The sequence below is a fragment of the Flectobacillus rivi genome, assembly GCF_030056655.1.
Lineage (GTDB): Bacteria > Bacteroidota > Bacteroidia > Cytophagales > Spirosomataceae > Flectobacillus > Flectobacillus rivi.
Genome location: NZ_JASHIE010000020.1, coordinates 1 through 57,671, shown reverse-complemented (window position 1 = coordinate 57,671; position 57,671 = coordinate 1). Strand labels below are relative to the sequence as shown.

The window sequence follows — 57,671 nt, the reverse complement described above, 5'->3', positions numbered from 1 at the left end:
GCCCGCTATCCCATTTCTCCCATGAAGACACTTGTGTTTCGAATGTAGCCATATCGGTATCCATACCTGCTTGGTAGATATTAGCGACACTTGTCCAATCACTTTCTTTCATGGCACGAACCAGTATATTATTTTCAATATCTGTCATACGATTTGGCAAATTTTAAAGACAATACAAATCTATATCGCAATATTGCGATATACAAATTTAACGATATGTTTTTCAAAAAAAATCTTGCTCGCTTTATTCAAACGAGCAAGACGTAACAACTAATTATCCAAATATTAACCTTATTTCAATGCTTGTAAGCCATCTCCAAATTTATAGAGTGCATAGTCTCCTTTCTTCATAAAACCTGGAACGTCTGATAGGTTTTCTAACACTGCTTTAGATGATGCAGGAATAGAAAATGGAAGTTTACCAGAAGGTTTAAATTTCCCTAAAACTATATCCAAAACAGCCTCGGGAGTTGTACCAAAAGTAGCTAATAATGCCTTACTTGGCGCCAATTCTTCCATTACCCAAGGACTCGTAAAATTGACACAAAGTGTACTTGATTTACCCGACTTTAATAATTTGTTGACATATTCAACATCAATTAAGTTTTTAGAAAGACGTAAATCAATCGGTGCTCCTGTAGAGCCAAATAGCCCACCTGCCGTTCCTGGCATCAACCAAACAATAACCTGATCGGCTTCCTCAGGTGTTTTCACAAACTCTACCGCATAATCCGCTGAAGATTTTGGTTGATACACATAATGAGGATTATTCTTGCCACTCTCCAAATACGTTTCAAAATATACCTTAGTTTTAGCTTTGATTGGTAAAACCTTTTCGTTTTTCAACACCACTATGGATTTGCGAAGGGCAATATCAGCTACTTTTTGAAAGTTAGCATTTCCTACCGTTTTTTGAGCCGCTTCGGCATCTACATAAGGATTCTCAAAAAGTCCTAATTCAAATCTTTCTTTCAAAATTCTCGAAACAGATTCATCAATGCGTTTTTCGCTAACAAGCCCTTTTTTAACTGTTTCTATCAATAAACTTGGGTCGGCAGAACCAGAGTATAAATCAACGCCAGCATCTAAACTTTTTTGATAACGCTCCAAAATCGAAAGCCCTTCAACGCCCCAAGGCATCATTTCGATAGGTCCAGTATCTGAGTTGACAATACCTTGAAAACCTAGTTTTTTTCTCAGTAAATCTGTAATAATAGCTTTACTGTAAGCAAAACCAACTTCTTCAAATTCAGTTTTGATAGGTTTGGCATAATAGGGCATCATCGAAGAAGTACCCGCTTTGATAGCCGCAATAAATGGTTTGAGATGGTATTCAAACATTCCTCCAGGATAATGCTGGTCTTTCCCAAAATCAAAATGCGGGTCTTGACCTTCCACTTGAGGTCCTCCTCCTGGGAAATGCTTGGTTGTAAGTGCCACAGAATTGGGATTCAGTTTTTTTCCTTGAAAACCTTGCACCACTTCAAAAATCATGCTGGCAGCCCAGTTGGCATCTTCGCCAAAAGTGCCTTCTATTCGTTGCCAACGAGGTTCTGTCGCCAAATCCGCCATGTATTGATAGCCCTTGCGAAGTCCTACGGCCTTCCATTCCTGAGCGGCAATTTCAGCAAACTGGCGCGTCAATTTCAAATCATGCATAGCTGCCAAACCAAGTTCTCCCGGCCATTTGGAAAACACGGTTGTACCTACACTCAAGCCCACAGAGTTGTCTCTGGTAATATGATTACGAGGATTGGACGCCACAATCGCTGGGATACCCAAACGAGTATCTTCGGTAAGTGCTTGCAGATTGTTAGACCATTCTGCTATCGTTTTGGCATCGGTATTGGCACGCAAAATAAAATTTCGCAGGTGTTTTTCTTTCACCCCCTTAGTCGTTCCCGATGCCGATAGCAATGGATATGGCAAAGGTTTTCGACTAAACATATTGATATTTTGAACCAAATCTTCCTCGTTAAAACCGCTTGTAATAGGTCCTTTCGGCTTACCTTGTTCGAAAGCAAAATCCCCAGCCATTCGGGTGGTACTAATAAGCATCATACCAGCCTTTTCGTCCAAAGTCATTTGGCTTACAAGGTTTTGGATTCGGGTATTGATGGGTAATCGCCAGTCTTCATAGGCGTCGAGTTTCCCATTTTTGTTCAGGTCTTTAAACTTTAATTTTCCAACCGTCAAAATGGGTGCTGTTCTATGCCCCAAGTAAGGTTGTTGGGGATTTTGAGCATATCCTACTCCCAAAATATTTACTAAACCAATAGTAAAAATCGTCTTTAATGAATAAGGTATAATATTTTTCATAGTAAATTTTATTCAAAATTTTCTTTAAATATTTACACAAATGTATCAAAGTAATACAAGTAATTATTTACCAATTCTTCTGATTTTTAATACTTTTTTGACAATTTTAGTTAGAAATATGTAGAATCAATACCATGAAACCACAGTTACTGAAGATTAATAAGCCTTCGGGTTTATCGTTCAACATATTTGAGCAATCCTGCCAGTTTTTTCCAACGCCTTGGCATTTTCATCCAGAAATTGAGATCGTTTGGATGAAATCGAGCACTGGCAAAAAATATATTGGTACAAGTATTGAGGAATTTGGACCCGACGATCTAGTAATTATTGGCTCGTACGTACCACATTTTTACAAAAATGATAGTGATTTTATGGAAGGTAAGTCTTCAGAAATGGCGCAATCGGTTGTGATACATTTTACAGAAGACTTTTTAGGAAATGACTTTTTCTTAAAACCAGAAAATCATAAAGTATGGGAGTTGTTAGAAAACGCAAAGCGAGGGATTCAATTTCGTAAAGAGTTTTGTCAGCAAATAAAACCGATACTTGCCTCACTTAGTCAACTGGAAGGTATGGACAAATTGTTAAGTTTTTTATCAATACTCAATCAGATGAGCAAAGAAACTACGATTAAGTATTTGAACTCTTATACCATTACCATCAACAACTCAGAGGAATCGGCAAGAATCAAGCAGGTATTTGCTTATATGATGCAAAATTTTCAACATGAAATTCATCTCGAACAAGTTGCCAGTTTGGTCAATATGAGCGAATCGGCATTTAGTCGATATTTCAAGCATCGAACTCGGGAGACGTTTAGCCATATCTTGACCGAAATTCGGATTGAACATGCCTGCAAAATGCTTCAGGAAAAAGATATTTCTATCGCAGATATCTGCTTTGAATCAGGCTTTCAGAATGTTTCTAATTTTAATAGACAATTTAGAAAGATGAAAAAAATGACGCCTTTGAATTATCGACAATTGTTCAATTAAGCAGTTTTTAGCTCCAAAAAAGCCATTTCATAAGGTTATATATTGCAGATGAACATTTTTTGACAAAAATCTTACTTTTTTTTAATCGTGCATTAAACCTTTAGAAACGGAATGAGTCTCAACAAACAAAAGCTTCTTAAATTGAGGTCAAATATTGAACAAAAACTAGATTTGGGTTATGTTTGACTGAAAGTTTAGATTGGACAAATCCAAGATTTAAAACTACTTGGAATAAAAACTGAGCTAAATTAAAGAGCGACCACAGCATACAGATTGAATTAATAGTGCCACATACAAAAGCCAACTCACTATATTTCAAACACTTAAAAGCTTCGCTTTTTCGCTTCTTTGTATACTCGCCCTTCTAGCTTAATTTGAAGTTTTTGTAGATACTGAAAAAGTACAAAAAAATTTAGACTCACAAGTATTTTTAATAAGAAATAAGGATATAATATAACTAATACAAGATTCTTGTTTCCTTAATAAAAAATTTGAGTTAAAACATTTGCAAGTGTTATTTCAACACACTACTTTTCGCATCAAATGAACAAGACGTTTGTAAAATATCTCTTCTCACTAGTTATCCTCGTGTTGAGCTTCACGAACCAGTTGATGGCTCGCTCGCACAAGGAAGGAGAGAATATTGTGTCTTCTTCTACCTCAAATTCGTCTTTTCACAACGCACTTCTTGACTCGCATCAAAGTCCTGTATTCTCTGTACCTGTTTCAGAAAGAGGAGAAAAAGTATTTTTTGATGCTAATGAAAAAGAAGTCGAAGAGGATGAAGCAATTTTAGCTTCGTCAGAACATATCCAAGGTGGCAATGCCATTGCTTCTCTTTTCTTTAGTTGGTATCACCGTTTAATCCAACTTCGCAGCCCTCAATTTTCTTATTACGATAAGAACCTTTTACAATTATCTCCAAGTAAGTTATTCATAGTCTTTCGTGTAATTAGACTATGAGATGATACTTTTGGGGGTCATGCTCCCGTCCTCATTCCAACTATTGTTTCAGTTTTCTAAGTAAGTGATTATTAAGACAGTATATCAGGTATTGACTTTGCTTATACTTTTTGCTTAAATTGCTTCTAGAACTGATTACAGTAATCTATCTCACAATTTCACAATACAAAATCATGAAAAAAATTCTCATCCTTATGGGTGTGGCTGTGATGCTATGCCATACTAGCTGCGATTCTAAAAAAGAGGAAGAAAAGAAAGAAGAGATCAAACTTCTTGTAACCAGCCCGCTAAAAAAAGACACAACCGCCATTCACGAGTTTGTGAGCCAGATTCGCGCGATTCAGCACATCGAGTTGCGTGCTTTAGAAAAGGGTTACTTAAAAAAGATTTATGTTGATGAAGGTCAGTTTGTGAAGAAAGGACAGTTAATGTTCCAAATCCTTCCTTTGCAATACCAAGCTGAGTTCCAAAAAGCACAAGCTGAAGCAAATTTTGCTGAAATCGAATACCAAAACACTAAGTCGTTGGCAGAAAGTAATATTGTTTCTAAAAACGAATTAGCCTTGGCAAAAGCAAAATGGGACAAAGCAAAAGCTGAAATGGATTTGGCAAAAGTACATTTAGGCTTTACTGAAATCAGAGCACCATTTGATGGTATCATGGACCACTTCGCTGTACGTGAAGGTAGCTTATTAGATGATGGTGATTTATTGACAACACTCTCAGATAACAGTAAAATGTGGGTTTACTTCAATGTGCCTGAATCTCAATATCTTGACTTAAAAACAAAGTCAAAAGGAACAACTTTACCTGTGGTAAAATTGAAAATGGCCAACCAAGATATTTTCTCTCATACAGGTGTGATTCAAACGATTGAAGCTGACTTCAACAATGAAACAGGTAACATCGCTTTCCGTGCTACGTTTCCAAACCCAGAAAAATTGTTGAGACATGGTGAAACTGGTAGCATCTTGATGGAATCTCCATTGAAAAATGCCGTTATCATTCCACAGAAAGCTACTTTCGAAGTACTTGAGAAAAAATATGTGTTTGTTGTTGATAAAGATAATACGGTAAAATCACGTGAAATTACTATTGCTGCTGAATTGCCAGATATCTATATCATCAAATCAGGTTTGAAAGGTGATGAAAAAATACTTCTTGAAGGTATTAAGAAAGTGAGAGACAACGATAAGATTAAGTTCGATTACGAGGATCCACAAAAAGTGATTTCGCACTTAAGAGTGTATGCTGAATAATAGTAGAAATTGTGAGAGTTAACTATTATGCTTGAGTGAATTCTTAATGCGTGAGTTCTGGAATTCGCACGCATTGAGTTATGGATGAGGTGGTTGTGACTCATAACCACCAATTCACTCAGCTTCAACTCTTTCAATACTTACTTCAATCACTTGTGTATTCAAAAACTTCAAGAAGAATATGTTTAGTAAATTCATACAGAGACCGGTATTAGCGATAGTAATATCGATCGTCATCGTTTTTATGGGGATTTTGTCTTTGAAGACACTCCCTACTTCACAATTCCCAGAAATTGCACCTCCAGTAGTAATGGTAAGTGCATCTTATCCTGGTGCTAGTGCCAAAGTACTTACCGAGTCTGTGCTTATTCCCCTTGAGCAGGCTATCAACGGTGTGTGGGGTATGCGCTACATGACTTCCGATGCAACTTCAGCGGGTGAAGCCAACATTCAAATTGTATTTAACTTAGGTACCGACCCCGACCAAGCCCTTGTACAGGTAAATACTAGGATTGCCCAAGTATTGAACCGTCTTCCGACCTTGGTACAACGTGAAGGGGTTGTTGTAAACCGTGTAATGAACAGTATGTTGATGTATGTCAACCTATACTCGAAAGACAAAAATGCGGATATGAAATTCTTGTTCAACTTTGCTGGGGTGAACATGATTCCTGAATTACAACGTTTGAATGGTATCGGTCAGGCTCGTATATTGGGTAGCCGTCAGTACGCTATGCGTATTTGGTTGAACCCAGACCGTATGCGTGCTTACAACGTTTCAGCTGACGAAATCATGGAGGCTTTGGGAGACCAAAGTGTAATTGGTTCACCTGGTCGTATTGGTCGTGCCGATGGTAAACGCGCCGAAGCACTCGAATATGTATTGACGTATCAGGGACGTTTTAACAAACCTGAACAATATCAAGATGTCATTATCCGCTCGAATCCCAACGGGGAAATCCTGAGGTTAAAAGATGTTGCCAAGGTAGAACTAGGTAGTGAATATTATGATATTTACTCCAACCTAAATGGTTATCCTTCGGCGGCGATTGTCTTGAAACAAACTTATGGTTCAAATGCGAGTGATGTAATCAAGAGTGTTAAAGATAAATTAGATGAACTGAAAAAGTCGTCATTCCCTCCAGGTATGGACTATCAAATCAGTTATGACGTATCTAACTTCTTGAATGCTTCTACCGAAAACGTAATTCATACCCTTCGCGATGCCTTCATTCTCGTGGCATTAGTAGTATTTGTGTTCTTGGGAGACTGGCGCTCAACGTTGATTCCAACGCTTGCTGTACCTATTTCATTGATTGGTGCATTCATCTTTATCAAGTTGTTTGGTTTGACCATCAACATGATTACCTTGTTTGCCTTGGTATTGGCTATCGGTATCGTAGTGGATGACGCCATTGTCGTCGTCGAGGCCGTCCATGCCAAGATGGAAGAGGAACACCTGTCCCCTTATAAGGCCGTAAGAAAAGTATTAGGTGAGATTAGTGGTGCCGTTATTGCGATTACTTTGTTGATGACAGCGGTATTCGTACCAGTAGCATTTATGAGTGGTCCTGTAGGTATTTTCTACCGTCAGTTCTCTATTACAATGGCGAGTTCAATTATTCTCTCGGGGGTAATTGCCCTTACAGTAACGCCAGTGCTTTGTGCTATGATTTTGAAAAATAATCACGGTAAACCTAAGAAGAAAAATATCTTAGACAAAGCCTTGGATGTTTTCAACTCAGGTTTCGAAAAGCTGACAAACTTCTATGTAAATATATTGAAGGTAATTGCTCACCGCAAACTAGTTACTGTTGTATTGTGGATTGTATTTGTGCTTGGTATCGCTGGTATTGCATCAAACCTTCCTTCTGGTTTTATTCCAAGTGAAGACCAAGGTATGATTTATGCCATTATCCAGACACCTCCAGGGTCAACATTGGAGCGTACCAACGACATTTCACGTAAACTTCAAGAAATTGCTGAAAAAGTAGAAGGTATTCAATCGGTATCAGCCTTGGCTGGTTATGAGGTACTTACCGAAGGTCGTGGTTCGAACGCGGGTACTTGTTTGATTAACTTAAAACCATGGGATGAACGTCATCACTCGGTTTCTGAAATCATTTATGAGTTAGAAGAAAAAGCACATGAAATCCCTGGAGCGACCATCGAATTCTTCGATCCACCAGCGGTTCCTGGTTATGGTGCAGCGGGTGGTTTTGCCCTACAATTGTTGGATAAAACTAACTCGGGTGACTACAACCAATTGGAAAGTGTGAAAAATGATTTCATGAAAGCCCTAGAAAAACGTCCTGAGCTTACAGGTTTGTTTACTTTCTTTAGTGCAAACTATCCTCAGTACGAACTAGAAATTGACAACCAATTGGCTATGCAAAAAGGCGTATCCATTGGTAATGCCATGAACACTTTGTCTATCTTGATTGGTAGTACTTACGAACTAGGTTTTATCAAATTCCAACGTTTCTTTAAAGTATTCGTACAAGCTTCGCCAGAGTTTAGACAATTGCCAGAGGATGTCATGAAATTGTATGTGAAAAATAACCGTGACGAAATGGTTCCTTTCTCATCTTTCATGAAAATCAAGAAAATGCAAGGGCCAAACGAAATTAACCGTTACAACATGTACACCACAGCAGCGATTCGTGGTGGTGCTGCTAAAGGTTTTAGTTCGGGTCAGGCGATTGCTGCGGTACAACAAGTTGCCAAAGAAACATTGCCGCACGGATTTGATATTGACTGGGCTGCCCTTTCTTATGATGAAGTTAGACGTGGTAACGAAGCTATCTATATCTTCCTTATCGTATTGGCATTCGTGTATGTAGTATTAGCTGCTCAGTACGAAAGCTTTATTATTCCATTGTCGGTAGTATTATCATTACCAGCAGGGGTATTTGGTTCATTCTTGATGATTAAATCAATGGGCTTGGCCAACGATATTTACGCACAAGTTGGTTTGGTTATGTTGGTTGGTTTATTGGGTAAAAACGCCGTATTGATTGTAGAATTTGCGATGCAAAAACACCATCAAGGTGCAACAGTACTCGACGCTGCTATCGAAGGAGCTAGAGTTCGTTTCCGTCCAATCTTGATGACTTCATTTGCCTTCATTGCAGGTTTGATTCCATTGGTATTGGCACATGGTGCAGGTGCAATTGGTAACAAAACAATTGGTGCTTCGGCATTGGGTGGTATGTTATTCGGTACCATCTTCGGGGTAATCATTGTGCCAGGCTTGTATTATATCTTTGGTTCAATGGCTGAAGGTCGCAAACTCATCAAAGACGAAGAGAACGACTCATTGACAGAAAACCTTGTTCACCAATTAGATTCATTCCCTCAACCAGACGACAGTAACGACGATGAATAATATAAGAAAAATCAATTATTTAGCAACGGGCTGTGTACTGATGATGGTAGCGGCCTGCGTACCAAAGTCTTTGGTACCTGTGACTAAAACAGAAAATCGTAATACACCTGCTACTTATAATGGCGGTACAAGCGACTCGACCAATGTGGCTAAAATCAAGTGGAAAGAGTTTTTCACCGATCCAAAATTGGAAGCCTTGATTGATACAGCTTTGTTAAACAATCAGGAATTGAATCTTACTTTACAAGAAATTGAAATTTCGCGCAACGAAATCAATGCTCGTAAAGGGGAATACCTTCCTTTTGTAAAACTTGGCGGTGGCTTGGGTGTAGACAAGGTTTCGAGATATACCAGTCAAGGTGCGGCAGACGATATGTCTGAAATCCGTCCTGGCGTAAGAACTCCAGAGGTTTTGCCTGATATGATGGTGGGCGCAAGAGCGAGTTGGGAAGTGGATATTTGGCACAAATTGCGTAACGCACAAAAAGTAGCTGCACAAAACTATTTCGCAAGCATTGAAGGCAAAAACTTTCTGGTAACCAATTTGGTAGGCGAAATCGCTAACTCTTATTACGAGTTGTTGGCATTAGACAACCAATTGGCTATTATCAAGCAAAACATCGAGATTTTGAACAATGCCTTGAATATCATCAGACAAGAAAAACAAGCAGCTAAAGTTACTGAACTAGCTGTGCGCAGATTCGAGGCTGAGGTATTCAAAACGCAAAGTTTACAGTATGAAATTCAGCAGAAAATTGTTGAAGCCGAAAACAAAATCAACTTCTTGGTGGGACGTTACCCACAACATGTAGATAGAAGTTCGGACAATTTCAACACTTTGGCACCAACAAAGATATATGCTGGCTTGCCTTCGCAATTGATTATCAACCGTCCAGATGTAAGAGCGGCTGAGTTGAAACTTTCAGCAGCCAAACTAGACGTAAGTATTGCGAGAGCCAACTTCTACCCTTCTTTGGGTTTGAGTGCTGGTTTGGGCTTTAGATCTTACAATCCTTTGTATTTGGTCAATTTACCTCAAGCATTGATTACCTCATTGGCTGGCGATATTGCAGGTCCATTGGTAAACAAATATGCCTTGATTGCTGGCTATAATACCGCTAGCGCCAAGCAAATCAAAGCAATCATCGAGTTTGAAAGAACGGTGTTGAATGCTTGTATTGAGGTAACAAACCAATTATCAAACATTGATAACTTGGATAAGAACTTCAACATGAAGGCTAATCAAGTAGATGCACTTACACAATCTACGGAAATCTCTATCAAACTCTTCAAGTCGGCTAGAGCAGATTATATGGAAGTGTTGTTGACCCAACGTGACGTATTAGAATCACGTATGGAATTGATTGAAACAAAAATGCGCCAAATGAATGCTTTTGTAAATGCTTACAGAGCACTCGGCGGCGGCTGGAATTAATTTGTATTGTGTAATCGTTAGTGCAAATAACCCCATTTTACCGAGTAAGATGGGGATTATTTTTTTATGATGAGTTTTGAGACAATTGGAGATTTGAGATTTCTGATTTCTGATTTCGGACATACGCTGGTGCTGGCTTCCTAGCCAGTACCTATTTTTTTCTCTGGATTGTATCCAGAAGCTTTCTTTCCAAAACTTTACAAGGGAGTTGATTTTTATAATAGGATTGGAATCCTTAGATTGAGTTAGTACTGGCTAGGAAGCCAGCACTAGCTGAGAAAATTACTTAGCCTCTCTAATAATTATTTTATCTTCACCATCATGTAGGATATAAAAGTAGTTTTTATCTTCATATTTTGCATTTACAGTATTCCTCCCATCAACATTATGAAATGTTGGAATATCAATTGAACTAACAGGAACATTTATTTTTTTAAGTTCGCCATTAACCATTTCATTCTCTATGATTGTTAGATATTGACTATCTCCAAATTTGATTAATAATTCTCCCAAGATACCTTTATATATTGGGAATTTAATTTCTCTTGAGAGCCTAATATTCAATTCTTTATGAACGAATACTAGCAAAATAACAAAAGCTACACATAAAAATATTTTCTTAACCATAATTCTATTTGTCGTTTAGAAGGTCAAATAATTGTACATTAGCTGGTGCTAGCTTCCTAGCCAGTACCTATTTTTTTCTCTGGATTCTATCCAGAGGCTATCTTCCACAACCTCACAGTTGAGTTGATTTTCATTGTAGGTTTGTTTACCTCGCAGACAGATAGCAGAATTATAGAAAGGATTGGAATCCTTAGATTGAGTTGGTGCTGGCTGGGAAGTTAGCACTAGAGACGGGATTACCAAAATTTATACTTAGAACTATCGTTATAAACCCAAAATTCACCATTATAATCTATTCTTATTGAAATTTCTTCTTTTGTTAAAGGCTGTTTTTGTTGAATCATTCTGTCTTGTCCTTTTCTGCAAAAGTTTTTGACAATTCCACGAAAAAAAATGGATGTCTTTTTTTCATTATCAAACACAAGTCTTTTCGGATAATATTCAACGCACTCGTCATCTCGATAATACCCTATTTTAACTCCTGTTTTTACTTTTCTACTGTCAAAGGTTCGTTTCAACTTTTCACCTATTATTTCGTATATAAAATAATAATCAAATTCTCTATAATTATAGATTCCTCCGAACATCATTTTATCATTGATGTTTATAAACTGATTAAATTCAACTGGTAAAAGATAACTATTTTTATTACGAATAGTAATGAAAGTATAGTCTCTACGGACTGATGTAGCCACTTCTCCTTTAACTCTAATTTTGAAAATACTCATATCTTTCAAAGTTTTTGCTAAATCAACATGAAGCTTTCTTCCCAAAAGGTAATTATCAATAAGCCATTTAGCTATTGTAGAGGTATCTAACTTCATATTACTGTCGATAGGAAGCCTCACTACAGTATCACCATAAATGTCAATTGTTTCTGATTGTTCAAATTTTCCTGAATTCGTACAGCTTAACATTGTTAAACTTACCAGAATAATAGTTTTGATTTTCATTTTACTCAATGGCATTATAGATATGCAATACTGTTTGTAAATATGTAAGCTCTTATTAGCTTGTTCTATATTTTTGTATCCCATTTTGCAAACTCTGAAAGTTTTTGTTTTCCAGCTTCAACATCTTTTAACCTCATACCTATCTTATACTTATAGTCGTATATCACTCACTTTAATGTGTACGTCTTTCCAACGCTAGTGCTGGATTCTATCCAGAGGCAATCGTTTCAAAACTTCACAAATGAGTTGACTTTTATCATAGGTTTACCTCGTAGACAGATAGCAGAATTATAGAAAGGATTGGAATCCTTAGATTGAGTTAGTACTGCTTGAAAGCCAGCACTAGTGGGGGAAAAAGATTTATTCTACCTTTATGTCTTCATCTAGAATGTACTTTTGCCAAAAAGATAAATATTCACTTTTATTCAAATAACAGTAGACTTTGCCATTTCTGACATCAATAACTGTATACTTTCTCTTCTCTATTGGGATGTCTTTTAACTTCAAACGACATGAAATTGAGTCAGTTGATACAGCGCAAATAAAATCGTCGTTAAATTTTAGATCCTTTACCGACTCTATCAAATTACAGCTTCCACCAAGTCCACCTCCTAATGATAGACGATTCGTGCAAGAACCTTCTACATAATATGCATTGTTTCCAGGCAGTTCAATCATACCATCTGACATATTGCAGCTATTTAAGATAAAAAAGCAGGCAGTAAATAATAGTTTTTCTTTCATAATATATTCACCTCGTGGATTGATAGCAGGGTTGAAGTTCTTAGATTGAGTTAGTACTGGCTAGGGAGCCAGCACTAGCGGGTGTCCAAGTCATAGACTTGAACCATTATCATATTTATTTAATCCGTTTGAAAAAACTTGACATAAAAATAGCATTTGCATGAACATAGTCTAATTGCATAGTATCATTATAAAATACGCATTTATATGTGGTTCCACCTGAATTCAGAAACCCATTATTTTCCCAAAAGTATTTTTCTACAACCATATTGCCCGTAGTATATTGCTGGTGTAAAAAAACACTATCCTCAAGATATTCATCATACCATTTTACGCCAGATGGTGCTTCTATTCTTCCATTACCGAGACCGATGAATTCCCATTTCCCTAAAATCGCTTTTTGTGGAGAAATATCTTCGTCTTTACAGCTTGTAGAAAGCGTAAATAACAATAGTAAAATAAGTGCAGATCGTGTTTTCATTTTTGCAGAAATAAAGTATTGAATGTGTAAAATATAACCCTGTATTAAAATCTAATTTTAGATAAATTTCAAGTTTAATAGTGAGATTAAACTAAAGACACTTCACGAATAATAATGGTTGTAAATAGACTTCACGTTTATAGCATTTACTCAACACTGGTGCTGGATTCTATCCAGAGGCAATCGTTTCAAAACCTCACAAATGAGTTGACTTTCAACATAGGTTTACCTCATAGACAGATAGCAGAATTATAGAAAGGATTGGAATCCTTAGATTGAGTTGGTGCTGGCTGGGAAGTCAGCACTAGAGAGGGGATTTTATTTTTTTTGAAATAGAGACATTAAATATGGTTGAAAAATTATTAGTTTCAAGACGAAGGTTGTCATCATAAAATTGATACTTGTAATCGAATATCAACCAAAAGCCATCTTGACGTTGAGTTCCTATATGCAGAAGAGAATCTATCCAATATTTCTTCACAAATGACTTTTTTGTTGCATAATCATATTCAATAAGTACGCTATCACTAAGAAATTGACGATACCCGCTAGGAACTAATAGTGGTCTTTCTTCTCCATTACCTAGGTATATCTCTTCCCACTTACCTAAAATAATCTCTTTCGGTGAAATTTCTTCTTCTTTACAAGCAGGGGATAATACGTATATGAATAGTAAAAAAATAATAGATGTCTTTTTCATTTTCGCACAACTAACGTGATAATTGTATACAATTCAACAATAAAAAATATTCATGTTTTTGGTAAAGAATAATGCTAAAAGAGCCGTGAATTTCAGACTGAAAATATAGCCATTTATCCAAACTAGAAACATAACCCTTAATCTTTTCCGATGAAGATATAATATTTATTGGCTACTTCTCTATCGGTTTTTATCAGAAAAATTTAACTCCCGCTGGTGCTAGCTTCCTAGCCAGTAGCTATTTTTCTCTGGATTTTATCCAGAGGCAACAATTCCAGCATTTCACAATGAGCTCATTTTCTTTACATTTTCATAGTTTAAAGATATTAAAAAAATAGGTCCAAGCCGTAGACTTGAACCTATTGGAGTTCTTACACAGGATTGAAAGCTAGCACTAGCATAAACTTACCCCTGAGAAGATAAAAGATTTGCTAGTCAAACAAGTACAAATGATTTTGTCTATCCTTTGTAATCAGATTTATGACATCAAATCTCCTAATCTGCGTAAATGAACCCATGTCACTATCACTGTTAATCAGTATAGATCCAAGTAAAATCACATACTTACAATTATAGTTAGTCAGTTCGACAAGTTCATTGAGTCGTTGATCGATTGCCTCATAAATTACTTCAGTTGCTTCAAATAAAGGGGATGAAGCTGTAAGTACTCGATTTTTTTGCTTGAGCAAAATTTGCTCAATGGTATTCATTTGATAATCCAATTCGGTCACATTACTTGCGATGATTTGGTCGTTGAGCAATTTACCAAGTGCTCCTTTTGCAGCACCACAACAGCCACTATTTTTATGTTGTCCTAGTCGATGAATCTCCCCAATTGTACCTGTTTTTGTTACACCAATATGCGGCCCATAATAAATGAAAACTGCACCATCATCAGGAACATGACTGGCAAATGCAGCCATCCCCGTAAGTCCAGTAAATGGATATCCATCCAATCCTCCCATCTTGAAAGGTCCTAAAAACTCTTGAGTCCTAGCCGGATATTGAATGCTATTTACATCGTCGCTACAAATACTATCAGCAAGCATTACTTGTTTAGGCTCCAAATCTAGTTCGGATTCTACAAAATCAATGACTTTGTTTACACAATCAATCGTTGTCATTGCTTTGGGATACCATTGATGAACAATCCCTAGTTTTTCTCTTTTTTTCATGTCAAAGTATTTAAAGTATGATATTATTCTTAGGCTGTAGGGCTGGTGGCAAATCTGTTTCACCAAGCATTTCTCTCATATCTATTTCAATAGTTCGGCTCATTTGGGAAATTGGCACATCGTTCGCACTTCCTTCAAAAGGGTTTTCAGTACTTTCGCCCACTTGCTCCAAAGATGTATATATCCAAGAAATCAATACGCTAAACGGAATCACCAACCACACCATATATCCTTTCATGACACCCTCTATTCCTTCGTTGAGCTTGTCAAATTCCTTGAGCAAGCCGAAAGGAAGAAGAATACAAAACAGCCTAATGAAAAATGTATTAATCGTTGCGAACTGCCTCGGATAAGGAAAATTTTTGATTCTTTCACTTTTGCCCTGATGATCATAAAATTCCTTCAACATCTTCTGCATTTCGACCATCAAATACGAATCAATCTCCTGATTAGCATATAGCTCTTTGATGGTCTTACTTTGTAAACTTAGCAGCTGAGCTGCCTTATTTTTGGTAGACAGTATATACACTAACTCCTCCGCTGAAAGGTATTTTTTTAATTCCTCTTCTAGTGTCGTTTCTCTTTCTGGAATGGTATAAAATGCTTTGTACTCTTCATTGTAAGATTTGCTGGCAGTTTCCCAAGCTCTGGCATCTCTCATAGCATATCTAAGCGCGGTCAACCACGCAAAATGACGATAAAACAGCTCTTTGGTTTTGTCAGCATTACTCAAAAAATCCCTACTCATAGTGCCCCATGCACGACTACTATTTAGAATTGCTCCCCAAATCTGTCGTGCTTCCCATGTTCTATTATAGGTTTGTGTATTTTTAAAACCTACAATAAAAGCCGTAGCTGTACCCAATAATGAGACTACAGTCCAAGGTATTGCAAGCCATTTTAGGTCGGCGACCTCATACAACACCACTGGAACAATACCAATGAATAGCGTCTTATAGATATTCCTGCGAGTCCAGACTATAAACTCTGATAGTTTGTAAGATTTTCCTGAATGCATTATTTTGATTGATTTGAAGTGAATTTGCTTATTAAAATACCTACCAGAACCACCGAATAAAACTGACCTGCTACACCAATGAGTGAAGTAGTCAATTTGGTAAAGTAGACATTGGGAGTTATATCTCCATATCCTATTGTCGTAAGTGTGACCGAACAGAAATATACGAGATCCATAAAAGTGAGTGCTGGGTCAGAATAATCTACCCCTTTAAATGACTGAGGATACCGATAAACCCACATTTGAAAAAGAAATACGAATATTTCAATTAGTAAAAACAGCCCGCAAGCTGCCGCCGAAATGATATCGGTATTGATATAGCTAGGTTTGATTAGGAATTTAAAAACTTCCAGAAAAATGAAGGAATAAAATATGACATAGCAAATATTCAATAGTAGCATAAATCCGATATTACCTCTGAAGAAAGGAAGCAGGATGGGAAGCAACACCACAAAAAATGTTAAGGCGTTTTTGATGGAATTTTTGGTACGCCCTTTCTCTATAAACACACCCACACTAGCTAAACCAAGAATAACCATGTTGATAGGCCAAATTACCTCAGTGTAAAAAGTTAAGTCAGTAACAAAAATCCCTATGTACAGGTGTTGAACTAAGGCAACCAGCAGTATTTCGTACTTTCTTTCATTGATAAAGCTTTTCAGATTCATATAGTTAAGAGAAATAGTTAAGGTTTTTGAAAAATTATATAAGCTGAGCTATATGACGAAATGTAACACGTTTGGTTACATACTAGCAGATTGAAGAAAGTGAAGAGGATCCTCCATGTTCAAATGTTAGTCTAGCATTTGTTGAGTGGCTTTTGATTTCGGCTATGTTTATGATAAAATAACCTTATGATTTGAGCTATTGAACTAACTCCATTAGCGATTTCTGCATTAGATAACTATTAGGAAATTCCTATCATCTGCGCAACTAATAAATCCTAACAAACATCCATGGGCAGTCCCTTTCTGATGTAATCTAAAGTTTGAGATGACTTCAGTTTTGTTTTTTGTATCACTCCAAATATAAGATAAATCAAATGAATTCATCTTGGTACAGAAGCGCTTTTAAAAAAATAGAATTTCCTAAAAATCATTCACTAAAAAGTAGTATCTTAGATTGTTAATCCACTATTTATCAGTTTGAGACATTTCAATTTTTAAAATAAATACTGATAAAATATACGAATACTTGTGAGTTTAAATGATTTGTTAGAGACTTTTTCAATTCAACATTCACAACTTGTACTTATAGTGGTGGCTACTTAAAATCCGAAATTCAATTAAAGAAAAGTAAAAGCCACAAGGCATAAACTTATCTGACACTATTCATATTTGATTCAGGCATCGAAGTTTTCGATGCCTTTTTTTGTACTTCTACTACTCTATACATGCAAATAAATTTACTCTGATAACGACAAAGCAGTGAAATAAAAAAGGCGATATCCATTACTGAATATCGCCTATCATTAATAAATCAGGTTTTTATTAAAAAGTTTTATACAGAGTTAGATTCAACTTATTGTGAATGTAAAACATTGACAATAAAAATTTTACATTCACAATTCATCATTCACAACTCTGCACTAATCATTAATAACCAGGGTTTTGCATAGCAGTTTTTTGATCAGATGTCAAAGGTTTTCCTCCGCTGTACACGCCATCCAAAAATGTCTGTGGAATTGGTCTCAACAAATGAAAATCTTTAATATTGTTAGCAGCTCCAGGGTTATATGCTTTTGCTCTAGCTACCAATGTTTTAGTTCTGCTCAAATCTTCCCAACGGTGGAATTCACCGCAAAGCTCTCTTGTTCTTTCGTTCAATACCAAGCACAACATTTTGTCATACGTAGAAGTATAGCCCAACTTATTGATTACGGCTACATCTTGCGCTGGCAAATTGGTAACACTCGTAATATCAAGCGCTGTTGCTGTAGTAGCGACAGGAATGTTGTTTGACTCATAATAAGAGTTTTCTGTCAAGAAAGAGTTAATATTTACATTCTGACCTGATTGAGATACAACATACGCAGCAGCACCATCTGTATAAGCAGCTCTGTCTTCACCAGCTTTATAAGCAGCTCTTTTTCTTACAGCATTGATATAAGGAAGTGCAGCATCATAAGAACCTTGACCAAGGTTTGCCAAACGAATTTTTGCTTCAGCAGCCATCAAATACGTCTCTGCTGATCTAGCAAGAATTTCGTCTCTATAACCCCTTACTTCATTGATTGCCAAACGAGCACCATCATAATGTTTGCTCAATGAAGGAAAACGAACATCAGTCAACAAACTTTTACCATCTGACGCATGAGCTACATATACAGATGGAATCGTTTTATTTGTTTTTGGATAAATAATTTCATCCAAATTTTTAGTTTTTGCGAAACGAGTATCTGTAGGACTGTTAATGACATACATGATTCCTAAATCTCCATTTACGTACTTTCCACTACCATTGTTACATCTGCTCTTCGTTCTAAAGCTTTTCCAGAATCTTGAATCGTTGACTTGATCAAATACATCATAGGTAAAATACGTTGGAGCTAAACGACTAAACGGTCGCATACCTGTCAAGTCACGTTGCATATATGGAAGATCGTCATAACGAGCCGTGAAATATAAATGGCTATTATTAAATGTCGTAGAAAGCATATTATCTGAAAATTGTGCAGAAAGGATTAATTCTGAAAGTGTTTCATTTGCTCCATTCGGCTTACTGTATGCCCAAATATCTCCAAAATTGTTTGCCAGAGGGTGTCTTGCAATTACTTCGTCTGAAAGGGAAACAACCTTAGCCAAGTCAGCGGCCTTAGTAGAAGTATTCCATGAGTCATTGATTTCACTTGCTCTTGACAAATACGCTTTAGCTAAATAATGCGCTACAGCATCTTTAGTAATTTTGGCTGGAGCACCAGTATTATCCAACAAATCATACGCTTTTGATAAGTCATCGATAATTTGCGCATAAACTTTGTCTGGCGTTTCGCGAGTAAACTCTAATTCTACTGTAGTACTTACTGTCAATTTTAAAGGTACAGCACCGTATTGACGAACTAATCTCAAATAGTTATAAGCACGCAAGAAATAGCCTTCACCTAAAGATGTTTTCTTGATGGCACTATTGGTTGAGGTAATATCAGTAGCCGATTTAATAACCTGATTAGCCAAACCAATAGCAATATAATAAGTATCCCAAGCACGCTCAGCAGCTACTGTATTTGAATTTACGGCAGTAACTATCGGCTTAAAACCTCCATCGTAATTATTCCAAGAACTGTTTGAACCATCACCTCCCACATGAAATTCATCGGTGCCGTAATTAGTCGTAGCAAATTGAACCTCACCACTAAATGGTACTGCAAATGTTTGATTATATGCCCCAGTTACAGCAGCCTGAATACCTTCTTCAGTACTGTAGTAGGCATTACTTCTTTGTGTTGTTAATTCCTCTTTTAGGAAGTCTGATTGACAAGACATATTAGCTAAAAGAGCGAAAGCACAAATACCTGTTTTTATATATCTAAACTGTACTTTATTCATCTTAAAAATCATTTAAAGTTAAAAATCAACATTGATACCCATTGTAAACCCTCTGTTCCAAGCTGAACTTTGTAAGTCCATATCAATCCAGTTGATATTATTATAAATCATACCTATGTTTTGCGCTTGCATGTAAACTCGTGCATGACTCAAACCAAGGCTCTGAGAAAATTTATCTGGCAAATTGTAGCCTAATGAGATATTTCTAATTTTAATAAATGACCCGTCTTTATAACCTAATGTTGCATAATATGGATCTCCAGCAGCCTCTGTCTGAAAAGGATGTTGATAGTCAGCATTGGTATTATTAGGAGTATAATAACTCAGTTGGCGTTGGTTAAAACGACCTCCCAATACTTCACCACCTGTGTTGTACAAGTATTTCAAGCGACCATATAACATTACAGACAAGGAGAATCCTTTGTAATCAAACGTGTTTGTTAAACCTACAATAAACTTAGGAATAGTACTTCCTAATACTTTACGATCATTTGTTGCATCGATTTTATAGTCTCCATTCAAATCTGCTGGTCTAATAGAACCAATAGTAAATGCTTGCCCGTTGGCGTTAAACTTCGCCATTTCGGCCGCATCAGTATCTTTCCATAAACCTACCGCTTGGTAATCATAAATTACCCCTTGACTTTGTCCGATAAACCATTTGTTATTGATATCATCTGCTTTACCATTTGCCAAAGAAATGATATGGTTGTCTTGCCACGAACCATTAAATGTAGTACTCCATTCAAAGCCTCCTTTATTTAAGTTGACTGTTGTAACAGTCAAATCAATACCTTGGCTAGCTGTTTCTCCAATGTTGGCATAAGTATTAGCAAAACCTGTTACCGATGGAATCGTTTTTAGCATCAACAAGTCTGTTGTATGAGAAGTGTAATAATCTAAATTACCCGTAACTTTTCTTTTGAAGAAAGAGAAGTCAATACCATAGTTAATTTGAGTCGTTTTCTCCCATGTCAAACTTTGGTTAGCTAAAGTTGAGTTATTTGTTTGACCTGTTCCAAGAGTACCACCATAAGGATAGTAAATTTGAGCAAGACCACCTTGAGTTGCATAAGGATCAATAGCAGAGTTGCCAGTAACCCCTACACCTGCTCTTACTTTCAAGTCATCAATCCATCTCTGGTTTGCCAAGAATGGCTCATTAGTCAATCTCCAACCTAAAGCAGTACTTGGGAAGAATGCCCATTTGTTGCCTTCTGCTAGCTGAGAGGCTCCGTCATAACGACCCGATACGGTAATCAAGAATTTGTTATTGTAGTCATAATTGATACGCCCCAAATATGAACGTAAACGTCTTTCTGAAAATGTAGAGCCCCATGATGACAATGGAATATTTAGAGCATTCCATTTTTGGCTTGTCATTGGTACATTATCTGCTGCCATATTGTTTTTGTCATAAGACCACTCTGTCTGTGTCTGCAACGCCATTACATTGATTTGGTGCTTATCAATCGTTTTATTATACGTAAGCATATTATCTAATGTATATGAAGTAGACTGATCTTTTGTTAATGAGGCATAACTAGAACCAGTTCTAATAACTGAATTTGCATCTAAGAAAACACCATTCTTATTAAAAGCTACATCTGGACCAAAGTTCATGCGGTACTTCAAACCTTCCAAGGCTTTTGAAAAGCCTCCAAAATTAATTTCTGAATAAAGGCTACCGAAAACACGTAAGTTAAGGCGTTGATCTTGTGAATAATTTTCTTCACCTACAACTGTTCTGATTGCGTCATCACCTCCTGGAAGCAGTACTCTGACTCCATTAGCATCATAAGGCATGGCATAAGTGAAAATATTTCTTGCACTTTCGTACAAACCAGAAGCTCCTACATTTGTACTTTTGCCAGCACCGGACTGACCATATTCGTTGATAGAATAAGCAGTATTTAATACTCCACCCATTGAGAACCAAGTATTTGGCTTTATATCAACACTCAATTTTGCAGAATAACGCTTGTAACTCTGTCCTTTCACGGTACCTTGGTTATCGATAAAACCAAATGAAGCATACGCTTTCATTTTATCGGTACCACCACTTACACTAATGGTATGTTGACCAGTCATAGATGGGCGTGTTACCATACCAATCCAGTCGGTATTTTGCACTTTTGAACCATCCCAAGTACCACTTGACCAACCTTTTAGAATATTATTCCAACTAGCAAGATCTGTTGAGCCTTTAAAAATTTGATAATCAAAAGATTGAGTAGGCTGATCTCCTCGTGGATTTTTCGTTACATCTTTATAATAATAAGCCCATCTTCTGTAATCGATATATTGCGCAGCATCCATCAATGGCGAGCTGTTTTGCAATGTTTCAGTGGTAAAGTTAGAGTTCAAACTCAAGGTATATTTACCATTTTTACCTCTTTTCGTAGTGATAATCACAACACCGTTTGCACCACGCGAACCATAAATAGCCGTAGCAGAAGCATCTTTCAAGATGTCTACTGTTTCAATATCGTTAGGGTTGATGTTATCAATACCACCCGATGTCAATGGAATGTTATCTACTACGTACAAAGGTGAGTTTGAAGCTGTCAATGAACGAACCCCACGAATCGTGATATTTCCTACTTGACCAGGTCTTTCATTAGAAGTAATGTCAACCCCAGCTGCTCTACCTTGCATACCTTGTAGCGCATTGGCAACAGGTCTTTGTGTAAGGTCTTTAGCACTTACGCTTACTACTGCACCTGTAACGTCTGATTTTTTACGCTCGCCATAACCAATTACGACTACCTCTTCTAAGGCTTTCGTATCTGTTTGTAATACTACATTTATTACCGTCTGATTTCCAACTGCTACTTCTTTTGTTTCGTAGCCCGTAGAAGAAATTACTAACACCGCATTGCCATCTGGTACATTGAGTTTGAACGAACCATCTACACCAGTTGTGGTTCCTTGATTTGTACCTTTGATTTTAATACTTGCTCCTGGAAGAATTTCTCCATCGCTTCCAGTAACCTTTCCAGTTACAGGCAAAGCCAAACTTGATTTGTTTGTTACTCTTACCGAATGTAGCAAACTAGCCTCTTTTGCAAGTACCAAATTGCCTTTACCTTCAACTTGAGTATAACTTCCAGCTAAGGCCACAAGCACACCCACATTTAGTAATTTTTTGAGCATTGAGATTAGGTTTTATATGAAATAATTGACAGAAAAAAGACCGCTCTTAATATGATTTATTTTATATTATTTTGTCTTTTTTGTCAAAGATATTACCATCCCAAACCCAAACCATCATGCTCCGTCCTGAACCATATAGCTACATTTTGTTAAATTCATTCTTAAATTGATTCTATTTTCATTTAAGAAAAATATAATTTTTTCTATATATACTTTTTTTAGTGCTATTTTTAAAAAATATTAATAAAGATTTCTCAAAAGCATAAAACCTATCAGAATGGTTTCCGAAATCGTTTACGGAACATGAACTATCTTTATTATACGTAAAAAAAACATTACTATTTTGAATCAAAACTGATATTTTTAAATAGTACAATTGTAATAGTTTATTGAGTAAATCAAAGCCCTATTTTATGCTTTTTATAGAATAAAATCGCCAGTATTTTTTTACTGATTTTGAAAGTTTTTTTGTCAAACTGTCTAAAACCTGATTAATATCACCTTATTTATCCTGCTAATCGTTGCCTAAGCAGTACAGCAACAGGACAGTTCAAATTGTATTATTCTATCAAGGCATGTCGTAGCTCGGGGAACAAATGAATACTCTTTTTCTATTATCTATACAACAAATGCAGACCTACTAAACTCAGCAAAACAATCAATATGAAATATATTTTTGAGGAAAACTCTTTCCATAGTCATTTTTCATTACTAATTGAAGAAAACAGATTTGAACATATTTTTTATGACAATCGCGAAGAACGTTTGCTTACGATTGTGTGGAACCGAGGGGAATCTCAGCAGATCTCGATAGATGGATACTGTTATACTTTTCCCAAAAACACGATTCTTCCACTAATGGTAAATCAATCTTTTTGGTTTGAAAAACCTCAAAATTTAGTTATCTGGCGTTTCAATAGAGAATTCTATTGTATTGTCGACCACGACAAAGAGGTATCCTGTGTAGGTTTTTTGTTTTATGGCATGAGAGAAATCACCTTTTTTCGACTCAATGAAGAAAATCTGTCAAGGTTCGAATCGCTTCGTACAGTATTTATCGATGAATTTAGTACCATTGATACCATCCAAGGCGAAATGCTGAGAATGTTACTCAAGCGTTTGATTATTTTAGTAACCAGAATCGCCAAGGAACAAAGTATTCAACCACCTATGGAGGAGCAAGATTTTGACATAGTTCGCCGATATAATATTGCCGTCGAAAACCACTACAAAACCAAACATCAAGTGCAGGATTATGCCGATATGCTGAGCAAATCGCCCAAAACATTATCCAATTTATTTGCCTTATACAATCACAAATCACCTCTTCAAATTATCCATGAGCGTATTACGCTCGAAGCCAAACGTTTACTAATTTTTACAGAAAAGCCCACCAAAGAAATTGCCTTTGACCTAGGTTTTGAGGAGGTTGCCCATTTTAGTCGCTTATTCAAGAAAGTAGTTGGCGACTCTCCTACTGATTTCAAAGAAAAACACTTTAGAAATTAAGTTAGCGGGCAAAATTAAAATAATTGTGCCCGCAATAAGCTTTAGGCTGTAAGCCGTAGGCATTAGGCAAACAAATTTTGATGAAATCCGTAAGCCCAAAGCCGATTACTGAAGGCTTAGGAAATATTGGTAACAAGTCGGGAAAAAGTGGTTCGTTGTGAGCGAGTCTATTGTATCAACTTTGCATCAACAAAATGATTCAATTATACTTAAACAAAATCGAACATGAAAACTTTTGAAGTCCCAACTCGCGAACAAGTATCTGAAACAAACCAACATATTTTTGATAACCTCAAAAAAGGAATAGGCATGGTTCCTAATTTGTATGCCACTTTTGCTCATTCAGATAATGCTTTGTCGAGCTACGTGACACTACAGAGTATGAAATCTTCTTTGAGTAATAAAGAAAAAGAGGTTGTAAACTTGGTAGTAAGTCAAATCAACGACTGTATCTACTGTCTTTCGGCACACACAGCTATTGGCAAAATGAACGGTTTCTCAGACGAACAAATCATCAAAATTCGTAAAGTAGCCATCGATTTTGACGCCAAATTGCAAGCTTTAGCGCAATTTGTAAAAGAAACGACTATCGAGCGTGGACACCCTAGTCAAGCATCTGTAGAAGCATTTTTGGAAGCAGGTTATACCAAAGCTCAATTAGTGGATACCATCGTATTGATTGGCGATAAAATCATCACCAATTATCTACATGGCGTAACGAAAGTACCTGTTGATTTTCCAGTTGCAGTAGCAATTTAGTGATTGGTGATTGAGTGAATGAGTGATTATTTTTAAAAAAAACTCATTCACTCAACCTAAATTAAAGCCCATGCGGCGATGAAAGCTGCATTTTTACTGGCTCTGCCATTTGAATACTGAGCATTGAAACCAGTTGAAATACTGTCGCAAACATCCCAATAATAGCAAAAGCCTGCACCAAATATCCTATCATAACCAAGAGCTTCTCGATATATGCTAGTCTAGAGGGAACCTCATCCTCGTCGTCTACAAGACTTCCGAATAAACTTCTACAGTACAAAACAAAGTCCTGATGGTGTACAATGATTTTCCCAAAAAAGAAAATACAGATATTAAAAACAAAAGCTGGCAAGGTTGTCAGCAGAGAACCGATGATGAGCATGATTAAATAGGTTAAAATGAGTTTATTATAAATAGGTATTTTAAAAGTGTTTAAGTAGTCCCTTCTTCTTTTATACTCGATTTGTAAATTAATTTTTCCAAAACTCTAAAACTTTAGCTTTTGATGAATATAGTTTCACTGTGTATATCCACAAAATAAGACTTTTCAATTCCTCCTCCACGAAAACTCAGTATCCAAAAATGTATATTCAGATGGATTTTCTGTAGCTTAAGTTAAATTATTAGGTTTATTTCTCAACTTGTGAGCAACTTTGTAAACTCATAAATGGCTTTAGGTAAATGGCAAAAATGCATAAAGTTAGATTAATGAATTAGAAAAAGAATGTCCAAAACTAGAGATACCTTCCTGAGCATACGTAAAAAACGAATTATTATCATCGTTTTTGCCTTTGTGCTGTACAATTTAGTTTCCTATATCATAGACCCATTTTCGGCTTATTGGAAAATCTATTTCCAGCGGGACTCGCTGAATATCTTTTTGGACCTCTTTCTCAATTTTAGCTTTTGCTGCCTCATTTCTGAATCGAGTATCTATTTAGGAATGCAACTCAACCACTATATCCCTTGGACCAAAAGTCCATATCGCAGACTGTTGATTGAAACGGGGCTTAACTTCATCTTGGTCATGCTTGCTATTGGCTTCTTTGATTTTTTGTATCGATTCCTAGAAATGTGTGAGGCTTGTCAGAATGTAACAAGCTCGATGAGTATCGAAATGCAACGTGGTTATATTCAGTGGATTGTAGTGAGTGTCATTATCTCTTTCATGATTATTGGCATCAATACCTGCGTGTATTTGATTGACAATTGGAAAAACTCCGAAATACGTGCCGCAGCACTCGACCAAATGGCTGTGGAGGCTGAGTTATACTCACTCAAACTCCAAATTGACCCCCATTTTGTGTTCAACAACCTCAGCGTTTTATCAGAAATGATTCTGAAAGACCAGCAATTGGGCTATGAATATGCCGAAAACTTTTCGAGGATATACCGTTATATGCTCGTCAATACCAAAAAGGACATTATATCTCTCGAGGAGGAATTAAGGTTTTTAAAATCATATATCTTTTTGATTAAACAACGAATTGGAGACGGCGTAACGTTTGAGGTAGATATTGAAAAAGAGTGTTTAGGTGCTTATTTGCCTCCTTTAACCTTACAGTTATTGGTAGAAAATGCACTGAAGCATAATAAAACCTCTCGCAGGAATCCGCTCCAAATTTGCATTTATAATACCGACAAAAATGAGGTTATCGTAGAGAATAACCTTCTTCCGATTGAAAATCCCTTGAATTCATCAGGATTAGGACTACAAAACATTCAAAGACGCTATAAGTTATTATGGCAAAAGGGTTTAGAAATTGACAAAAGCACCGATATTTTCAAAGTAATTATACCACTCATAAAAGCATGATCCAGAAAGTATTAATCATAGAAGACGAAAGACCAAATGCCGATAGACTTGAACGTTTGATTAAATCTGTTCGCCCTAATGCACAGATTGTAGATGTCTTGGAGTGTATTTGTGAAAGTATCGAATGGTTTGAAAGCCACGAAATGCCTGACGTAGTGATGATGGATATTCGCTTGTCGGATGGATTGAGCTTCGAGATTTTTGAAAAAACTACTATTTCCTGTCCTATCATTTTTACAACTGCTTATGACGAATACGCCGTAAAGGCTTTCAAATATAATAGCATTGATTACCTACTCAAACCCGTAGAGTTGGATGAATTAGAGCGGGCTTTCCAGAAATTAGAGAGTACGTCGTCAGCACCAGAGCCAGCTTCTTTGGCTAATTTGTTAAATTATTTTCAGCCCAAAGATTTTCGCACACGTTTTCTCTTACCCTATCGAGACGGCTACAAAAGCCTACAAATCAACGATATATCCTATTTCTACTCTAAACTAAAAATCACTCGTGCAAAGCTACACAATGGTTCAGAAGAAATCATTCCGTTGACCATGGAAGAGCTAGAAGAACAACTTAATCCAAAGGATTTTTTTCGTGCCAATCGCCAGTTTATCATCCATGTAGATGCTATTGAACAAATTCATAATTATTTTAATGGTAAACTAAAAGTTGACCTCAAGCGTGCACCCGAAGATATGGAGCTGATTGTAAGTCGTGAAAAAGCAAGCCTTTTAAAAGCTTGGTTAGATTTTTAGTAGATAAAACCTCATGCTTCTCCCGAATTTCGGTCAGGCACGTTTTCTTTTCAGAATCCAATTTTGTCGTTTCGGTCAAATTTGACTAACCTTCTCGCTTTTCTCTTTATTTCTTTGTATCAAAAATTTTCTATCTATACGAAATCATGATACAAACCGCATTCAGAACAAGATTGTCTAGTAAGGCACTATTGTTTTTTGCTTTTACACTCTTGTTATTTTCATGTAAAGAACAAGCACAGCAAACCCAACAGCCACCTCTAATTGTTGATTTTATCCAATTAGGCGCTACAAACGCCGAAGTCGAAAAAAAATATCCTGGCACAATTGAGGGAACAGTCAATGTCGACATCAAAGCTCAAGTAACAGGTTATTTAGAGCAGATTTATGTCAAAGAAGGTGACTATGTCAAAAAAGGTCAACCTCTTTTCAAAATCAAAGGAGATGTTTACGGCGAACAAGTCAATAATAGCAAAGCACAATTAGAAGCTGCTTTGGCGGCACAAGCCACAGCCAAATTAGAGGTTGAAAAACTCAAACCCTTAGTTGCAGGAAAGGTTGTATCCGAAATGCAACTCAAAACCGCACAATCCAACTATGAGGCAGCCACTGCACAAGTGCAACAAGCCAAAGCAGGATTGAGTTCTTCCAAAATCAATCTAGACTTTAGTGTTCTCAAAGCTCCAGTAAGTGGCTATATCGGTCGTATTCCCAACCGTATCGGCAACTTGGTGATGCCAAATGATGCTACTCCATTGACGACACTTTCAGAAATCAATGAAGTATTGGTGTATTTCTCTTTGAGCGAAGCCGATTATATCTCTTTTGCCAAAGAAGGCGGTTTACAGAAAAATGCCAATTCAGTGGAGTTGGTAATGGCAGATGGTTCGGTGTATAACCACAAAGGTCGTCTCACAGTAGCAAGTGGGAATATCGATAAAATGACGGGTAGTATGTCATTCAAAGCGATTTTCCCCAATCCTCAAAAGCTTCTTCGTTCAGGTGGTACAGCAAGAGTTGTACTCAAAAAAGACTTTGACGGCGTGTTGAAAGTCCCAATGGGTAGTGTCAAAGATATTCAAGATAAATTTTTCGTCTTTACCCTCGGCGACAGCAGCAAAGTTGCGATGAAACCTTTTGAAGTAGCAGGTAAAGTAGACGGTCAATATATCGTAAAATCAGGTCTGAAAGCAGGCGAAAAAATCGCCACCAACAACATCGACATGCTCAACGAAGGCGTAATAGTGAAGGCGGTAATTAAGTAATCAAGTGACAAAGGCGCAGAGGCAACAGGCACAAAGTGAATCTTTCTAAAATAACATTTTGAGACTTTTACTCCTAATCCTTATGTGACTTTATACCTTATCCCTTTTAGCTAAATCAAGTGACAGAAGCACAGAAGCAACAAGCACAAAGTGAATCTTTCTAAAATAACACTTTGTGCCTTTGCACCTTATCCCTTTGTGCCTATTCAAACAAAATCAACCATGCTAACAAAAATAATAGACAGACCTGTGCTGGCTACGGTGATTTCGATTGTCATTGTAGTACTAGGATTTGTGGGTCTTGACAGACTCTCTGTCACTCGTTTTCCAGATATTTCGCCCCCAACCGTAATGGTATCTGGCTCGTATCCAGGGGGTAATAGCGAAACTGTGATTCGCTCCGTAGTAACACCTCTCGAAGAACAAATCAACGGGGTAGAGAATATGCAGTACATCAAGTCTACGGCCAGTAATGATGGTACATTTTCTATTTCGGTTATTTTCAAACAGGGTGTAAATCCTGACCAAGCGGCTGTAAACGTACAAAACCGTGTACAACAAGCCACTCCTATTTTGCCACAGGAAGTAATCCGTATGGGTCTTACTACCTCGAAGCAGCAAAATAGTATGATTCTGATTTTCAACTTGTTTACTGAAGATAACAGCAAATATGACGAAACCTTTTTGCAAAACTATGCCAATATCAACCTAATTCCGCAAGTCAAGCGTGTACCGGGAGTTGGTCAAGCCATGGTATTTGGGGCAAAAGATTATTCGATGCGTATTTGGTTGAATCCTCGCAATATGGCAAGTTATGGTCTTACGCCAGCCGAAGTTTCTGCTGCAATTGCAGACCAAAGTTTGGAGGCTTCTCCAGGTCGTTTGGGCGAAGAATCAGATGCTCCACTCGAATATGTGATTCGTTATAAAGGAAAGAAAAACTTGCCAGAAGACTATGATAATATTGTCGTAAAAAATCAAGGCAATAATATGATTCGCCTGAAAGATGTGGCTCGTGTAGAATTTGGGTCTATTTCTTACAGTGGCTCCAACTCTTCGAATATGCGCAATGCAGTAACGATTGCCATTTTACAAACAACTGGCTCAAACGCCAATGCCATCGAAATAGGCATTGATAAAGAAATCGAACGATTGTCAAAATCCTTCCCACCAAGCATCAAATGTTCAAAACTGATCAGTACCAAAGAGCGTTTGGATGAGGCGACGAATCAGGTAAAATCTACCTTGTTCGAAGCCTTTATTTTGGTATTTATCGTAGTGTTTGTGTTTTTGCAAGACTTTCGTTCCACCCTTATTCCTGCCATTGCAGTGCCTGTGGCGATTATTGGTACGTTCTTTTTCTTATTAGTCTTAGGTTTTACAATCAATATCCTCACCCTATTTGCCTTGGTATTAGCCATCGGTATTGTGGTCGATGACGCCATTGTGGTAGTGGAGGCCGTACATAGTAAAATGGAAGGTAGTGATATGAGCGCCAAAGAAGCTACGCATTCTGCCATGAGCGAAATCACGGGGGCAGTTGTATCTATTACCTTGGTGATGTCGGCGGTATTTATCCCAATTGGCTTTATGACTGGTTCGGCAGGGATTTTTTATAAACAATTTGCTTATACACTTGCCATTTCTATCATTATTTCGGCAGTCAACGCTTTGACTTTGACGCCTGCTTTATGTGCACTTTTATTGAAAAATAATCATGCAACTGAGCATCATGGAGAAAAGAAAAAGCTAGGTTTTGGACAAAGATTTTATGTAGCGTTTAACTACGGTTTCAGTAATTTCACGAATCGCTATGTTAAAATCATTCGCTTTTTGGCACTACGTAAATGGTTAGCCGCGGCATTGGTGACAATCGTGATCGCTGCTTCGGCTTGGGTAATGAACTCCACGCCAAGAAGTTTTGTGCCTATGGAAGACGACAATATGTTTACTTACGTATTGAGTATGCCTCCAGGAACAGCCCTTACCCCTACCACACAGGTTGCCAACAAAATCAATAAACTTTTGTCTGAACTCGAAGCCGTTGAAGACAATACTGCAATTACAGGATTTAACCTTTTAAATAACAGTACTAGCCCCGCTTATGCGGTAGGTTTTGTCAAACTCAAACCTAAAAAACTTCGTGGTAAAGTACAAGATATAGACGAGTTGATGGGAGTAGTTAACCAAAAGTTGTCTGTCATTAAAGAAGGAATGGTCATGACGATGCGCCTTCCACCAGTTGATGGTTATGGTATGACCAACGGCGCTGAAATTGTTTTGCAAGACCGTAAAGGTAGAAGTCCAAATGTTCTTAAAGCTAAATCGGATGAAGTAATTGCCGAACTCATGAAAGTACCGGGCGTGGCATCGGCTTACACCGTATTCCGTACGGACTACCCTCAGTTAGAGCTCGAAGTAGACGAAGACAAAGCCAAACAAATGGGCTTAGGTGTTAGTCAGGTATTGGGTACAGTTCAAAGTTATTTTGCTGGAGACCAAAGTTTGAACTTTTCTAGGTTCGGAAAATTCTATCGTGTCAACATTAAAGCTGATGGTGTATTTAGAATGGACGAGCAGGCTTTTGATGAAATTTATGTCAAAAACCCTCAAGGACAAATGGTTCCTGTCAAGTCAGTAGTCAAACTCAACAAGGTTTACGGACCAGAGGCTGTGAGCCGCTACAACCTATACAATGCCTTGACGATTTATGTAAATGCTATGCCAGGCACAAGTAACGGTGCATTGATGGATAATTTAGAAAAAGTATTAGACAAACTTCCAGCCGATTATAGTTATGAGTGGACAGGTTTGAGTTTGGAAGAAAAAGCTTCTGGCAACCAAACTTTGGGCATTTTAGGACTGTGTTTACTATTTGTCTATCTCTTGTTATCTGCTCAGTACGAAAGTTATTTATTACCAATGGCAGTGCTTTTGTCTATTCCTACTGGTTTGTTAGGAGCCTTTTTAGGTATCAGAAGTATCGGTTTGGATAATAACATCTATGTACAAATCGGGATGATTATGTTGATTGGTTTGCTAGCTAAAAACGCCATTTTGATTGTAGAGTTTGCCGTACAACGTCGTCGAGCTGGGCTAAGTATTTTAGAGTCTGCCGTTGATGCCTCACGAGCACGTTTGCGTCCTATCATCATGACCTCTTTTGCCTTTATTGTCGGTATGATTCCATTGATGATTTCTGAAGGAGGAACGGCCACAGGTAACCATTCGATTAGTACGAGTGCGGCGATGGGGATGTTGAGTGGGGTTGTCCTTGGGATTGTTATTATTCCTATTCTGTATATGTTTTTCCAGTTTTTACAAGAACAAGTAACAGGAAAAAAGGCATAAGGAAATACGGAAAAGCATATTTTCTAATTTTAGAAAAGAACATAAACATGAAACTAACAAAATATATCAGTATAGGATTGATCGCCCTGCTTTCGGCCTGTACTGTTGGCAAAAAATACAGTCGCCCCGATGTGAGTATGCCTGAGCATTTCAGAAACTCCATTTCGACTACTGCGGACTCTGTTCAGTTGCCTTGGAGAACTTTTTTTAAAGAACCTCAATTGGTAGGTTTGATAGAAAAAGCCCTTGCCAAAAACAACGATGTATCTGTAGCGGTGTTGACTATACGCCAACTTGATTTGAATTACCAGCAAGCAAAGCTAGGCTTATACCCGAACCTTGATTTTAGTCTAGGAGCCAACAGAACTTGGCTCTCAAAAAACTCCTTAAACGGCTCTTTGAGTGAGCAATTTCTAGGAACGGCATATATGGACGATTACAGTGCTACAGTACGCTTATCATGGGAAGCTGATATTTGGGGAAAAGCCAAAAACCATAAGGAGTCGGCATTGGCGGAGTATTTTATGCAAAAAGAAAATCTTTTAGCGCTCAAAACTCGCTTGATTGCTCAAGTAGCACAAGCTTATTTCAATCTTTTGACACTGGACGAACAACTTTCGGTTGCCCAAAAGAATATTGCATTCGCCGACACAGCCTTGACAATGATTCGTTTACAATACCAATCTGGACAAACCTCCTCCTTGGCGGTAGAACAGGCAGAGGCACAGAAAAAGACTGCAGAATTATTGATTCCTGTAGCCAAACAAGCGATTGTGGCACAAGAAAATGCGCTTAGTATTTTATGTGGAGAATATCCTACTAGCATCGAACGCACCAAAAGTATGCAAGAGGCGCTGCCAACGGCCTTATTTAATGAGGGAGTTCCAGCCAATTTACTTAGTCGTCGTCCCGATGTAAAAGCCAGCGAATATGCCGTAATTTCGGCCAATGCCAAGATGAATTTAGCAAACATTGCCATGTATCCAAGCATTAGTTTGACGCCTTCTATTGGGGCAAACTCTTTCAAATTAAATACATGGTTCGATTTACCAGGCTCATTAATCAAAACCGTGGGAGTAAACCTCACACAACCGATTTTTAATAAAAAAGCCTTACAAACTGCCTTTGAGGTTTCGACGATAGAAAGAGAAAAAGCTGTTTTGAATTTTAAACAGAGCTTAGTGAACGCCGTTGGAGAAGTTTCAACCGCTTTGAGCAGAGGCACCGCAGCCAAGGAACGTTTGGAACTGATTCAATCAAAAAACAGTATGCTTTCCAAGGCCACCAAAGATGCTTTATTACTCTATAAAAACGGTATGGCAAGCTATCTGGAGGTGATTACAACGCTCAATAATTCCCTCCAAAATGAGTTAGACGCCATCAGTGTTCGTAAAGAGCAATTCGATGCAAGTACTGAGTTATACCGTTCATTAGGCGGCGGCGTAGAATAGTTTTTGAGTGAACAGGAACAAAGTATCAAAGGCACAAAGTGATTTTCTAAAATACCTAACCCCTATTGTATAGACGTTGCATGCAACGTCTACCAACTAGTGTTTTGTGTTGTAGCGGCAATCCTTGCGGTTGCCATTTTGAATGTGACAACCGCAAGAATTGCCGCTACGCAAAACATCAATCTTCAAACTGCACTCATGAGCAAGCAATTATCGAAGAGAAAAATCCCTTAAAATATTATCTCTTACTACAAACCTATTGGGAGCCGTTGCGTGCAACGGCTCTACTAATTTCACTTATTTTTTACTTACTTTGTATCTCTCCTTCAAACCCTATTTACCATGCCTAACTTAACACATATCAGTAAATTACTCAGTAAAATCCTTCGCCATCAGCCTGATTTGATAGGTATTCAATTGGATGAAAATAGCTGGGTAGAGGTATCTACTCTATTACAAAATCTGGCGAAACACCAAACCTCCATTTCGTTCGAACAACTAAAGGAAGTGGTGTATACTAATAATAAAAAAAGATTTTCCTTCAATGATGATTTCTCAAAAATCAGAGCTAATCAAGGACATTCTATAGAGGTAGATTTGGCTTTACAGACACAAATTCCTCCTGATATTTTATATCATGGTACCGTTGAAAAAAATCTTACTTCGATTTTTGAAAAGGGTCTTTCAAAAATGAACAGACAGCACGTGCATCTAAGTGCTGATACCGAAACTGCTCAAAAAGTAGGTATGCGTCATGGAAAGCCCATAATTTTAAAAATTGAAAGTAAAAAAATGTATGACCAAGGCTATGTTTTCTATCTTTCAGAAAATCATGTTTGGCTAATAGACAGCGTTCCTAGTGAGTTTATTCATCTATAATTCAACCTATCCGTAGAGACGTTGCATGCAACGTCTACCAACCAAATCTCAAAAATAGCATTAGGTTAAAGAGAATTTGATTCCTTTATATCTTTTACATTTATCTCTTACTACAAACCTACCCTGTAGCCGTTGCGTGCAACGGCTCTACTAGTTTTACCTATTTCTTCAGTTATATGATATTTCCATTTTATTAGAAAAAGATAAAATTTATGAAAAGCTATTTACGCCGTTTTCGCTTATCTGATAAGATATTCAAAAATGGAGCCCACACTTTTTTTATACCTATTTTATCAATTTCTTTCCGTAAATCCCTCTCTATTCACTCCAAACAATATTATAATAAAAATCTATAATTAAATAAAAACAATCGATTTGACTTATAATTATTCTTATCGTAATTTTAACATCGAATCAAGGAAAAATCCAGTTTTTATTATTAATATTATAGTAGAAAAATTAGCATTGAAAACTTAAAATCCTTACAAGCGGTGACTTAGCAAATGTTAATGCGGAATTTTACCTTTAACAGTATTTTACAGTAGAAACTAAACAAACTATAAAAATGGAACATCACTCATCAAATCACGGTTCTCAAGAGGGAGGTAAATGCCCATTCCATCACGGTGCTTCTGCTCCTGCGCCAGCAAGACATGCCGCAGGCGGTGGTACAAGAAACCAAGACTGGTGGCCAAATCAATTACGTTTGAATATCCTTCGCCAACACTCTACTTTGTCTAATCCTATGGGTGAGGATTTCAACTACGCCGAAGAGTTTAAATCATTGGATTTGAGCGAAGTTAAAAAGGAAATTGTTGAGTTGATGACAACTTCACAAGATTGGTGGCCTGCTGACTATGGTCATTATGGTCCATTCTTTATCCGTATGGCATGGCATAGTGCAGGTACTTATCGTACTGCCGACGGTCGTGGCGGTGCAGGTTCGGGCTCTCAGCGTTTCGCTCCTTTGAATAGCTGGCCAGACAACGTAAACTTGGATAAGGCTCGTTTGTTGCTATGGCCAATCAAACAAAAATATGGACGTAAACTTTCATGGGCTGACTTGATGATTTTGGCAGGGAACTGCGCTCTTGAATCAATGGGCTTTAAAACTTTTGGCTTTGGTGGTGGTCGTGAAGACATCTGGGAACCAGAAGAAGATATTTATTGGGGTGCTGAAGACAAATGGCTAGAATTGAGCGGTGGTTCAAAAAGCCGTTATTCTGGCGAACGTGACTTGGAAAATCCTCTAGCTGCGGTACAAATGGGTTTGATTTATGTAAACCCTGAAGGTCCAGATGGCAATCCAGATCCATTGGCTGCTGCTCACGATATTCGTGATACATTTGGCCGTATGGCGATGAATGACGAAGAAACTGTTGCCTTGATTGCAGGTGGACACACCTTCGGTAAAGCACACGGTGCTGCTGACCCAGGCAAATATGTGAGTGCTGAACCTGCAGCAGCTTCTATCGAAGAACAAGGCTTAGGTTGGAGAAACTCTTTCGGCTCAGGTAATGGTGAAAATACGATTACAAGTGGTTTGGAAGGAGCTTGGACTACTACGCCAACTAAATGGAGCAATAACTATTTCTGGAACTTGTTCGGTTATGAGTGGGAATTGACAAAAAGTCCTGCTGGCGCACATCAGTGGATTCCAAAACACGGTATGGGTGCAGAAACCGTTCCAGATGCGCACAATCCATCGAAACGCCACACGCCAATCATGTTTACAACTGACTTGGCTTTGAGATTTGACCCAGCTTATGAAAAAGTTTCAAGACGTTTCTTCGAAAACCCAGATGAATTTGCTGATGCTTTTGCTCGTGCATGGTTCAAATTGACTCACCGTGACATGGGGCCAAAATCATTGTACTTAGGTTCAGAAGTTCCTGCGGAAGACTTAGTATGGCAAGATCCAATCCCTGCGGTTGACCATGAATTAGTTGACGAAAACGATATCGCTGCTTTGAAAGCAAACATCGCTGCTTCAGGTTTATCAGTTTCTGAATTGGTATCAACAGCTTGGGCTTCGGCATCTACTTTCCGTGGTTCTGACAAACGTGGTGGTGCAAATGGCGCTCGTGTACGTTTGGCACCACAAAAAGACTGGGAAGCAAACAATCCTGAGCAATTAGCAAAAGTATTGTCAACATTGACTTCTATCCAAGAGGAATTCAATGCTACACAATCAGGTGGTAAAAAAGTATCATTGGCAGACGTAATCGTGTTGGCTGGTAATGTGGGTGTTGAAATCGCTGCTAAAAATGCTGGTGTTGAGGTATCAGTACCATTTACAGCAGGTCGTACAGATGCTACTGCTGAGCAAACAGATGTAGAATCATTTGCAGTACTTGAGCCATTAGCTGACGGTTTCCGTAACTACAAAAAGAAAAAATATACAACTTCTTCAGAAGAAATGTTGGTCGACAAAGCACAATTATTGACTTTGACAGCTCCAGAAATGACTGTTTTAGTAGGTGGTTTGCGTGTATTGAATACCAACTGGGATAAATCATCTCATGGTGTATTTACTCACCGTCCTGAAGCGTTGACAAACGATTTCTTTGTAAACTTATTAGATTTCTCAACTACTTGGAATGCTACGACAGACGACCAAGAAGTATTTGAAGGTCGCAACCGTATCACGGGTGAAGTGAAATGGACAGCTTCAAGAGTTGACTTAATCTTTGGTTCAAACTCAGAACTTCGTGCGATTGCCGAAGTATATGGTTTCCAAGACTCACATGCGAAATTCGTAAAAGATTTCGTTGCAGCTTGGACAAAAGTAACCAACCTAGATCGTTTTGATTTAAAATAATGATTGACTAGATTATTAAGTTGGTGAATAAAACCCGACGGTCGCTTGACTGTCGGGTTTTTGTTTTTTAGAAAATATTCCCTCCCATTTTTCCCAAGTTTATCCTGCCAAATCCCCAATCTGTCGGAAAGGTTTTCTAAAAATTTAGTGTTTTGATTTGTTTTGAATCAGAAATCAAACAAAATCTTGTTCAACAATTCACTAAATTTAACTTAGCATTCTTTGCCTCCGCAAAGCTTGTTTATCCCAATAGCCATGAACAATAAACCGACTTTTGAAAAAACTTTTGAAGCTGATTCTATCAATCTTCTAGACTTGCAAAACTTTACTGGCGACCTCGAATTGATTGCGCATGACGAGAATACCATTAAAGTAGAAATCTATGCGAGTGTCAGAAGTATTTTTACTTTTTATATCTACAGTGATCCTCTCTTGGAATTTGACTTTGATACACACGATTTGCGTTTTGAACAATCGGGCGATACTTTCAGTATTTATGCTAAACCACGATACTTTAATGTGTTCAACTGGTTTAATTTTCAAAGTACTTCTTTTCGAATCTATATTCCCACTCGTTTGAGTTCCCAAACCAAAACATTTGGGGGCGATGTCTCGCTGAAAGGTATTGGAGGCAATCACTTTTTTGAAACTTGGGGTGGAAAAATTTTGGCACAAAACACCGTGGGTAACCTCAAAGGAAAAACGATGGGTGGCAAAATCGAATTGATTTCTTGCCAAGGAAGTATCGATGTGTCGACGATGGGCGGCAATATTTTTGTGGCAAATAACCAAGCTGATATTCGTTTGGATACGAAAGGTGGCAATATGCTCGTCCAAAATCATAAGGGTTCTATTAATGGTTCGAGCTGGGGTGGTAAAATAGAAGCTTTTGGCGTAGAGGGTTCTTTCGAATGTCATACCTTGGGCGGTAATATTCGTCTGAATGATATTCATGGAAATATTGGCGTAAGTACCAAAGGAGGTAATATTTTCGCTGATATTCAATCGTTACATCAATACGCTTGGTTTGATACTTCGGGGGGAAATATTAAAATCACCATGCCTCTCAACCAACCCATGAATTTGGATGTCTCGGGAAGTCGTATTCAGTTACCGCCTCTTCCAGATTTTAAGGGTTTGATGACCAATGACACCATTCATGGTACTATCCTTGGAGGCGGACCAACGGTAAGCGTCAAAACCTTGGGAGGAAAAATCAAGATTCGTGAAAACAATCAACCATACGAGCCAATCCGACCAACTGACACTACTGTTAAAGATGCCCATAAAACTAACATCAACCTCGAAAAAAAGCCTGTAGATAGCCCAAAAGCTACTTTTTCAACACCCATTAACCAATTTGACATGGTAGACAGACCTAAACCATTTGGTCTAAAACCACCTTATGACTTTGGATTTAGTGTTATTTTTTGTTTGCTTGTCGGTTATGGCATTACGAGTATTGCTTATTTTACCTTAGAAATTTTAGGTCAATGGCAAATTGATTTTTCAGCTATTCAGCCAGATATGGTGCTTTTAACCACTGCGGCTGGACTTTCGGCGACGTTGGCTTGTTACATTTTTTTGACATTCATCGAGCCAAAAATTCCGCTCGATGAAGTTAAGTTTTTACCACTGATGGGCTGTGCGTTTGCTTCTTCCGAAATTATTCAATGGAGTATTTTACAAACTAACGTTTGGGCGTATAGTGTACCTATGGCTATGTATTTTTATTTGGCATTACCTGCTTTTATTAGTTGGGCATTTTTATATTATTGGTTTCAACATCGTAATATCAATCGTAAAATTTCTGAAAAAGAATATCAATTACTCAACTTAGAAAAGCTTAAATCAAAAGCGCAACTAGATGCCTTGGAAGCCAAAATCAATCCTCATTTTTTATACAATGCCCTAAATAGTATTGCAGGGTTGATTCATGAACAACCGAATCAAGCCGAAGAAATGACCATACAATTATCCAAGCTTTTTAGATATACGACGGGTCGAACCGAAGAAAGTTTCCATACGCTTTTTGATGAACTTGAAATCATAAGAGCCTATTTGAGTATCGAGGAGGTACGTTTTGGTCACCGTCTCTCCTACACTATCGCTTGTGATGAAAGTTTGTATTCTCAACAAATTCCTCGATTTTTACTGCAACCCTTGGTCGAAAATGCCATTAAACATGGTATTTCAAAAATAGCCGAGAAAGGTATTATCGAAGTCAACATTAAACAAGACAATGACTTGCTAACCATTCAGATTCAAGATAATGGGCCCGATTTTGCAGAAACCTTAGGCGGTGGTTTTGGCTTGAGAAGTGTTAAGGAAAAACTTAAATTGCTTTATGGCAACAAGGCGTCCTTAGAACTAAAAAACAACCCCAAAATCATCGAAATTCTTATCATGAATCGATAATGAGAAGCAATATCTTGCTTTAGGCTCTAAGCATTAGGCAAAAAAGCTTCAATAAATTCATGAGAAATATTTTGCCGAGAGCCAATAGTCCAATAGTTGAATTTTATTTTACATTCACAACTCAGCATTCATACTTATGCCATACAAAACTATATTAATCGACGATGAACCTATTTCAATCAATCGTATCAAAAGATTATTGAAAGAATATGACGATACCTTTGAAATCATTGGCGAAGCACTCAACGGACAAGAAGGGCTGGAAATGATAGAAGACCTCAGACCAGATTTGATATTTTTAGATATTGAAATGCCTATTTTGACTGGTTTTGAAATGCTCGAAAGACTTACTTTCATGCCGATTGTGATTTTTGTGACAGCTTATGATCAATTTGCCATAAAGGCTTTTGAAGAAAATTCTATTGATTATTTATTAAAACCTATCGAAAAATCTCGCTTGGATAAAGCCGTTCAAAAGCTTCAGAAATTTACAGAAAATCAATCCGTGCAACTGTCGATTGATAGCCTCCAAAGCCTTACAGAACTTCTTAAACCTAAAAAAGACATTCATTCCATTTCTGTAAAGCAAGGTGATAAAATCTTAATCATTGCCTTACAAGACATTGCCTTTTTTCAGGCCGATGACAAATATGTTTTTTTACATACCCTCGATAATAAACAATATATCACCAATTATACCATCAGTAACCTAACCGAAAAACTCCCTTCGCATTTTATCAGAATTAGTCGTTCGAGCATTGTGAATGGTAACCAAATTAGAGAATTAGAAAAGCATTTTAGTGGAAAATACCTCGTAGCGCTCAATGACAGCAAGCGTACCAAATTAGAGACAGGTATCTCCTATCACGATAATCTCAAAAGGTTTTCATTGTAGAGACGTTGCAGGCAACGTCTCCAGCAAAAGATTTAATATCATGTAAATGTCAAAACAAATATGTGAAGACGTTGCGTGCAATGTATCTACGGTTTTTGTGTGGCGAAATATTCCTTTTTCACAACAGATGCCGTTTTATGCTCGCCCGAATGGTGCCAGCCTGGAGGCATAAAGATATATAAAACTTTGTCTTTTAGTGTCGGTGCATGATATACGTCTTTGGCTAATAGGATAATCTCACCAAAATAAGCATCCCAAAAATCGCCAGATTTAATTGGTCTGGTAATACCATATTCGATTTCCTCCTCATGTTTTTCATCTTGTAACGTTCCGAATACCTTATCCCAAATATTGAGCAAATTACAAAAGTTGGTATCCATATACAAAGGATTACGGGCATGATGTACTCGGTGATGTGAGGGAGTCAAAATGATATGATTTAAGAAACCTAAACGAGCATCTTTCACCAAGTTTTCGCCAATATGAATAAAAGCCCCCCAAGTGCCATCGATAAACATAATTAGGAACAACAAAGGAGGGTTTACTCCCATCAATATACAAATCGTAGTACGAATAATATCAGCATAAGGTCCTTCCAAGAAAAAGTGTGCATAAGTAATGGAAAGATTCATAGACTCGGAAGCATGATGTGTTGAGTGCAAACACCAAAATAGACGCACCTTATGACCTAAATAGTGGTACACAAAATGAGCAAATTCCCAGACCACGTAGCCATAAATAAACCAATACCAAGTAAACTCCGATTTGAAAATGGCATAAGGCTCAAACAATCCTATACAAATCCCCACCATCCCAATCGAAATAAACCGAGATATAACACGATTGAAGATATAGGTAAAAAAAGCAATTTTATATTGGGTAAAGCTCAAGCGTTGAAAGAAAAACGCTCGGATTAGCTCGATGACAAGCAATACAGGAATAAGCGGAGCCAATGCTTTTCCGATACCGTCTTGCGTTAATAAGGCTTTATAGTTGTCCGTCTGAATAATTTCAATCAGACCACTAAAGCTAAAAAAGCCTACAATTTCACGATACAAGGTTTCTAAGATTTCCATAATGTTAAGTTTGAGAAAATTGGTTTTCAAAATTTAACAAAATCATTTTAGAAAACTCTCAGGTTCTGTATGTTTTAGGCAGCACAACAATAATTTGCAATTCGCGAATTGCAAATTATCCATAAAACAATAGAGACGCAATATCTTGCGTCTCTACAATCAACCTGATTTCTTAATTGGTTTTTACTATTACGTTATCTACAAAAAACATAGTTGGTGCACAAGGTTCGTCGGCACCTTTGAGTGGTGGGTCATTAGTTTCGTTTGGTGTTTGACGTGTTGGAAAATTACGATAAGCACCTGTGCGTAGCGATAATCTTTCTATTGACTTCACAGCCTCCGCCAATTGCGCCTTTTCTAATACTTTCTTACCATTAATCAATAACGTATAGTTACCATGGGTATTCGCTTCTGTCAAAATCTCGATTTTATACCATTGACCTTTTTGATAAGAGGATACCACTTTTTCGGTGCTTCCAGCGGTAGCGATGATTTGCCCGTTTTCATCAAAACGGACACGTACAGGACGATTGCCGTACTGGTCGGTTAGGTCTATTTCAAGTCTTCCTGTATTGGTAGCATCTGCGAATATATCTAAACTAGTCTGCGCTTTAGTTCCTTCTTGAAAAACTCGAATGGCACGAGCATAATCATACAAATCGGTATCGGACAACTGTAAAGCTTTGCCTGTTCTGTTAGGCGCTTTTACTACCTCTATCGGTGCCCATTTCGGAGCGTAAATATTCCAGTTAGGCACAGCGCCTTCTAAAGCTAAAGCATCAAAATTATCCGAAACAGTACCTTTTACCGCATATTGAATTGGCACAGGAGTACGACTTACCCATACATCCTCTTTATTGACGGTATAGGTCATCCACATATCATTGCCGGGAGGATTACCATTCCCTTCTTCGATGCCACGCATATAACAAGGTCCAAAATCTTTCCAGCGACCCGTAAATCTACGCACGGGTACTTCGCCTTGAATCAAGAGCATATTATCAAACAAAACTCCATCCTCGCCCGTCACCACGACCAAGGGAAAACGATACTGCGTTTGTTCAATAGGGTTATAACTAATCGCATAACGACCATCGTCTGTTTTTTGTCCCCATTGTTTTCCACCAGACATTAAAAATGTTGGTACTTTTACAGGTTCTGAAAAAGTTTTTCCTTCGTCATCCGAAAGCGCTACTAAAGATTTTTTCCAAAGAGCCACCACTTTTCCATCTTTACGATGATAATACGACAAAGCTTGTCCCGATTTGTTGCCATTATAAAAACCATCTACACCATGATCCTCATCATACCATTGGAACGTCATCAATTTATCTTTTAGCAAAGCATCACAAGCAGTGACAAAACCTGCATCTGTAGATTTTTTGTAGAAAGGATACGAGGTATTGCTTTCATTCCAGTTGGCTTCACTTTCATAACGTATAAAGTATATCGGTCCGTAAGAACCATCCTTGTAGGCTTCGCGTACCACGCGACCGATTCCCCCTTTTCCAAAAGGGTCATCCGTGTGTCCATAAAAGGCAATTACTAACAAACGACCATCAGGAGCCACATAAAACCCCATGCGTTGGTGCATCATATAACCATGATAACCCGCAGGAATCTTCACACCTTCGGGCGCTTTGTAGGGAGGAAAAACCACTTCAGGTTTTTCCCAATGACGACCATCTTTTGATTTCACGATTAGGGTTTGTCCTGGCGCTACGTGCTCATCAACGGGATTGCTCAAATACTGCTGGTAAAAAGTATTATTCCAGTAACAAAGATTAGAGGCATGGTTGTAGGTCCAGCCATAGCCATCGGCGTATTCGGGATGGGTGCGGTTGGCACGCATGGTCTGGCGGTTTTCGGTACCAATGGCATAACGCAAACGCCCTTCGTGCACACTTGGGTCAACGGTTTGACCGCCGATATAACGCACGGGTTCTGCCACACTGCCTGTTTGGGCAAAGCTAGCACTGGCTAAACCGACAAGAATACAGGGAATAGAAACGATTTTTTTCAAAGTTTTAGAAACGATTTTAAGAGTGAAAATTGGGTAAATCAGTAAAGAGTGAACAGGCACAAAGGGTAAATTAATGTCTATTCATCTCAAATTTAAGGTAAAAACCTATTTTTATACTCCAAGACTATAGGGTAGTTTTTGGATAAAAAGCATTCCTTTAAGCCTGATTAGTTCGTTTTTTCCGAAAAGCTGTTGGCGTATTTCCTGTGTATTTTCTGAATTGTTTACAGAAATGGCTTTCATCTGTAAACCCAAATTCATCCGCTATTTCGGTCAAAGTGTGCTGACTAAATTGAAGCCGTGCTTCTATCAAACTCATTTTGAGCTTCGTGATATACTGTTTCAGAGGCTCGCCTGTATGTCGTTTGAAGAAAATGCTGATATAGGCAGGTGAATAGTGAAAAACCTCAGCCAAATGCTCGATGGTCAAAAAATCAGGTTGATAGATATGTTGTTTGATATAGCGTAAAATAGCCTCTACCGAATCGTTTGGAGCAATTGAGGCGGTATTTTGTCCTAATAAATTTCTCGCTAAAATCATCATCATACTTCGCATTAGGTTATCTCGAATAATTTCAAAATACGAAGATTCAGGGTTTTGATATTCGCTCTCAAGTACCTGTAATAAATGATGAAGTTTTTGTTTTTCCACTAAATCATGGACAATCGAACCTCGACTTTGCGAAGAGGTATATAACAAGGTTTCTACAATCTGTTGCCAAGTATTGCCATCATGCGCTTGTTGTTTCAAAAAAGATTCATTAAACCTGATAAAGCAAAATTCCGTCAAGCTATGTATATCAAAATCATGGAAGTCTTCGGGACCTACCAAAAACACATCTCCATCCGAATAGTCAAATGAATTACCATTGAGATTATGCCTTCCTTGCCCTTTCAGGATAAAAATAATTTCGAAATAAGTATGCTTGTGTACCGAATGCTCCCATTGGTTCGCCTCAAAATGATAAATATTGAAAGAAGTATGTAAAATATAACGTTTCATCGACCATCAGGATGTTTACTAATTATCTACCAAGATATAATGGATTTTTACCATTATCTAGAAAAAATCATTTGTAGTTTTGTGTTAAAGTTTCAGTATTCTAGCACAGATATTACGATAAACCACTTATAATCAACATCAAATATCATAAAGAAAGTTTAATCTATCCATAAAGAGCATAATGGAAATATACATTTTACTTGCTCATCACTTCAAAACATTTACACAATCATGAAAAAATTAGAAAGACGTTCATTCTTGACCAAAGCCGCAGCAGCGTCGGCATTGACAGCAGTTGCACTACCTTCGGAAGCAAAGCCAAAGAAAAAAATCTTTATCCACCATGTTTATTTTTGGTTGAAAAATCCTTCAAGTGAGGCCGACAAAAACAAGCTTATCGAAGGACTAACAGGATTATCGAAAGTGCCAACCATTCGTTTCCATCACATTGGCACACCTGCAAGTACCAACCGTAGTGTTATCGAGCGAGGATATTCGGTTTCATGGATGTTGTTTTTTGATAATTTGGAAGAAGAGGAAATCTACCAAAAACACCCTATTCACCTCAAATTTGTAGAAGACTATTCACACCTTTGGGAGAAGGTAATTGTGTATGATGCAGAGCAGATTTAGGAAAGAGGCTTGAGGGATAAGGTATTAGTTTACATGATTCGTGATATAGCCACAAGCTTTTATGGGAATAAATAATCTATAAAAGCTTGTGGCTAATTTCATGGATATACTTTGAAATAATGAGTAAATCTCTATCTTTGAAACATCGTTAAAAGTTACCTCAAAACTCATTCTATATCTATCTCATGCGTTCGAAATCGTTATTACTCAACCTGCTAGTTATATCATTTCCTTTATTTTTTATTTGGAATTGCGGACCTCGAAAGAATGATGCCGTTGATACAAATACCGATTCAACAGTAAATCATTCTTCTAAAGTGCTGGCTCAAGTTTTAGCATCACCTGATACTAACGAACGTCAAATCCAATCAGGGCAATTTACATTTACTTTTGAGCCATCTACTAAAAAAATATACCATCAGTACTCTACAAAATCTTTTATTATGCCAGATAGTTCTGGACTTCGCCAAGAGGGTTTGAACTGGTATGCATTGGATATGGAAGGCAAGGAAAAGCTTGTGCTCTCTGGAAATGATAATGAGGGGGTTGATAGTTTTGTCGTTTATGAGTGTTTAGGCTCTGTTAAAAATCTACCATATTGGGTTTTTAAGGTCAATTTTTATGAAGGAGGAATGTTTACTCTGGTCAATAAAAATACGGGAGAAAAAATAGATCTAGTGAGCCCTCCCATTATATCACCAGACCAAAAGTGGCTTATAAGTGTATCTTCCGACTTAATTGCCGAATACAACTTTAATGGCTTTGTATTACTAGAAATCAAAGACCAAAAACTAGTCAAAAGTGCAGAAGTAGCACTCAAAACCAAAGGAATAGAAGATGCCAAATGGATTGATAATAACACGCTTTCCATCAAAGAAACCTATATTCAAAACGATGAAGAAGCCACAAGATATAGCATTCTGAGAATCAAAACTCAATAAAAGTAGGTTAATCTAAGTGAAAAACGATCATTCAATACTCAGCTAGTTACCTATGTTATACACAAATAAGCACTCGAAACCTTGACCTTTTGATCGATTAAATGTAAAAGATGGATAGCGTTTTGAGTCCAGAAAAATGTTATTTAACTTCAAGAAAGCTGACTTTTCAATAATACAAAAAGTGCGAAAAGAATAGTATAAGGAATTATCGCCAAAGTGTAAAAATGTAATACAAAACTTTCGTATATTTAGTAGTTGTACGTAAGTTTATTGCAAAGTCATAACAGCCTCAAAGCTTGGGAGTTGTGACTTGAGAGAAGTATAGTTTGATTTTACATGGAAATAATTCATTTAACACCTTAAACAAAAAAATAGTTATTATGAAAAAAATATTATTTGGACTTTTGACACTCGGAATTACAAATCTTTGTGCTGCTCAAACAGTTGACAAAAAAGATGAAGTAAAATTTACACCTCCTGTAATTAAAAAGGACGAAGAAGTAAAATTCACTCCCCCTGTAATTAAAAAGGACGAAGAAGTAAAATTTACCCCCCCTGTAATCAAAAAGGACGAAGAAGTAAAATTTACTCCTCCTGTAATTAAAAAGGACGAAGAAGTAAAATTCACTCCCCCTGTAATCAAAAAGGACGAAGAAGTAAAATTTACTCCTCCAGTAATTAAGAAAAACAAGACAACAAAGAAAAAAGTAAGATAAAATTTACTTCTTCTACAAGCAGTAAATACAAATCAACTAAATAGAAATCTGTTCAGTATCAACTTTTTGATACCAACTTATCATGAAGTTGGTATCATTACATTTGTCAATGAAAATCAAAAAATACTTTCTTGATTCATATTCAAACTGACAGATAACCAAACCTACGTACAACATTGGTAGCTGTTGCACAACTCATTTTCCTAAAAATACTATTACAGAATATCCCTCCAGACCTCTTTTAAAGCAATTTAAAGGAGGTCTTTTTTTAGTTGCTGAGAATACTCACAAACTTGAAGCACTTAAAACCAAGTCCTTTTCTGAGATTTTGCTTTCTTATATACCTTTAAAATACACATTTCAGATAATTTTCTAAGTCAAAATTAAAGGTTCTACACAAGATGGAAGTCTATGGTTATTTCGATATATTTGAGTTGTGCAACGGGCATAGCGGGTTTGCCAAAATGGGGGCTGACGAACAAAGGCTCAAGTTTAGTCTTTCAATTTAGTACAAGGGTTGGACTGAAGTGCCTTGATTTCCACACTTAGCCAAGCCCTGTCCGTTACCTGTAACCTTAACAGACTCCCTGCAAAAATTGGACAGAAATACAACTACTAATCTAAAACTATTTTCCTGTGCTTTTGACCCCAAGCAACAATTTGACCAATTAATGGTTCTAATGACTTTCCGTGTTTGGTAAGACTATATAAAACTGACACAGCACTTGATGCTTCTACTTCACGACAAACAAGTTTATTCATTTCAAGATACTTCAATTCTTTGGTTAAAGTTCGTGGTGTAATACTTCCTAGATCCCTCTTGAGTTCGTTAAATCTTTTTTCTTTGTCGCAGAGGCTTGCTAAAATTGCACCACGCCAACGACCACCAATTATATCTATTACGTCTTGAACATCTCTTAACTGAACCTGTTTTTGTTTATTCTTCATTTTGAAAACATTGTAGTATCCTAAAAGATAGTAGTATTCTCTGTAAATGTAGTATATTTTAGATACTACATTTATACATTTGCAGAAAATAATTTAATCGTAAAATATGAACATCACAATTATTGGTGCTTCGGCAGGTGTTGGACTTGACACTGTAAAGAGAGCGTTAGAAAGAAATCATACCGTAACTACCTTGTCTCGTTCTGAAATTAATTTGACAAATGTGAACTTGACAACTTTGAAAGGAAGTGCTACAAATAAACCTGATTTGAAAAAATCTATTGAAAATGCAGATGCTGTAATTGTGGCTTTAGGAACAGGAAAAAGTATGAAAGCAACTTCTTTGTATTCCGACTTTGCCAAACTACTCGTAGAAATTCACCAAGAAACTGACACCCATGTTCCATTTGTTGTTTTGACAGGTTTTGGAGCAGGAGAAAGTGGACAATACAATGGATTTATTATGAAATTATTTTTCAAATTTCTACTCAAAGATGTTTATGCCGACAAAACCAAAATGGAAGAAATAATTACAAATTCAAAAATGAAATGGGTAATTGTAAGACCAGGGCTTTTGAAGAACAAACCATTGACAGAAAAGTATAGAATAGAAAATAAACTCTTTAAAGGCATAAACATCAGCAGCATCAATCGTTCAGATGTTGCCGACTTTTTAGTAAAACAAGTAGAAAATCCAACACAACTAAATAACTACGTTTCACTTTCAAATAAATAAAAATGACAAATCAAAATTTAATTATTGGCATACCAACACCCGTAAAAATCTTCACTTGGATATTAATTTGTGCTGGCAGTTTCTTCTTTTACGTTTACACTTTCAAACCAGTAATTAGTTTCCCAAATGCAACATTAGACACTTATTCAGCCAAAATGGGTTTTGCAAGCACTGGAGTACGAATTTTAGGAAGTGTATTAGCGCTGTTAATTTCAGTTTTAGCGAACAATCCCCGTTGGTTATTCATAACCCTTATTTCAAGAGTATTTATTGAATTAGGCGATGTTGTAGTTGGGCTAATTCTTGACGGAGTAACTGCAAACTCCTTTGCTTTAATCGCTTTGGCAAGTGCTGAAATATGGACTGTATGGCGACTATGGAAAGTAATAAAAATAAATCCATAAACGAAGAAGAAGGCAACAGGTAACAAGGTATTGGCAAAAAAAGGGTTGAAGTGTAAACTTCAGACTTGGGACTTCTATTAAATTTTTGTGCTAATTTTAAGTATTAATGCAAAATAAAATTGCATTAATATGCTTTAGGCAGTAAGCCGTTGGCATTAGGCAAAAAATGTAATCATGATTTCATTAGAAACACTTTATACTTTCAGCATACTGCATATAGCCTAATGCCTATGGCGGGTAAAATCATTTTCATTTTGCCCGCTAACTTAATCTGACGTTTTTCAAGACCCTGCCTTCGTTACTACCCGAAACATTAGGTAGTGAAAAAACTTAAAACATACGTCTTTAGAATATAATATTTGAAAATCTCTTGGAGAACTATCCGAATATATAACTGAATCAAGATAGTTTTTAATTGGCTGGCATTAACAACTTTATAGGAATAGCACCTTTTCAATTAAAAATGTAAGTGATAAACATGAAATACATTTTGACACTTTTATTATTTATTCTTGTTGGAGATGCGTTTTCACAAGACAAGCTATTTCGAAACACACCTAAAAAAATAGCAGATTTTCAGCAACTCGCCAGTAAAGCTAGCTATAAAAACGATTCAATATACCCTAGAGCTTATGATGACTCTATACGGAACTACATTATTAACAGCAAAATTGACAACTATTCATTCAAAACAATAGACGGGAAATTTTTAACAACAGAAAACGTAAGCAAACCAATTTTTCTGGTTACAAGTGCTTCATGGTGTGGTCCTTGTCGTATCCTTGTGAAGCCATTAAACAAAATAGCTGAAGAATACAGTGATAAAATACAATTTGTGGTTTTGTATTGGGATACAAAAGAGAAGATTGATGGCCTTGCGAAAAAATATTCTAGCAAAGTCACGATTGTTCCTTCTCCAAATCAATCAAGTTCTGACGGTATGATGAGTCTTAATATTGCAGGATTTACTCACTCATTAGGCTACCCCACCCACTATCTTATTAAAAACAAAATAATTATTGACTATTTCACCGGAGCTCTGGAAGCAAACGTAAAAACACAAAACTCTAAAGAAGGGGTTGAATCCTCAATCCTAGATATAGAAACGAAAACATTCAACCTAAACTACGAATTACTTAAAACTAGCGTTGAAAAACTGTTGAAATAGTATTCTATTGAACCGCCAAATGACCAAGCCTTTAACGTTGGTGACAACCACAAAAAAATATTTCAAATTTAAGATGAAACTAATTCTACTACCGATTTTTATACTTTTGACAATCAATATTTTCGCCCAGTCTACAGAAAAGTTTGACGGAATTGAAAGTAATGATATTAGAATTATTAGTGTGGATAAAACATTAAAAAAATGTTTGAGCGCTAATGAAGGCTCTACAACACTTGGCATGAAACAATGCTATTTAGATAATATTCCTAAAATGGATAACGTCCTTAATATTGTCTATAAAGAAGTCTTAAAAATGTTAAAAAAAGATGACCAAGAAAGGCTAAAAGTAAGCCAAAGAGCATGGATTAAGTTTTATCAAGCAGAAACAACTTTGACTAACGAAGTATTTAGAAGTTGGTCAAATTACTCAAAATATCAGTATGGCTCATAGATTAATGTAACAGAAATTCATATGACATACACATTATTAAGAGAGCGAGCGAATAGACTAAGCTATTATTTATCAACTGAATAGCATATTAAATAGGGTCTAATTTCAGGCAATTTGAATGCTACTGAAATATGGTTTCCTCGCTCGTTGACAATTTATTGGTGAACTTGGGTTACCCTTTGCGTGAGTATATATCATCACATAGACAAAAGCTTCGGCCACCAATATGGTAGCTGTTCAAAATGCTTATTTTTCTAAAACATACATTCAAACCTCTCTTAAAACCATTTAAAGGAGGTCTGTTTTTTAAGACTTAAAGCACTTAAATTCAAACCATCTCCCGATTTTTCGACATCAATTATCAAAACTTACCAAGCTATCCAGACTGATTTTTATACTGGAGTTTTTTATGCCCTTATATACTTTTAAAACAAGTATTTTCTGGCAATTTGCCAAAGTAAAATTAAAGGCACTACCTAAAATGGAAATCAATGTTTATTTCTATATTTTTGAGTTGAGCAAATTGAACACATGCATCAATTAGCTAACAGCGAAGGATCAAAAGCAGGTTTTCAAAATTCCCACCTGCCACAAACCCACAATAGCGAGTGACACTACACATAAACAATGAAACATCACTTCGGAGACTTTTTAGACAGAACAGGCGACTATTGGACAATCATTCCCAATAGAGAAAGATTTGCATTTATGACAGACTTTGAAATTGCGAACAAGGACGAAGTAAAAATATTAACGATTAGCAAAACCCAAAACAAAACTCATTGGGAACAAATATTTGACTGTCCAAAACTGGAAGAACTAACGCTTCACGACCCAAGCAAAGAACAGGTTCAAGCAATTCGCAGCCTAACAAACATAAAGCGTTTAAGAGTAACTTTTTTCAAAGCTACCAATATTGACTTTATTGGTGACTTACATAATTTAGAAGAATTGGTTCTTGAATATGTTTCAGGATTTACCGACTTGTCGCCCCTTTCAAAGCTGACAAAACTAAAATCGGTACATTTTGAAAATCTTCGCAAAGTTTCAAATTTTGATGGACTAAAAGGAGCGAACAGTTTACGGTATTTATATATCAACGGGACGCTTGATTGGAGTCAACCTATTGACAATTTTGAGTTTTTAAGAGGACTCCCAAATCTTGAAGTATTCTCTCTTGGTTGGATTATTAACAAGTCACCATTCCCTGCGCTCACATCCGTTCTGACCTTAAAAAAATTGAAAAAAATTAGCATAGTAAGCAACACACTTCCAACCCAAGAGTTTGCATTTTTGGAACGTGCTCTACCAAATGTTCAAGGTGCTAACAATGAAATTTATCGAAGAATCGCATATGGTAGTTTAAAGTTGACAAATGATGATTTTCGTTCTCAACTTTCAGAAGAAATAATCAAAGAAAAACACCCAGAAGTTAGGATAGTTTATGATGGAACAAGAGAAATAAACGACCCAAATACAGAGTGGTTTGAGTTCATAGGTAAACAGGCAGGACGTGTAAGATGTAATAGTCCAAAAGCAGACGAAAAAATTAAAGAATTTAGACAAAAATATGGGCAATATAAAATTGAAGCAGAGAGAATTATTCAAAACTACTGTCACTAACACGGATTTTACAATGGTAGTACTGACAGAATAAAATTACCTAATTATTGCGTTGCTCTGCAACCCTTCACAGTAATTTATAATGGAGAAAACCGATAAATCTATACATAACATTTGTATTGCTTCAATCAAGAGAAATACAATAAAGCCGTATGACTTTAAATGGACGAAGTTTTACGAAAACAATGCTGATTTCCCTTATTCTGGACTTGAAATTGAGTTGGCTGACAACGAGCTATATATTTGTTCAACGTTTATTGACAATGACAACTTTAGTATACTGACATCAAGACGCTTAGTGACTAAACAGAACGGACAATTATGCTCGGAAAATATTCTAGGGGCAACCAACAAACTATGTGGAAACTTTAAAGGGGGTGAAGACGAAAATAATTATATATTCGGACAGATTCAACTACCAAGCGGAAACGTATTAAAGTATTTTATTGAAACAGGAAATGCCTCAATGGTGATGATATACGGTGTAAGAACATTAATTAGAACAAATACAATGACACCAAATCAGGTTGATACTATTGCCCGAGCTTGGAATAACAGATTAAATAAATAGAACTATCGTTAAAATAAGCTTTTCGTCAGCCGACGAAAAAAGATGGGAACTTCTATTTAACTCAATTAGGCTTTACCGACATTGGTAGTGCTGACTTTGAAGGCTATCTGTTATTAAAAAAAGATCATATTGAAATACACTTTTTTGAGTTTAAAGAACTTGACCCAAAAGAAAACTATGGGCAGGTTTATATTCGTACCAACGACATTGAAGTGCTTTACCAATCTATGTTGGACAACAACCATAACATTCATCCATCAGGACATTTACAAACTAAACCTTGGGGACAAAAAGAGTTTTCTATGCTTGACCCAGATAACAATTTACTTACCTTTGGACAAAGAATGTAGGTTTTTGACAAGATAAAAACTCAACTCTAAGAACTTTTCTATACTTTTGTTTCGGCAGAAGGAAATCTTTCTAGCATTTATAAGTAACTCAATAATAAAATTTTACACTCATAATTTTTCCAAAAAAATGAGATTTGGATTCCCTTCCTGCTATAAGCCCTCCTACTCTTTGGCGACAATATACACAAACCTTAAACTTACTGACAAAAAATGGCATATATAATGGTAGACATAGAAAGTGATGGACCAATTCCAGGAGACTATTCTATGATTTCATTTGGAGCAGTTTTGGTAGACGAACATCTTGACATGACATTTTACGGAAAGCTAAAACCTATTTCGGACAAATATATTTTGGAGGCTCTCACTGTTTCAGGACATTCAAGAGAAGAAACCCTAGGTTTTGAAGAACCTAAGATTGTAATGGAAAACTTCGCGAATTGGATTAAGGAAACTTGTAAAGACAGACCCATTTTTATAAGCGACAATAATGGTTTTGATTGGATGTTTATTTGCTGGTACTTTCATCATTTCATAGGGACAAACCCTTTCGGATTTAGTTCTCAAAACTTGGGAAGTCTTTATAAAGGAATTGAAAAGGACACCTTCAAGACATTCAAACACTTACGTAAAACCAAACATACGCATAACCCTGTGGATGATGCGAAAGGAAATGCGGAAGCATTACTAACAATGAAAAAAGAGTTTGGGCTTAAAATAAAGTTTTGACTATGACCCCACAAAGAAACAAGAAAAATATTATCCAATATCCCCCCGAAACTTTAAGAACTTTTGAAGTAAAAAATTAAGCATTAATGTAAAATAAAAATGTATTAATATGCATTAGGCTATAAGCCGTAGGCAGTAGGTAAAAATGAATTCATAGTATTATTGTAAACACTTTTATACTTCCAGCATACCACAAATAGCTTAGTAAAATTCTTTTAATTTTGCTCACTAACTTATGGTAAGTTATGCTTGACACATAGATAAATACTACCGCAAAATGGTTTATAACAAGTGGGTCGAAAGGAATAGAATTCTATTTTGAGAAAGAGCGGACAAGAAGTGATTATTGATAAAGAAGCCTATAAAAAATAATTTTTGAATTTACAGACTAAGTTGAGGGTTTTTATAGGTCAAGTTTGCCCAATACAATTCCAACAGACAACTTTGAAAAGCAAGGTTACTTGACGTTTTGGAAGGAATGGAGAAATTTACTAGACGAATGAAAATGCCACATAAACAGATTTTGTGTCAGACAGTTGTAATTTCAACACTTTAAATGCTCTCAAGTATTTGTACAAAGGCTGGATTGTCGTTTTCAAAAGCCCACTCCATTGCTAAGCCGTAAACTATTATAGCTAATTTTATGAAGTCCGTTCAATCGATAATTATTTGGACCATTTTAGTTTTTGTAACATTGACTTTGCTGACAATGAAAAACGAAGCCGCCTCTGATGGTATTGACTCTTATGGCTTCCCACTTACATTCTTTGACCATTTTGGAGGCAAGTGTGACGACTGCTATCATAAATTTGGGTTTAAAATAACTCATTTATTTATAGACATTTTATTCGCACTGACTTCCGTTTTTTTCATTACAATACTCAAGCGAAAGTTGACCAATAAAACTAAGGGCATAAAATTTAAAGAATAAAACCTCCTAAGGACTTTATTTCGTACTTCGGTTTATGCTAGGGCTTTTTACACCATTCAACTTTTGTCAGCAAGACAAGATATTGAAAAAGGTAAAATTCAAATAGTGGAAATGGGTGAAATTCCATTACACTTTAAACAAAAACAAAAACTGGCAAACTCTTATGGCTTTGACCTTTATCTATTGGATTGTAATGTGACAACAGACCTAGTCAATGGGACTAAATATTATAACAAGACAATGGTGGACCATTTAGAAAGCCAATATGGTATTGGTTGGTGGACAAAATTCCAAGCCCGAATTGACAGCATCGATCATGTAAATAATCAATTCGAAAGAGAATAAGAACATCAGATTGCAATAACAGACACATTTCAGGTTAGTCTGGAGGCTTTGAATCAACATTCGTAATAAAATATCAACCTTTGCCAAGCTGTTGACGTTGGCAGAAAGCTAAAACAATAGATGATCAATAAAAAAGAACTGGGGATTTTACTGACAATTGTTACATTGGACTTGATTACAAAAATACTTGCCAATAATTATTTGCCATTTGGACAGCAAGTAAATGTTATTGGGAACAAGTTAAGTCTTTATTTAACATATAACCAAGGTTCCACTGGGGAACAAGCCAGCTTTTTATTACAGGCACAAAAAGATAAAAATATAGCTATAATTTTAATTTGCATAAATGGGCTTTCATTACTGACATACTTACTCATAATTCGGAAACTCAATCTCGGAACGATTTATAAGGTAATCATTGGCATTATTCTATATGTAGCGTTGACTAATGTAGCTGAAATTATAAAACCCATTTTGACACAATATAATATTACATCTTGGGCAGCTTCGGTAATGGGTAAAGTAACAGGTTTGATAATTTACGGTGTATTGTTTTATTTTACCAAAGACAAATTAGCAAGACTTTCGGTGATATTGATTCTAGCTTGTGGTTTTGGTAATCTACTTAGTCACTTTTATCGTCCTTTTTTAGTTATTGACTTTATTTATATCGATGGATTATATGAACTTTTAAGGATTGGCGTTTTTAATTTTGCTGACTTATCATTCGATGTTGGAATAGTAGGATTAATGGTATTTTTATTGATTTGGGCATTTAGAAAACTAACTGGAAGTACGTCGGGCAAGTGATTACAGACGAAAATAATTGTAGATAGGCACTTTTCAAAACATACACCCAAAAGCATCCCAGCAGACAACTTTCAAACTCCCCTCCTACCCAAGTCCTATTTGTTGGTAGCAATTTTATGAGAATAATCCGCATTACGAAAATAGAAGAAGATGCAATTGAACGAATTTCGTTTTTGACAATTCCTCAAAATAGCGTTGAGCCATCTGAGTATATTTTACCCATTTATAAAGGAACCGTTAGTGGCTTGCCTCAAAACATAAATGCCATTGTGGTTACGTCTGACTTGCAGGGCGTTGTAAATCAAGGAGGAGAAAATCTACTTTTAGGTGAGGTATTAGCCGACAATCTAAAATTAATATTTGATATTTATTTCCCAACAATTGAAAGAGAAAAAACAATCGCCTTTTTATGTGGCGACCTTTATGCTGATTTAACCAAACGAGGACAAAGTGGAAATCCAATAAATGTTTGGAAAAAGTTTGCGTCAGTTTTTGGTTGGACTATCGGAATTGCAGGTAATCACGATAATTTTGATGACAACATTGAAGAAATATTCTCAATTAAGAACACAAAAATTCTTATAAATGAAATTTTTGAAATCGAGGGATTACAAATTGGAGGGTTGAGCGGAATTATTGGACGCCCCGATAAAAATTTTAGATTGCAAGAAGCAGTTTATTTAAAAGCCTTATCAAATCTTTTGAACAAAAAACCTACTATTTTACTGACTCATTTATCTCCAAAAATTTTAGAGAAAGAATTTCAAGGAGATGAAAGAGTTACGGAAACATTGGAAAATGGAAACATAACAACTTTGTTTTGTGGACATTCTCATTGGAACACCAATCAACCTTACAACTTAAAAAATAAAACACAAATACTTAATGCTGACACAAAAGTTTTCGTACTAACAAAAGAATAAAAACTACTACCAACATGATAAAGATACTTGTTATCAAAGTTGGTGCTATTTATAAGGTTAAATGCCTCTAGGTTACACTATCAACTCCACCCAGCACAAATGCTTTTTCATTGACAATAATTACAAAAATCTCAACATGCGACATTTCACAATCATAATTTTACTGATTTCGACACTTTTTGCTTCTGGACAAACAACTGACAAAATTAATAGTGCAGCATTCAAGAAGGGCAATAAAATGGACAAGCAAGAATTTTGGAAAATAATCAATTTTTCTTTTGACAAGGCACAACATGACAAGACTTTACAAGAGAAACTTATTATTGACCAATTATCAAGTTATACCACAGACCAAATTATAGAATTCGAGATTATCTTCAGACAACTTGTCATTGAAGCCGACGACTTTAAAGTAATGGCTGCTGGAAAAATAATTGAAGGTCATGTAACTGACGATACATATTTATACTTTCGTTGTTGGCTTGTAGGGCAAGGTGTCGGCTTCCCATTTTTAGTACAGTTTAAAAATATACATAATCTGATTGTTTTGATTATGTATTTAACCCTTCTTGGGCTGAGTGTAGCGTAGCGGAACGAAGCCCAAGAAGGGTGT

At 36.7% G+C, this 57,671-nt stretch carries 47 protein-coding genes and 1 pseudogene (1 of these 48 running past the window's edge); 31 read left to right on the top strand and 17 right to left on the bottom strand.

Translation table 11 applies throughout. From position 1 onward, the window contains the following. Both QM481_RS22820 and QM481_RS22815 read right to left on the bottom strand, forming a co-directional pair. Window positions 1-160 carry the start of a GNAT family N-acetyltransferase gene (locus QM481_RS22820; RefSeq protein ID WP_283383487.1) on the bottom strand. It extends 359 nt beyond the left edge of the window, so only the first 160 of its 519 coding nucleotides appear in the window; its start codon is at window positions 158-160; its stop codon lies off the left edge, out of view. Window positions 161-291: 131 nt separating this feature from the next. Further along, window positions 292-2,319 (bottom strand): glycoside hydrolase family 3 protein, encoded by a 2,028-nt coding sequence (locus tag QM481_RS22815; protein ID WP_283383486.1) that lies wholly within the window; start codon window positions 2,317-2,319, stop codon window positions 292-294. Between the two features lie 134 nt (window positions 2,320-2,453). On the opposite strand from QM481_RS22815, the gene QM481_RS22810 reads away from it, so the two are divergent. The 5 genes from QM481_RS22810 to QM481_RS22790 all read left to right on the top strand — a co-directional run bounded on the left by QM481_RS22810 (window position 2,454) and on the right by QM481_RS22790 (window position 10,359). After that, window positions 2,454-3,314 (top strand): AraC family transcriptional regulator, encoded by an 861-nt coding sequence (locus QM481_RS22810; protein WP_166549258.1) that lies wholly within the window; start codon window positions 2,454-2,456, stop codon window positions 3,312-3,314. 543 nt (window positions 3,315-3,857) lie between these two features. Then, a complete protein-coding gene (locus QM481_RS22805) occupies window positions 3,858-4,277 on the top strand; it encodes a hypothetical protein (protein WP_283383485.1) in 420 nt (139 codons plus the stop codon). A gap of 173 nt (window positions 4,278-4,450) precedes the next feature. Then, complete coding sequence (locus QM481_RS22800) at window positions 4,451-5,536, top strand: efflux RND transporter periplasmic adaptor subunit (protein WP_166549260.1); 1,086 nt, start codon at window positions 4,451-4,453, stop codon at window positions 5,534-5,536. Between the two features lie 181 nt (window positions 5,537-5,717). Then, window positions 5,718-8,924 carry an efflux RND transporter permease subunit gene (locus tag QM481_RS22795; protein ID WP_283383484.1) on the top strand — a complete coding sequence of 1,069 codons (3,207 nt, stop codon included), beginning with the start codon at window positions 5,718-5,720 and terminating at the stop codon, window positions 8,922-8,924. Beyond that, a complete protein-coding gene (locus QM481_RS22790; protein WP_166549262.1) occupies window positions 8,917-10,359 on the top strand; it encodes a TolC family protein in 1,443 nt (480 codons plus the stop codon). The genes QM481_RS22795 and QM481_RS22790 overlap by 8 nt, the downstream gene beginning before the upstream one ends. Window positions 10,360-10,641: 282 nt before the next feature. Here the strand turns inward: QM481_RS22790 and QM481_RS22785 are convergent, their stop codons facing one another. The 10 genes from QM481_RS22785 to QM481_RS22740 form a co-directional block, all read right to left on the bottom strand. After that, window positions 10,642-10,986 carry a hypothetical protein gene (locus QM481_RS22785; RefSeq protein ID WP_283383483.1) on the bottom strand — a complete coding sequence of 115 codons (345 nt, stop codon included), beginning with the start codon at window positions 10,984-10,986 and terminating at the stop codon, window positions 10,642-10,644. Window positions 10,987-11,222: 236 nt separating this feature from the next. Continuing rightward, window positions 11,223-11,939, bottom strand: coding sequence for a hypothetical protein (locus QM481_RS22780; RefSeq protein WP_283383482.1), 717 nt, complete (start codon window positions 11,937-11,939; stop codon window positions 11,223-11,225). A 360-nt stretch (window positions 11,940-12,299) separates the two neighbouring features. Continuing rightward, entirely contained in the window at window positions 12,300-12,683 is a 384-nt protein-coding gene (locus tag QM481_RS22775) for a hypothetical protein (RefSeq protein WP_283383481.1), read from the bottom strand. 115 nt (window positions 12,684-12,798) lie between these two features. After that, window positions 12,799-13,164 carry a hypothetical protein gene (locus QM481_RS22770; RefSeq protein ID WP_283383480.1) on the bottom strand — a complete coding sequence of 122 codons (366 nt, stop codon included), beginning with the start codon at window positions 13,162-13,164 and terminating at the stop codon, window positions 12,799-12,801. A gap of 304 nt (window positions 13,165-13,468) precedes the next feature. Further along, the gene (locus tag QM481_RS22765) at window positions 13,469-13,864 is read right to left on the bottom strand and encodes a hypothetical protein (RefSeq protein WP_283383479.1); all 396 of its coding nucleotides are present in this window, start codon (window positions 13,862-13,864) and stop codon (window positions 13,469-13,471) included. A gap of 431 nt (window positions 13,865-14,295) precedes the next feature. Next, window positions 14,296-15,039, bottom strand: coding sequence for an LCIB family protein (locus QM481_RS22760; protein ID WP_283383478.1), 744 nt, complete (start codon window positions 15,037-15,039; stop codon window positions 14,296-14,298). Between the two features lie 10 nt (window positions 15,040-15,049). Next, window positions 15,050-16,057 carry a bestrophin family protein gene (locus QM481_RS22755; protein ID WP_166549274.1) on the bottom strand — a complete coding sequence of 336 codons (1,008 nt, stop codon included), beginning with the start codon at window positions 16,055-16,057 and terminating at the stop codon, window positions 15,050-15,052. Continuing rightward, a complete protein-coding gene (locus tag QM481_RS22750) occupies window positions 16,057-16,725 on the bottom strand; it encodes a potassium channel family protein (RefSeq protein ID WP_283383477.1) in 669 nt (222 codons plus the stop codon). The genes QM481_RS22755 and QM481_RS22750 overlap by 1 nt, the downstream gene beginning before the upstream one ends. Window positions 16,726-17,652: 927 nt before the next feature. After that, window positions 17,653-19,602, bottom strand: a complete 1,950-nt coding sequence (locus QM481_RS22745) for a RagB/SusD family nutrient uptake outer membrane protein (protein ID WP_283383476.1) — start codon at window positions 19,600-19,602, stop codon at window positions 17,653-17,655. Between the two features lie 18 nt (window positions 19,603-19,620). Continuing rightward, window positions 19,621-22,758: a SusC/RagA family TonB-linked outer membrane protein gene (locus QM481_RS22740; protein ID WP_283383475.1), complete on the bottom strand. Its 3,138-nt coding sequence runs from the start codon at window positions 22,756-22,758 to the stop codon at window positions 19,621-19,623. 663 nt (window positions 22,759-23,421) lie between these two features. On the opposite strand from QM481_RS22740, the gene QM481_RS22735 reads away from it, so the two are divergent. Further along, a complete protein-coding gene (locus QM481_RS22735) occupies window positions 23,422-24,267 on the top strand; it encodes a helix-turn-helix domain-containing protein (RefSeq protein ID WP_166549280.1) in 846 nt (281 codons plus the stop codon). A 225-nt stretch (window positions 24,268-24,492) separates the two neighbouring features. Next, window positions 24,493-25,026: a carboxymuconolactone decarboxylase family protein gene (locus QM481_RS22730; RefSeq protein ID WP_283383474.1), complete on the top strand. Its 534-nt coding sequence runs from the start codon at window positions 24,493-24,495 to the stop codon at window positions 25,024-25,026. Window positions 25,027-25,087: 61 nt separating this feature from the next. Here QM481_RS22730 and QM481_RS22725 read toward each other — a convergent pair whose 3' ends face one another. Next, on the bottom strand, window positions 25,088-25,408 hold the full coding sequence (locus QM481_RS22725) for a hypothetical protein (RefSeq protein ID WP_283383473.1): 321 nt from the start codon (window positions 25,406-25,408) through the stop codon (window positions 25,088-25,090). A 342-nt stretch (window positions 25,409-25,750) separates the two neighbouring features. Here QM481_RS22725 and QM481_RS22720 point away from each other — a divergent pair, with 342 nt between their 5' ends. From QM481_RS22720 to QM481_RS22680, 9 genes are all read left to right on the top strand, one after another. Next, window positions 25,751-26,842 carry a sensor histidine kinase gene (locus tag QM481_RS22720; RefSeq protein WP_166549283.1) on the top strand — a complete coding sequence of 364 codons (1,092 nt, stop codon included), beginning with the start codon at window positions 25,751-25,753 and terminating at the stop codon, window positions 26,840-26,842. Continuing rightward, on the top strand, window positions 26,839-27,597 hold the full coding sequence (locus QM481_RS22715) for a LytR/AlgR family response regulator transcription factor (RefSeq protein ID WP_283383472.1): 759 nt from the start codon (window positions 26,839-26,841) through the stop codon (window positions 27,595-27,597). The genes QM481_RS22720 and QM481_RS22715 overlap by 4 nt, the downstream gene beginning before the upstream one ends. Before the next feature lie 146 nt (window positions 27,598-27,743). After that, complete coding sequence (locus tag QM481_RS22710) at window positions 27,744-28,862, top strand: efflux RND transporter periplasmic adaptor subunit (RefSeq protein WP_283383471.1); 1,119 nt, start codon at window positions 27,744-27,746, stop codon at window positions 28,860-28,862. 222 nt (window positions 28,863-29,084) lie between these two features. Next, window positions 29,085-32,213 carry an efflux RND transporter permease subunit gene (locus QM481_RS22705; protein ID WP_283383470.1) on the top strand — a complete coding sequence of 1,043 codons (3,129 nt, stop codon included), beginning with the start codon at window positions 29,085-29,087 and terminating at the stop codon, window positions 32,211-32,213. A gap of 47 nt (window positions 32,214-32,260) precedes the next feature. Next, on the top strand, window positions 32,261-33,664 hold the full coding sequence (locus tag QM481_RS22700; protein WP_283383469.1) for an efflux transporter outer membrane subunit: 1,404 nt from the start codon (window positions 32,261-32,263) through the stop codon (window positions 33,662-33,664). 342 nt (window positions 33,665-34,006) lie between these two features. Beyond that, window positions 34,007-34,543, top strand: coding sequence for an RNA 2'-phosphotransferase (locus tag QM481_RS22695; RefSeq protein WP_283383468.1), 537 nt, complete (start codon window positions 34,007-34,009; stop codon window positions 34,541-34,543). A gap of 565 nt (window positions 34,544-35,108) precedes the next feature. Continuing rightward, window positions 35,109-37,364: a catalase/peroxidase HPI gene (gene katG, locus QM481_RS22690; protein ID WP_283383467.1), complete on the top strand. Its 2,256-nt coding sequence runs from the start codon at window positions 35,109-35,111 to the stop codon at window positions 37,362-37,364. A 255-nt stretch (window positions 37,365-37,619) separates the two neighbouring features. Further along, on the top strand, window positions 37,620-39,782 hold the full coding sequence (locus QM481_RS22685; protein ID WP_283383466.1) for a histidine kinase: 2,163 nt from the start codon (window positions 37,620-37,622) through the stop codon (window positions 39,780-39,782). 136 nt (window positions 39,783-39,918) lie between these two features. Continuing rightward, a complete protein-coding gene (locus QM481_RS22680; RefSeq protein ID WP_310589682.1) occupies window positions 39,919-40,677 on the top strand; it encodes a LytR/AlgR family response regulator transcription factor in 759 nt (252 codons plus the stop codon). 86 nt (window positions 40,678-40,763) lie between these two features. Here QM481_RS22680 and QM481_RS22675 read toward each other — a convergent pair whose 3' ends face one another. The 3 genes from QM481_RS22675 to QM481_RS22665 form a co-directional block, all read right to left on the bottom strand. Beyond that, window positions 40,764-41,753, bottom strand: a complete 990-nt coding sequence (locus tag QM481_RS22675) for a sterol desaturase family protein (RefSeq protein WP_283383465.1) — start codon at window positions 41,751-41,753, stop codon at window positions 40,764-40,766. 172 nt (window positions 41,754-41,925) lie between these two features. Further along, window positions 41,926-43,776 (bottom strand): sialidase/neuraminidase family protein, encoded by a 1,851-nt coding sequence (locus QM481_RS22670; RefSeq protein WP_283383464.1) that lies wholly within the window; start codon window positions 43,774-43,776, stop codon window positions 41,926-41,928. A gap of 157 nt (window positions 43,777-43,933) precedes the next feature. Then, window positions 43,934-44,779, bottom strand: a complete 846-nt coding sequence (locus tag QM481_RS22665; RefSeq protein WP_283383463.1) for a helix-turn-helix domain-containing protein — start codon at window positions 44,777-44,779, stop codon at window positions 43,934-43,936. 231 nt (window positions 44,780-45,010) lie between these two features. Here QM481_RS22665 and QM481_RS22660 point away from each other — a divergent pair, with 231 nt between their 5' ends. The 3 genes from QM481_RS22660 (at window position 45,011) to QM481_RS22650 (ending at window position 47,069) form a co-directional block, all read left to right on the top strand. Next, window positions 45,011-45,412, top strand: coding sequence for a Dabb family protein (locus QM481_RS22660; RefSeq protein WP_166549295.1), 402 nt, complete (start codon window positions 45,011-45,013; stop codon window positions 45,410-45,412). Between the two features lie 185 nt (window positions 45,413-45,597). Next, window positions 45,598-46,353 carry a hypothetical protein gene (locus tag QM481_RS22655; RefSeq protein ID WP_283383462.1) on the top strand — a complete coding sequence of 252 codons (756 nt, stop codon included), beginning with the start codon at window positions 45,598-45,600 and terminating at the stop codon, window positions 46,351-46,353. Window positions 46,354-46,733: 380 nt separating this feature from the next. Then, window positions 46,734-47,069: a hypothetical protein gene (locus tag QM481_RS22650; RefSeq protein WP_283383461.1), complete on the top strand. Its 336-nt coding sequence runs from the start codon at window positions 46,734-46,736 to the stop codon at window positions 47,067-47,069. A 615-nt stretch (window positions 47,070-47,684) separates the two neighbouring features. Here the strand turns inward: QM481_RS22650 and QM481_RS22645 are convergent. Next, window positions 47,685-48,017: a winged helix-turn-helix transcriptional regulator gene (locus tag QM481_RS22645; RefSeq protein WP_283383460.1), complete on the bottom strand. Its 333-nt coding sequence runs from the start codon at window positions 48,015-48,017 to the stop codon at window positions 47,685-47,687. Between the two features lie 106 nt (window positions 48,018-48,123). Here QM481_RS22645 and QM481_RS22640 point away from each other — a divergent pair, with 106 nt between their 5' ends. The 12 genes and pseudogenes from QM481_RS22640 (at window position 48,124) to QM481_RS22585 (ending at window position 57,647) form a co-directional block, all read left to right on the top strand. Then, window positions 48,124-48,753, top strand: coding sequence for an NAD(P)-dependent oxidoreductase (locus QM481_RS22640; protein WP_283383459.1), 630 nt, complete (start codon window positions 48,124-48,126; stop codon window positions 48,751-48,753). A 2-nt stretch (window positions 48,754-48,755) separates the two neighbouring features. Beyond that, entirely contained in the window at window positions 48,756-49,157 is a 402-nt protein-coding gene (locus QM481_RS22635; protein WP_283383458.1) for a hypothetical protein, read from the top strand. Window positions 49,158-49,635: 478 nt separating this feature from the next. Beyond that, window positions 49,636-50,325: a TlpA family protein disulfide reductase gene (locus tag QM481_RS22630; protein WP_283383457.1), complete on the top strand. Its 690-nt coding sequence runs from the start codon at window positions 49,636-49,638 to the stop codon at window positions 50,323-50,325. A 73-nt stretch (window positions 50,326-50,398) separates the two neighbouring features. Continuing rightward, window positions 50,399-50,776, top strand: a complete 378-nt coding sequence (locus QM481_RS22625) for a lysozyme inhibitor LprI family protein (protein WP_283383456.1) — start codon at window positions 50,399-50,401, stop codon at window positions 50,774-50,776. A gap of 708 nt (window positions 50,777-51,484) precedes the next feature. After that, on the top strand, window positions 51,485-52,399 hold the full coding sequence (locus tag QM481_RS22620) for a leucine-rich repeat domain-containing protein (RefSeq protein WP_283383455.1): 915 nt from the start codon (window positions 51,485-51,487) through the stop codon (window positions 52,397-52,399). A gap of 82 nt (window positions 52,400-52,481) precedes the next feature. Continuing rightward, the gene (locus QM481_RS22615) at window positions 52,482-52,970 is read left to right on the top strand and encodes a hypothetical protein (protein WP_283383454.1); all 489 of its coding nucleotides are present in this window, start codon (window positions 52,482-52,484) and stop codon (window positions 52,968-52,970) included. 59 nt (window positions 52,971-53,029) lie between these two features. Next, a pseudogene (locus QM481_RS24945) lies at window positions 53,030-53,320 on the top strand (DUF8817 family protein); the annotation flags it as partial. Window positions 53,321-53,530: 210 nt separating this feature from the next. Further along, the gene (locus tag QM481_RS22605) at window positions 53,531-54,049 is read left to right on the top strand and encodes a 3'-5' exonuclease family protein (RefSeq protein ID WP_283383452.1); all 519 of its coding nucleotides are present in this window, start codon (window positions 53,531-53,533) and stop codon (window positions 54,047-54,049) included. Window positions 54,050-55,043: 994 nt separating this feature from the next. Continuing rightward, window positions 55,044-55,325, top strand: a complete 282-nt coding sequence (locus QM481_RS22600) for an FEKKY domain-containing protein (RefSeq protein WP_283383451.1) — start codon at window positions 55,044-55,046, stop codon at window positions 55,323-55,325. Window positions 55,326-55,445: 120 nt separating this feature from the next. Then, entirely contained in the window at window positions 55,446-56,135 is a 690-nt protein-coding gene (locus QM481_RS22595) for a signal peptidase II (protein WP_283383450.1), read from the top strand. A gap of 116 nt (window positions 56,136-56,251) precedes the next feature. Beyond that, window positions 56,252-57,058 carry a metallophosphoesterase family protein gene (locus QM481_RS22590; RefSeq protein ID WP_283383449.1) on the top strand — a complete coding sequence of 269 codons (807 nt, stop codon included), beginning with the start codon at window positions 56,252-56,254 and terminating at the stop codon, window positions 57,056-57,058. Window positions 57,059-57,194: 136 nt separating this feature from the next. Then, window positions 57,195-57,647, top strand: a complete 453-nt coding sequence (locus tag QM481_RS22585; RefSeq protein ID WP_283383448.1) for a DUF4240 domain-containing protein — start codon at window positions 57,195-57,197, stop codon at window positions 57,645-57,647. The last annotated feature ends 24 nt before the right edge of the window (window positions 57,648-57,671 follow it).

Bases quoted from the DNA above. Each gene is read 5' to 3' on its own strand.
- QM481_RS22785 (WP_283383483.1), bottom strand. From the start codon at position 10,986: ATGGTTAAGAAAATATTTTTATGTGTAGCTTTTGTTATTTTGCTAGTA.
- QM481_RS22655 (WP_283383462.1), top strand. From the start codon at position 45,598: ATGCGTTCGAAATCGTTATTACTCAACCTGCTAGTTATATCATTTCCT.
- QM481_RS22805 (WP_283383485.1), top strand. From the start codon at position 3,858: ATGAACAAGACGTTTGTAAAATATCTCTTCTCACTAGTTATCCTCGTG.
- QM481_RS22595 (WP_283383450.1), top strand. From the start codon at position 55,446: ATGATCAATAAAAAAGAACTGGGGATTTTACTGACAATTGTTACATTG.
- QM481_RS22750 (WP_283383477.1), bottom strand. From the start codon at position 16,725: ATGAATCTGAAAAGCTTTATCAATGAAAGAAAGTACGAAATACTGCTG.
- QM481_RS22780 (WP_283383482.1), bottom strand. From the start codon at position 11,939: ATGAAAATCAAAACTATTATTCTGGTAAGTTTAACAATGTTAAGCTGT.
- QM481_RS22755 (WP_166549274.1), bottom strand. From the start codon at position 16,057: ATGCATTCAGGAAAATCTTACAAACTATCAGAGTTTATAGTCTGGACT.
- QM481_RS22730 (WP_283383474.1), top strand. From the start codon at position 24,493: ATGAAAACTTTTGAAGTCCCAACTCGCGAACAAGTATCTGAAACAAAC.
- QM481_RS22585 (WP_283383448.1), top strand. From the start codon at position 57,195: ATGCGACATTTCACAATCATAATTTTACTGATTTCGACACTTTTTGCT.
- QM481_RS22745 (WP_283383476.1), bottom strand. From the start codon at position 19,602: ATGAATAAAGTACAGTTTAGATATATAAAAACAGGTATTTGTGCTTTC.
- QM481_RS22705 (WP_283383470.1), top strand. From the start codon at position 29,085: ATGCTAACAAAAATAATAGACAGACCTGTGCTGGCTACGGTGATTTCG.
- QM481_RS22800 (WP_166549260.1), top strand. From the start codon at position 4,451: ATGAAAAAAATTCTCATCCTTATGGGTGTGGCTGTGATGCTATGCCAT.
- QM481_RS22605 (WP_283383452.1), top strand. From the start codon at position 53,531: ATGGCATATATAATGGTAGACATAGAAAGTGATGGACCAATTCCAGGA.
- QM481_RS22740 (WP_283383475.1), bottom strand. From the start codon at position 22,758: ATGCTCAAAAAATTACTAAATGTGGGTGTGCTTGTGGCCTTAGCTGGA.
- QM481_RS22685 (WP_283383466.1), top strand. From the start codon at position 37,620: ATGAACAATAAACCGACTTTTGAAAAAACTTTTGAAGCTGATTCTATC.
- QM481_RS22695 (WP_283383468.1), top strand. From the start codon at position 34,007: ATGCCTAACTTAACACATATCAGTAAATTACTCAGTAAAATCCTTCGC.
- QM481_RS22665 (WP_283383463.1), bottom strand. From the start codon at position 44,779: ATGAAACGTTATATTTTACATACTTCTTTCAATATTTATCATTTTGAG.
- QM481_RS22640 (WP_283383459.1), top strand. From the start codon at position 48,124: ATGAACATCACAATTATTGGTGCTTCGGCAGGTGTTGGACTTGACACT.
- QM481_RS22715 (WP_283383472.1), top strand. From the start codon at position 26,839: ATGATCCAGAAAGTATTAATCATAGAAGACGAAAGACCAAATGCCGAT.
- QM481_RS22735 (WP_166549280.1), top strand. From the start codon at position 23,422: ATGAAATATATTTTTGAGGAAAACTCTTTCCATAGTCATTTTTCATTA.
- QM481_RS22770 (WP_283383480.1), bottom strand. From the start codon at position 13,164: ATGAAAACACGATCTGCACTTATTTTACTATTGTTATTTACGCTTTCT.
- QM481_RS22760 (WP_283383478.1), bottom strand. From the start codon at position 15,039: ATGAAAAAAAGAGAAAAACTAGGGATTGTTCATCAATGGTATCCCAAA.
- QM481_RS22795 (WP_283383484.1), top strand. From the start codon at position 5,718: ATGTTTAGTAAATTCATACAGAGACCGGTATTAGCGATAGTAATATCG.
- QM481_RS22615 (WP_283383454.1), top strand. From the start codon at position 52,482: ATGGAGAAAACCGATAAATCTATACATAACATTTGTATTGCTTCAATC.
- QM481_RS22590 (WP_283383449.1), top strand. From the start codon at position 56,252: ATGAGAATAATCCGCATTACGAAAATAGAAGAAGATGCAATTGAACGA.
- QM481_RS22790 (WP_166549262.1), top strand. From the start codon at position 8,917: ATGAATAATATAAGAAAAATCAATTATTTAGCAACGGGCTGTGTACTG.
- QM481_RS22680 (WP_310589682.1), top strand. From the start codon at position 39,919: ATGCCATACAAAACTATATTAATCGACGATGAACCTATTTCAATCAAT.
- QM481_RS22720 (WP_166549283.1), top strand. From the start codon at position 25,751: ATGTCCAAAACTAGAGATACCTTCCTGAGCATACGTAAAAAACGAATT.
- QM481_RS22810 (WP_166549258.1), top strand. From the start codon at position 2,454: ATGAAACCACAGTTACTGAAGATTAATAAGCCTTCGGGTTTATCGTTC.
- QM481_RS22645 (WP_283383460.1), bottom strand. From the start codon at position 48,017: ATGAAGAATAAACAAAAACAGGTTCAGTTAAGAGATGTTCAAGACGTA.
- QM481_RS22700 (WP_283383469.1), top strand. From the start codon at position 32,261: ATGAAACTAACAAAATATATCAGTATAGGATTGATCGCCCTGCTTTCG.
- QM481_RS22775 (WP_283383481.1), bottom strand. From the start codon at position 12,683: ATGAAAGAAAAACTATTATTTACTGCCTGCTTTTTTATCTTAAATAGC.
- QM481_RS22630 (WP_283383457.1), top strand. From the start codon at position 49,636: ATGAAATACATTTTGACACTTTTATTATTTATTCTTGTTGGAGATGCG.
- QM481_RS22815 (WP_283383486.1), bottom strand. From the start codon at position 2,319: ATGAAAAATATTATACCTTATTCATTAAAGACGATTTTTACTATTGGT.
- QM481_RS22660 (WP_166549295.1), top strand. From the start codon at position 45,011: ATGAAAAAATTAGAAAGACGTTCATTCTTGACCAAAGCCGCAGCAGCG.
- QM481_RS22635 (WP_283383458.1), top strand. From the start codon at position 48,756: ATGACAAATCAAAATTTAATTATTGGCATACCAACACCCGTAAAAATC.
- QM481_RS22765 (WP_283383479.1), bottom strand. From the start codon at position 13,864: ATGAAAAAGACATCTATTATTTTTTTACTATTCATATACGTATTATCC.
- QM481_RS22620 (WP_283383455.1), top strand. From the start codon at position 51,485: ATGACAGACTTTGAAATTGCGAACAAGGACGAAGTAAAAATATTAACG.
- QM481_RS22650 (WP_283383461.1), top strand. From the start codon at position 46,734: ATGAAAAAAATATTATTTGGACTTTTGACACTCGGAATTACAAATCTT.
- QM481_RS22675 (WP_283383465.1), bottom strand. From the start codon at position 41,753: ATGGAAATCTTAGAAACCTTGTATCGTGAAATTGTAGGCTTTTTTAGC.
- QM481_RS22710 (WP_283383471.1), top strand. From the start codon at position 27,744: ATGATACAAACCGCATTCAGAACAAGATTGTCTAGTAAGGCACTATTG.
- QM481_RS22725 (WP_283383473.1), bottom strand. From the start codon at position 25,408: ATGCTCATCATCGGTTCTCTGCTGACAACCTTGCCAGCTTTTGTTTTT.
- QM481_RS22625 (WP_283383456.1), top strand. From the start codon at position 50,399: ATGAAACTAATTCTACTACCGATTTTTATACTTTTGACAATCAATATT.
- katG (WP_283383467.1), top strand. From the start codon at position 35,109: ATGGAACATCACTCATCAAATCACGGTTCTCAAGAGGGAGGTAAATGC.